This window comes from Chromobacterium alkanivorans (assembly GCF_016937655.1).
Taxonomy (GTDB): domain Bacteria; phylum Pseudomonadota; class Gammaproteobacteria; order Burkholderiales; family Chromobacteriaceae; genus Chromobacterium; species Chromobacterium alkanivorans.
The window spans coordinates 115,343-155,986 of the sequence record NZ_JAFHKL010000011.1 but is presented as its reverse complement, the minus strand read 5'-3'; the positions used below and the strand labels follow the sequence as shown (position 1 = coordinate 155,986).

46 protein-coding genes (1 of these 46 running past the window's edge) are annotated in these 40,644 nt (G+C 65.4%); 19 read left to right on the top strand and 27 right to left on the bottom strand.

All coding sequences use genetic code 11. The features are described 5' to 3' along the window. Positions 1–218: 218 nt before the first annotated feature. The gene (locus JW897_RS19125) at positions 219–1,079 is read right to left on the bottom strand and encodes a methionyl-tRNA formyltransferase (protein WP_205467294.1); all 861 of its coding nucleotides are present in this window, start codon (positions 1,077–1,079) and stop codon (positions 219–221) included. A gap of 312 nt (positions 1,080–1,391) precedes the next feature. Here JW897_RS19125 and JW897_RS19120 point away from each other — a divergent pair, with 312 nt between their 5' ends. The 5 genes from JW897_RS19120 to JW897_RS19100 all read left to right on the top strand — a co-directional run bounded on the left by JW897_RS19120 (position 1,392) and on the right by JW897_RS19100 (position 4,802). Then, entirely contained in the window at positions 1,392–2,042 is a 651-nt protein-coding gene (locus JW897_RS19120; RefSeq protein WP_205467293.1) for a hypothetical protein, read from the top strand. Between the two features lie 62 nt (positions 2,043–2,104). After that, entirely contained in the window at positions 2,105–2,536 is a 432-nt protein-coding gene (locus JW897_RS19115) for a hypothetical protein (protein ID WP_205467292.1), read from the top strand. Positions 2,537–2,681: 145 nt separating this feature from the next. Continuing rightward, positions 2,682–3,512 (top strand): diaminopimelate epimerase, encoded by an 831-nt coding sequence (dapF, locus tag JW897_RS19110; RefSeq protein ID WP_205467291.1) that lies wholly within the window; start codon positions 2,682–2,684, stop codon positions 3,510–3,512. A gap of 70 nt (positions 3,513–3,582) precedes the next feature. Further along, complete coding sequence (locus JW897_RS19105) at positions 3,583–4,236, top strand: DUF484 family protein (protein WP_205467290.1); 654 nt, start codon at positions 3,583–3,585, stop codon at positions 4,234–4,236. After that, on the top strand, positions 4,233–4,802 hold the full coding sequence (locus JW897_RS19100) for a hypothetical protein (RefSeq protein WP_205467289.1): 570 nt from the start codon (positions 4,233–4,235) through the stop codon (positions 4,800–4,802). The genes JW897_RS19105 and JW897_RS19100 overlap by 4 nt, the downstream gene beginning before the upstream one ends. A gap of 75 nt (positions 4,803–4,877) precedes the next feature. On the opposite strand, the gene JW897_RS19095 is transcribed toward JW897_RS19100, so the two are convergent. From JW897_RS19095 to JW897_RS19065, 7 genes are all read right to left on the bottom strand, one after another. Continuing rightward, positions 4,878–5,447, bottom strand: a complete 570-nt coding sequence (locus JW897_RS19095) for a YceI family protein (protein ID WP_048412213.1) — start codon at positions 5,445–5,447, stop codon at positions 4,878–4,880. Positions 5,448–5,491: 44 nt separating this feature from the next. Beyond that, positions 5,492–6,049 carry a YceI family protein gene (locus JW897_RS19090; protein WP_048412107.1) on the bottom strand — a complete coding sequence of 186 codons (558 nt, stop codon included), beginning with the start codon at positions 6,047–6,049 and terminating at the stop codon, positions 5,492–5,494. Beyond that, positions 6,046–6,609, bottom strand: coding sequence for a cytochrome b (locus tag JW897_RS19085; RefSeq protein WP_048412108.1), 564 nt, complete (start codon positions 6,607–6,609; stop codon positions 6,046–6,048). The genes JW897_RS19090 and JW897_RS19085 overlap by 4 nt, the downstream gene beginning before the upstream one ends. 260 nt (positions 6,610–6,869) lie before the next feature. After that, positions 6,870–7,835: an ABC transporter permease gene (locus JW897_RS19080; RefSeq protein ID WP_048412109.1), complete on the bottom strand. Its 966-nt coding sequence runs from the start codon at positions 7,833–7,835 to the stop codon at positions 6,870–6,872. Then, complete coding sequence (locus JW897_RS19075) at positions 7,835–8,941, bottom strand: ABC transporter permease (protein WP_039755570.1); 1,107 nt, start codon at positions 8,939–8,941, stop codon at positions 7,835–7,837. Before JW897_RS19075 ends, JW897_RS19080 begins: the two co-directional genes overlap by 1 nt. Continuing rightward, complete coding sequence (locus JW897_RS19070) at positions 8,938–10,467, bottom strand: ABC transporter ATP-binding protein (protein WP_205467288.1); 1,530 nt, start codon at positions 10,465–10,467, stop codon at positions 8,938–8,940. Before JW897_RS19070 ends, JW897_RS19075 begins: the two co-directional genes overlap by 4 nt. A gap of 118 nt (positions 10,468–10,585) precedes the next feature. Then, a complete protein-coding gene (locus tag JW897_RS19065) occupies positions 10,586–11,569 on the bottom strand; it encodes a BMP family lipoprotein (protein ID WP_162835137.1) in 984 nt (327 codons plus the stop codon). Positions 11,570–12,050: 481 nt separating this feature from the next. Between JW897_RS19065 and JW897_RS19060 the strand changes: the two genes are divergently transcribed. The 5 genes from JW897_RS19060 (at position 12,051) to JW897_RS19040 (ending at position 15,160) form a co-directional block, all read left to right on the top strand. Beyond that, positions 12,051–12,818, top strand: a complete 768-nt coding sequence (locus JW897_RS19060; RefSeq protein ID WP_205467287.1) for a tRNA pseudouridine(65) synthase TruC — start codon at positions 12,051–12,053, stop codon at positions 12,816–12,818. A gap of 21 nt (positions 12,819–12,839) precedes the next feature. Further along, positions 12,840–13,688 carry a 23S rRNA (adenine(2030)-N(6))-methyltransferase RlmJ gene (locus tag JW897_RS19055; RefSeq protein WP_205467286.1) on the top strand — a complete coding sequence of 283 codons (849 nt, stop codon included), beginning with the start codon at positions 12,840–12,842 and terminating at the stop codon, positions 13,686–13,688. Positions 13,689–13,717: 29 nt separating this feature from the next. Next, a complete protein-coding gene (locus JW897_RS19050) occupies positions 13,718–14,272 on the top strand; it encodes a thymidine kinase (protein WP_048412114.1) in 555 nt (184 codons plus the stop codon). A 136-nt stretch (positions 14,273–14,408) separates the two neighbouring features. Continuing rightward, positions 14,409–14,987 (top strand): LexA family protein, encoded by a 579-nt coding sequence (locus JW897_RS19045; protein WP_048412115.1) that lies wholly within the window; start codon positions 14,409–14,411, stop codon positions 14,985–14,987. 17 nt (positions 14,988–15,004) lie between these two features. After that, positions 15,005–15,160 carry a hypothetical protein gene (locus JW897_RS19040; RefSeq protein ID WP_167604380.1) on the top strand — a complete coding sequence of 52 codons (156 nt, stop codon included), beginning with the start codon at positions 15,005–15,007 and terminating at the stop codon, positions 15,158–15,160. Positions 15,161–15,238: 78 nt separating this feature from the next. On the opposite strand, the gene nagZ is transcribed toward JW897_RS19040, so the two are convergent. The 16 genes from nagZ to rpoE form a co-directional block, all read right to left on the bottom strand. Next, complete coding sequence (gene nagZ / locus JW897_RS19035) at positions 15,239–16,327, bottom strand: beta-N-acetylhexosaminidase (RefSeq protein ID WP_205467285.1); 1,089 nt, start codon at positions 16,325–16,327, stop codon at positions 15,239–15,241. Between the two features lie 15 nt (positions 16,328–16,342). After that, positions 16,343–16,732, bottom strand: coding sequence for a holo-ACP synthase (gene acpS, locus JW897_RS19030; RefSeq protein WP_205467284.1), 390 nt, complete (start codon positions 16,730–16,732; stop codon positions 16,343–16,345). Beyond that, positions 16,729–17,292: a metal-dependent hydrolase gene (locus JW897_RS19025; RefSeq protein WP_205467283.1), complete on the bottom strand. Its 564-nt coding sequence runs from the start codon at positions 17,290–17,292 to the stop codon at positions 16,729–16,731. The genes acpS and JW897_RS19025 overlap by 4 nt, the downstream gene beginning before the upstream one ends. Positions 17,293–17,297: 5 nt before the next feature. Beyond that, complete coding sequence (gene pdxJ, locus JW897_RS19020; RefSeq protein WP_197082922.1) at positions 17,298–18,020, bottom strand: pyridoxine 5'-phosphate synthase; 723 nt, start codon at positions 18,018–18,020, stop codon at positions 17,298–17,300. 25 nt (positions 18,021–18,045) lie between these two features. After that, positions 18,046–18,774: a DNA repair protein RecO gene (recO, locus tag JW897_RS19015; protein WP_048412119.1), complete on the bottom strand. Its 729-nt coding sequence runs from the start codon at positions 18,772–18,774 to the stop codon at positions 18,046–18,048. Continuing rightward, positions 18,771–19,094 carry an antibiotic biosynthesis monooxygenase family protein gene (locus tag JW897_RS19010; protein WP_048412120.1) on the bottom strand — a complete coding sequence of 108 codons (324 nt, stop codon included), beginning with the start codon at positions 19,092–19,094 and terminating at the stop codon, positions 18,771–18,773. The genes recO and JW897_RS19010 overlap by 4 nt, the downstream gene beginning before the upstream one ends. Positions 19,095–19,101: 7 nt before the next feature. Continuing rightward, a complete protein-coding gene (gene era / locus JW897_RS19005) occupies positions 19,102–19,992 on the bottom strand; it encodes a GTPase Era (RefSeq protein WP_205467282.1) in 891 nt (296 codons plus the stop codon). Further along, the gene (gene rnc, locus JW897_RS19000) at positions 19,989–20,699 is read right to left on the bottom strand and encodes a ribonuclease III (RefSeq protein ID WP_048412122.1); all 711 of its coding nucleotides are present in this window, start codon (positions 20,697–20,699) and stop codon (positions 19,989–19,991) included. The genes era and rnc overlap by 4 nt, the downstream gene beginning before the upstream one ends. A gap of 5 nt (positions 20,700–20,704) precedes the next feature. Continuing rightward, on the bottom strand, positions 20,705–21,067 hold the full coding sequence (locus JW897_RS18995; protein WP_048412123.1) for a DUF4845 domain-containing protein: 363 nt from the start codon (positions 21,065–21,067) through the stop codon (positions 20,705–20,707). Positions 21,068–21,098: 31 nt separating this feature from the next. Then, on the bottom strand, positions 21,099–22,067 hold the full coding sequence (gene lepB / locus JW897_RS18990) for a signal peptidase I (RefSeq protein ID WP_205467281.1): 969 nt from the start codon (positions 22,065–22,067) through the stop codon (positions 21,099–21,101). Next, entirely contained in the window at positions 22,068–23,861 is a 1,794-nt protein-coding gene (gene lepA, locus JW897_RS18985) for a translation elongation factor 4 (RefSeq protein WP_205467280.1), read from the bottom strand. It abuts the gene before it with no gap. Positions 23,862–24,034: 173 nt separating this feature from the next. Further along, positions 24,035–24,274 carry a glutaredoxin family protein gene (locus JW897_RS18980; protein ID WP_043641595.1) on the bottom strand — a complete coding sequence of 80 codons (240 nt, stop codon included), beginning with the start codon at positions 24,272–24,274 and terminating at the stop codon, positions 24,035–24,037. Next, on the bottom strand, positions 24,271–25,689 hold the full coding sequence (locus JW897_RS18975; RefSeq protein WP_048412125.1) for a DegQ family serine endoprotease: 1,419 nt from the start codon (positions 25,687–25,689) through the stop codon (positions 24,271–24,273). Before JW897_RS18975 ends, JW897_RS18980 begins: the two co-directional genes overlap by 4 nt. Positions 25,690–25,920: 231 nt before the next feature. Continuing rightward, positions 25,921–26,880, bottom strand: a complete 960-nt coding sequence (locus tag JW897_RS18970; protein ID WP_205467279.1) for a MucB/RseB C-terminal domain-containing protein — start codon at positions 26,878–26,880, stop codon at positions 25,921–25,923. Then, entirely contained in the window at positions 26,881–27,369 is a 489-nt protein-coding gene (locus tag JW897_RS18965; protein WP_048412127.1) for a sigma-E factor negative regulatory protein, read from the bottom strand. A 2-nt stretch (positions 27,370–27,371) separates the two neighbouring features. Further along, a complete protein-coding gene (gene rpoE / locus JW897_RS18960) occupies positions 27,372–27,971 on the bottom strand; it encodes an RNA polymerase sigma factor RpoE (RefSeq protein WP_043641588.1) in 600 nt (199 codons plus the stop codon). A gap of 324 nt (positions 27,972–28,295) precedes the next feature. Here rpoE and prpB point away from each other — a divergent pair, with 324 nt between their 5' ends. The 6 genes from prpB to prpF all read left to right on the top strand — a co-directional run bounded on the left by prpB (position 28,296) and on the right by prpF (position 35,090). Further along, the gene (prpB, locus tag JW897_RS18955; protein ID WP_205467278.1) at positions 28,296–29,183 is read left to right on the top strand and encodes a methylisocitrate lyase; all 888 of its coding nucleotides are present in this window, start codon (positions 28,296–28,298) and stop codon (positions 29,181–29,183) included. Continuing rightward, positions 29,173–29,499 (top strand): cupin domain-containing protein, encoded by a 327-nt coding sequence (locus tag JW897_RS18950; protein WP_205467277.1) that lies wholly within the window; start codon positions 29,173–29,175, stop codon positions 29,497–29,499. The genes prpB and JW897_RS18950 overlap by 11 nt, the downstream gene beginning before the upstream one ends. Before the next feature lie 32 nt (positions 29,500–29,531). Further along, positions 29,532–30,680: a bifunctional 2-methylcitrate synthase/citrate synthase gene (prpC, locus tag JW897_RS18945; protein WP_205467276.1), complete on the top strand. Its 1,149-nt coding sequence runs from the start codon at positions 29,532–29,534 to the stop codon at positions 30,678–30,680. Between the two features lie 56 nt (positions 30,681–30,736). After that, positions 30,737–33,343, top strand: a complete 2,607-nt coding sequence (gene acnD / locus JW897_RS18940) for a Fe/S-dependent 2-methylisocitrate dehydratase AcnD (protein WP_205467300.1) — start codon at positions 30,737–30,739, stop codon at positions 33,341–33,343. A gap of 187 nt (positions 33,344–33,530) precedes the next feature. Continuing rightward, positions 33,531–33,869, top strand: coding sequence for an endonuclease domain-containing protein (locus tag JW897_RS18935; protein ID WP_205467275.1), 339 nt, complete (start codon positions 33,531–33,533; stop codon positions 33,867–33,869). Between the two features lie 30 nt (positions 33,870–33,899). Then, complete coding sequence (gene prpF / locus JW897_RS18930) at positions 33,900–35,090, top strand: 2-methylaconitate cis-trans isomerase PrpF (RefSeq protein WP_205467274.1); 1,191 nt, start codon at positions 33,900–33,902, stop codon at positions 35,088–35,090. Positions 35,091–35,101: 11 nt separating this feature from the next. Here prpF and JW897_RS18925 read toward each other — a convergent pair whose 3' ends face one another. After that, positions 35,102–36,748: an acyl-CoA dehydrogenase family protein gene (locus JW897_RS18925; RefSeq protein WP_205467273.1), complete on the bottom strand. Its 1,647-nt coding sequence runs from the start codon at positions 36,746–36,748 to the stop codon at positions 35,102–35,104. Between the two features lie 56 nt (positions 36,749–36,804). Here JW897_RS18925 and JW897_RS18920 point away from each other — a divergent pair, with 56 nt between their 5' ends. After that, positions 36,805–37,449: a TetR/AcrR family transcriptional regulator gene (locus tag JW897_RS18920; RefSeq protein WP_205467272.1), complete on the top strand. Its 645-nt coding sequence runs from the start codon at positions 36,805–36,807 to the stop codon at positions 37,447–37,449. 66 nt (positions 37,450–37,515) lie between these two features. After that, complete coding sequence (dapA, locus tag JW897_RS18915) at positions 37,516–38,418, top strand: 4-hydroxy-tetrahydrodipicolinate synthase (protein ID WP_205467271.1); 903 nt, start codon at positions 37,516–37,518, stop codon at positions 38,416–38,418. Positions 38,419–38,485: 67 nt separating this feature from the next. Here the strand turns inward: dapA and JW897_RS18910 are convergent, their stop codons facing one another. Both JW897_RS18910 and JW897_RS18905 read right to left on the bottom strand, forming a co-directional pair. Further along, the gene (locus JW897_RS18910; RefSeq protein WP_019099884.1) at positions 38,486–38,986 is read right to left on the bottom strand and encodes a YajQ family cyclic di-GMP-binding protein; all 501 of its coding nucleotides are present in this window, start codon (positions 38,984–38,986) and stop codon (positions 38,486–38,488) included. 33 nt (positions 38,987–39,019) lie between these two features. Further along, positions 39,020–39,916: a MurR/RpiR family transcriptional regulator gene (locus JW897_RS18905; protein WP_205467270.1), complete on the bottom strand. Its 897-nt coding sequence runs from the start codon at positions 39,914–39,916 to the stop codon at positions 39,020–39,022. 331 nt (positions 39,917–40,247) lie between these two features. On the opposite strand from JW897_RS18905, the gene JW897_RS18900 reads away from it, so the two are divergent. Next, on the top strand, positions 40,248–40,644 hold the 5' end (the start) of the coding sequence (locus tag JW897_RS18900) for a glutamine synthetase family protein (RefSeq protein ID WP_231589176.1). It continues 941 nt past the right edge of the window; the window shows 397 of its 1,338 coding nt (coding positions 1–397); it begins with the start codon at positions 40,248–40,250; its stop codon lies beyond the right edge, outside the window.

The window sequence follows — 40,644 nt, the reverse complement described above, 5'->3', positions numbered from 1 at the left end:
ACCGAAGGCGGCCTCGCCCAATTGACCCTGCCCGCCCAACGCCGCCAGCGAACTGTTCTGCAGCCCCAAACCCACGCCCGACACCACTGCAACCATACCGACCTCTCGAAAATCAGATTATTCGAGAAGTCTTATCTAGAGAATCGGGGAAAAGTTTAGGGCCAAATGCTAAAAACTCACGTCAATCCGGCGGTACAATTCACACTATCCACCGCCCCTCATCCCCGCAGCCGGCCGCTGACGCCGCCGGGCGGGTTCAGACTCCATTCGCTGATCAGCACCATGCCGTCGGCGGCGGCCACCAACAGGCTCAGCGCATTGGACAGGATCAAGGAGCCCGGCGGATAGGCGTGGCTCTCGCGCCAGGCTTGCGCGCGGTGCACGTGCACGGTGACGCCGTTGACCGCGGCCAGGCATTCGAAATCGCCGAAGGCGCGCACTCGGCGCATGAGGTCCTCCACCGGCAGGCTGAAGTCCAGCATCCGCTCTTCATCCCGCCACAGCGGCCAATAGCTGCTGTTCTCGCCTTGCGGCTGGGCCTGATCCCACAAGGAGGCGAAGTCGCCGGCCACTCGCCCGGCCAGCCGGTACAGCGCCAGTTGCAGCTTCGCGTCCAGCGATTCATGGGTTTCGTCCGGGCGCAGCGCAAACTGCTCCTGCGCCAGCACATCGCCGGCGTCCATTTCCCGGCTCAGTTGATGACAGCTGCAGCCCCATTGCCGATGGCCGTCCAGGATCGCCCTCACCATGGGGTAAGGTCCGCGGCCGACGGGCAGCGGCGACGGATGGAAGTTGACCGCGTAATTCAGATAGGGCTCCCAGTCCGGCACCCGCCAGTTGTAGCTGGCCACCAGCAAGACTTCACAATCCTGCTCCGCCAGCTCCAGCAAATCGCGTTCGCGCATCCGCGACAGCTGCACCGGCACGCCCAAGCGCTCCGCCGCCGCCAGCGATTCCTTGTGGTGATGCATGCGGTGGTCCACCGGGGTGCAGAACAGCTTCACCGGCTGCCAGCCGGCGTGAAGGAACACGTCCAGCACCGGCTTGAAACGATCGGACAAGGTAATGGCAAAACGCATGAGAACATCCCGGCGATTCAGAGGGCTGACTTGTTTATAACAAGACCATCCGAACACGACAGGATGTCTCACGGAAATTAACAGAATCTCCCCGCCTTGCTGGCACGCCCTTTGCATCTAACAGCGGGTCAAGTCCTTGTTCTGACGCGAAAACAGGCCAAATTCGCCGCCAGACGGCAATTCCCTCCGCTGCGGCGGCATGGATTGCCGCCCGCGCCGGCAAAGCGCCGGAACCGGACCGACAATGGAAGTCGAGCTGCTCCGTGAGGCTCACGACCGACAACTCCATCATGACTTTGCGGGAGAACATCCATGTCAGTCAGCAATACCAGCAGCATCGACGCCGGCGGCAACGCCTGGCAACAACGGCGGGCGGTTCATCAACAACGCCGCCAGGATTTCCAGACCATGATCGACGACGTGCGGCAAGGCGATCTGGGCGGCGCGCAGCAGGCGCTCGCCAGCCTGCAGACCGCGGCGTCCGGCAACACGGCAAGCGATTCCAGCGCGTCCAACGGCGGCGGGCAGGATTTCGCCAGCCTGGTCAACGCCATGCGGACCGACGGCAGCGTAGGCGACAGCGGCGCCGCCTCTAGCCAGACCAGCGCCAGCGACAACTTGGCCGTGCTGTTCCAGCAGATGCTCAGTCAGTTGCAAGCCAGCAGTTTCGGCGGCTCCGGCGATAGCAGCGCGAGCGACGCCTTGAGCGCGCTGACCGGCGCCGCTTCGGCCTCCTCGCCCAACTCGCTGTTCAACACTCTGGGCCAGGATCTGAGCAGCGGCAATCTCAGCCAGGCGCAACAGGATTACCAGCAATTGCAGCAAAGCTTGCAGACGGCGGCGCAAAGCCAGCCACCCCACCATCGCCACCATCACCATGGCGGCGCGCAGGTTCAGGCGGCGCTGGCCGCTTACCAGGCCAATAACGGCGACGCAGGCCAGGCGCAAGCCTCCGCGGGCTGAACGCCCCTTCCCCGCCGGACCGCGGCTGACGCCGGGTCCGGCTCATTCTTTTTTAAGCCGAGATGAAAATCCATTCCACGCCGATAAACCCGCCCTCTTATTCCCCAGCGCCCCGCGCCGCGGACGCCGCCGCCTTCGACCCCGAGCTTGCGCCGGCCGCCCCGGAGCCGACGCCGGAACCCGCTCAAGCCAGCCGCCCGCGCCTGGATATGGCCGCGCTGGTGCGGCTGCTGCTGATGCAAATGCAGCTCAAGCTCAGCCAGCCCGGCGACGCCGCCGAGGACACGCTCAAGCTGGCCACCGGACAAGAGGCGCCGACGTCTTCGTCCGGCTCGCTGATCGACGATGTCGGCCAGTCCGCCGCCGCCGACGCGCAAGCCGCCTCCGTCCAGACCGGCGACGAGGCCATGCCGCAAACAGCCGCGTCCAGCGCGGCCCTGCAAGCCTACGCCGGCGCCGCGGCCGCGCCCGGCAAGCCGCTGGCCAGCGCCTGAGCGCGCGCCTGTACCTCTATCTACGCCACTGTGCTAACCTGCCTTATTGGCGGCGGGGCCCCGTCCGCGCTTCGGCGCGCGCAGCCCGCCGCCCGACCGCCGGCCCGGCTGCGGGCCGATTGTTTACGCAGGATCTGGCGCGCCAATGAAATTGCACTTCACCAAAATGCACGGCCTCGGCAACGACTTCATGGTTGTCGACGGCGTGAGTCAAACCATCCCCTTGAGCGCGGAGCGCATCCGTCAGCTGGGCGATCGCCATTTCGGCATCGGCTTCGATCAGTTGTTGCTGGTGGAGCCCCCGCATTCTCCGGACAACGATTTCCGCTACCGCATCTTCAATAACGACGGCGGCGAGGTGGAGCAATGCGGCAACGGCGCGCGCTGTTTCGCCAAATTCGTGTCCGACCGCGGCCTGACCGCCAAATCGCGGATCCGGGTGGAAACCGCCAAGGGCGTGATCGTGCCGGAATACCTGGGCGACGGCCAGGCGCGGGTGGACATGGGCCGGCCGCGCTTCGCCCCGGACGAGATTCCGTTCCAGGCCGAGCGCGAGGCGGTATGCCATGATTTGCAAGTCGAGGATGCGACCTTGTCGGTCAGCGTGGTGTCGATGGGGAACCCCCACGCGGTGCAGGTAGTCGCAGATGTAGCCCTGGCCCCGGTGACGCGCGTCGGCGCGGCCATCGAAAACCATCCGCGCTTTCCGGAACGCGTCAACGCCGGCTTCATGCAGATCCTGGCGCGCGATGAAATCCGCCTGCGCGTGTTCGAGCGCGGCGCCGGCGAAACGCTGGCCTGCGGCACCGGCGCCTGCGCGGCGGTGGTGGCCGGCATTCGCCGCGGCCTGCTGGACCGGCGCGTGCGGGTGCATACCCGCGGCGGCGAATTGACGGTGGAGTGGCCGGCCGACGACGCCGCGGTCACCATGACCGGCCCCGCCGTCACCGTGTTCCAGGGCGAAATCGAGATTTAACGGCCCGCCGTCGGCGCAAGACGGCAGCGGGCTCGCAACAACAACACAGCCGTATAGGGGGCTATAAATCATGCAGACAGATGATGTGCTGGCGTTTTTGGACCAACACCCGGACTTTCTCGCCCATCACGCCGAGCGCCTCGGCCTGAAGCCGGGCGGCGCGCCGCAGGACCGCGTGGTGGTCTCCTTGGCGGAACGCCAAATGCTGGACCTGAAGGACCGCAACCGCCAGCTGGAGTCGCGTTTGCAGCAGTTGATCCGCCACAGCGAAGCCAACGACCGCATCATCGCCAGCGCCCATCAACTGGCGCTGACGCTGCAGGCCTGCCTTGATCTGCAAGACGTGTTGACCGCGCTGCCGGCCTGCTTCGCCGAACATTTCAAACTGAAGCGCGTGGCGCTGCGGCTGTGGCACCCGGCGGCGGAGTCCGCCGGCCCGGCCTACGACGCCCGCAGCGAGGTGGCCGCGCTGGCGCGCAATCTGTCCGCCCCCTATTGCGGGCCCTACGTCAACGACGACGTGCTGGCCTGGTTCCCCGCCGCGCCGGTGCTGCAGTCCTTCGCCCAGCTGGCGCTGCGCGACGGCAAGGGCCAGGCCTTCGGCCTGCTGGCGCTGGCGTCGGACGATCCGCAACGCTTCACCTTCGACATGCACACCCATTACCTGGCCCAGATTGGCGAACAGGTGTCCGCCGTCCTGGTTCGCGTACTGGAGGCTCAATGACGGCGACGCCCACCGGTTGGTTCCTGCTCGCCTTGGTCGCGCTGTTCTACCTGCACATTCTGTGGCGGCTGATCGCCAGCCGCGACGGCATCGCCCAGCTATGCTTCGCGGCGTCGTTCTTCATCCTGGCGCTGATCTTCCGCGCTGACCCTTTCCTCACCGCGCTGTCGCCGGTGCTGCTGCCCTTCTGTTACGCCTACGCCTGGCTGGGCATTGCGGCCGTGCTGTGGTCCGCCAGCAGCTTGAAGGTCAGCCGGCTGGGCCTGGCCTTCCCCGAACGCCAGCCGCAGCTGGCGGCGCTGATGGCCAGCCAGCTCAGCCTGCACCTCGGCATCGTCGCCTTTTCGCGGCTGCTGGACTGGCGGCCGCTGCTGTCCTACCTGATGGCTCCGCCGCTGATCATGGTGGTCAGCTACGCCTGTTACCGCGCGCTGTGGTTCGTGATGCGCCGCCAGCCGGAGGCGCGCCTGCCCTGGACGGTGTTCGGCGGCATGACCGTGATCAGCCCCTTGCTGGTGATGTGGCTGTCCGACTGGCTGGCCCCCATCGTGCTGGGCCTGACCTGACAGGCTTCGCCGCCTGCGTCCATGAAAAACCCGAGTCCTTCGACTCGGGTTTTTTCATGCCGGGCAAGGATGCGCTTACTTCTTGCCGGCTTCGATGGTGATGTTCAGTTGCAGATCGTCGCCCACCGCCGGCGCGTAGGCGCCGACGCCGAATTCGCTGCGCTTGATGGTGGCGGTGGCGTCCGCGCCGCACCACGGCTTCTTGGCCATCGGGTGGGCATCCACGCACTTGAAGTTGGTCACGGTCAGCGTCACCGGCTTGGTCACGCCGTGCAGGCTCAGTTGGCCGTCCACCGCCGCCAGCTTGTCGCCGTTGAAAGTGAATTTGTCGGACTTGAACGTGATGGTCGGATATTTTTCAACGTCCAGGAAGTCCGGGCTGGCGATGTGCTTGTCGCGCGCCGCCCAGCCGCTGTCGTGGCTGGCGGTCTTGATCACGATGTCCACCGAGCCGGTTTTCTTGGCCTGGTCCAGCACCACGGTGCCCTTGGTGTCGTTGAAGCGGCCGCTCAGCGTGGAAAAGCCCAGGTGGCTCAAGGAATAGCCTGCATGGGTGTGCGAGCTGTCCACTTCGTAAGTGACCGGGGCGGCTTGCGCGCTGCCCAGCACGCCCAGCGTCATCACGGCGGCAAACAGAGTTTTCATTTTGGTCGTCACGTCGGTTTTCTCCAGGGTAAAGAAAGGCAAGGTCACTTGCCGGTCAGAACGAATTTGTATTTGACGGTCACCAGGTCGGCGATCGCCTCGGTGTCGTCCCAAGCGCCGTCGCCCACCTTGAACTGCAGACGCTGCAGCGGGAAGCTGCCTTGCAGCGTGGTTTCATTCCCCGCGCTGGCGGCGGTGAAGGTGGACACCACCTCGCGGCTGACGCCCTTCAGGCTCAGCGTGCCGCGGGTTTCGAACTTGCCGCCGCCCAATGCCTTCACCGATTTGGAGGTGAAGGTGGCCTTGGGCAGGCTGGCGATATTGAAGAAGGACGCGCCTCGCACCGTGGTGTTGCCGTCGGCGCTGCCCACGTCCACGCTGCCCAAGTCCACGGTGAACACCGCCTTGGCGGCTTCCGGCTTGGCCGCGTCGAAGCTGACGTTGGCGGCGAAGCTCTTGAAGCGGCCTTCGGTCGGCACGTTCATTTGCTTGAAGGTAAAGCCCAGCGTGCTCTTGGCCGCGTTCAGCGTTTGCGCGGCCTGAACCGGCGCCATTGCCAGCGCCGCGGCGGCGCTCAGGGCGAGGGAAGTCAGAAATTTCATGCTTGAGGATCTCCTTTGCGACAGGACGGCAGCATCCGCGCCAACGTGGCGTCGCGATCGATAAAGTGATGTTTCAGCGCCGCCAGCGCGTGCAGGCCGACGATGGCGACGATGGCGTAAGCCATCAGCGCGTGGGTCCAGCCCAACACATGGCCCAGCGCTTCGTTTTTCTCCACCAGGTCTGGCAGCTGCACCAGGTTGAACCACACCACCGGATAGCCTTTGGCGGAGCTCATCAGCCAGCCCACCAGCGGCATGGCCAGCATCAGCGCGTATAGCAGCAAGTGGATCAGGCCGGCGGCCTTGAGCTGCCAGGCCGGCTGCCCGGGCAGCGGCGCCGGCGCGCCGCGGCGCGCGCGCCAGATCAGGCGCAGCACGGCCAGCGCCAGCACGCTGATGCCCACCCATTTGTGCCAGGCGATCAAGGAGGCTTTCAGTTTGAAACTGGCCGGCGAGGTGATCTGCATGCTGTTGAAGTACCAGCCCATGATCAGGGCGGCAATGATCAACAGCGCGATCAGCCAATGCAGGGCAATCTGTGTCGGGCTGTAGCGTTGCATCGAATTCCTTATTACAAATGAGCGGCAAATTAAACCTTGTCATGCCCGTTAATCATAAAAGCGCGCCCATTGCCGTCATAGCGAAATTATTAGCGCAAAAGATTCAAATTTTCTGAACAACTGACGGAGTACGCAATTACAGTTGAGATTAGGAATCACTATGAATAACAAACGACGGCAAGGTTCCCGTATGCGATATAAAACAAAAAACCGCCAGGGGCAAAGCCCGCTGGCGGTTTCTGGCCTGGCTCAAAAGCCGGTTAACGGCTCTTGACGAAGGGAATGCCTATCGCCTTGGGCGCCACCGCGCGGCCGACGAAGCCCGCCAGCAGCAGCACGGTCAGCACATAGGGAATCACCGCGATGGCTTGCGACGGGATCTGGCCTATGCCCGGCAGCGCCACGCCTTCCAGGCGGATCTGGATCGCGTCGGCGAAAGCGAACACCAGGCAGCCCAGCACCGCCGGCAGCGGCTTCCACTTGCCGAAGATCAGCGCGGCCAGCGCCAGGAAGCCCTTGCCCGCGGTCATTTCCTTGATGAAGCTGCCGGTCTGGTACACCGACAGATAGGTGCCGGCGATGCCGCACAGCACGCCGCCCCAGAACAAGGCGGTGTAACGCACCTTGGCCACCGAGATGCCGGCGGTGTCCGCCGCGTGCGGGTTCTCGCCCACCGCGCGCAGACGCAGGCCGAAGCGGCTCTTGTACAGCACCCAGGCCACCAGCGGCACGATCAGGAACAAGGTCAGATACACCAGGATGCTGTGGCCGGACAGCAGCTTGCTGTACAGCTGGCCCAGCAGCGGCACGTCGCGCAGCTCGTTGGCGAACGGCAGCGCGATCTCGTGGAAGCGGCCCTCGTCCGGCAGCTGCGGGGTGTTGCCGCCCTGCTGGAACCAGGCCAGGCCCAGCACCGGGGTGATGCCGGAGGCGACGGTGTTGAGCGCCATGCCGGAAATCAGCTGGTTGCCGTTGTAGGTGACCGACACGAAGGCGTGGATCATCGCCATCGCCACCGAGGCGGCGATGCCGCAGGCCATGCCTATCCACGGGTTCTGGGTGGCGAAGGCCCCCGCGGCGGCGGCGAAGGCCGCCACCAGCATCTTGCCTTCCAGGCTGATGTCCACCACGCCGGAGCGCTCGGAGAACATGCCGGCCATCGCGGCCAGGATCAGCGGCGTGGCCACGCGCAGCGTGGAATCGAGCAGACTGAAGAAGATTTCCATTATTTGTCGTCCTTGCGCTTGAACAGGCCGGCGATGAACGGCTCGAACAGGTTTTCCAGCGCGCCGCAGAACAGGATGATCAGGCCCTGGATGAAGATGATCATCTCGCGGGTGATCATCGGCTTCTCGAAGGACAGATCGGAGCCGCCCTGGGTCAGCGCGCCAAACAGCAGCGCGGACAGGATGATGCCCACCGGGTGGTTGCGGCCCATCAGCGCCACGGCGATGCCGACGAAACCGACGCCGTTGGTGAACATCACGTTCATGCGGTGGGCGGAGCCCATCAGCTCGTTGACCGCGGCCAGGCCGGACAGCGCGCCGGACACGCACATGGCGATGATGATGACGCGGCTGACGCTCATGCCGGCGTAGCGCGCGGCCGGCTCGCTGGTGCCCACGGTGCGCAGCTCGAAGCCCCAGCGGCTATGCCACACCACCAGGTAGAACAGCGCGGCGGCCAGCAAGGACATCACGAAGGTCAGGTTCAGCGGCGAGGTGGGAATCTCCACGCCAAAGCGCGCCGCCAGTTCATGGATGGCGGGAATCCAGGCCGCCTGGCCGAATTCGCGCGTGGTCGGGTTCTGCGAGCCGGCTTCGATCAGGTGATGGCTGATCAGGTACAACATCAAGGAATAAGCGATGAAGTTGAACATGATGGTGGTCACCACGATGTGGCTGCCCCGCTTGGCCTGCAGCCAGCCCGGCACGAAGGCCCAGGCCGCGCCGAAGCCCATCGCCGCCAGGATGGCCAGCGGCACCAGCACCGCCGGCGGCAGGCTGTGGTCGAAGCCCAGCACCACCAGGGTGACGCCCAGGCCGGCCAGATAGGTCTGGCCTTCGCCGCCGATATTGAACAGACCGGCGTGGAAGGCGGTGGCCACCGCCAGGCCGGTGAAGATGAAGCCGGTGGTGTAGAACAGCGTGTAGCCTATGCCCTCGCCGTAGCCGAAGGCGCCGTTGATCAGCAGCTTCAGGCATTCCCAAGGGTCTTCGCCTATCAGCCAGGTGACCAGGCCGGTCACCAGCAAAGCCGCCAGCAGATTAAGCGCCGGCAGCACCGTCAGCTGCGCCCAGCGCGGCAAGGTGGAAGGTTGTCCGAATTTCAATGCTTGTGCCCCCCCATCAGCAGGCCCAGCGAAATGGTGTCGGCGTCCTTGGCCGCCACTTCGCCGGTGATCTGCCCGCCGGCCATGACCAGGATGCGGTCGGCCAGCGCCAGGATTTCTTCTAGTTCAACCGAGACCAGCAAAATGGCCTTGCCTTCGTCGCGCAATTCCACCAGCCGTTTGTGAATGAATTCGATCGCGCCGATGTCGACGCCGCGCGTCGGCTGGCCGATCAACAGCAGGTCCGGGTTGGCGTGGATTTCCCGCGCCAGCACCACTTTCTGCTGATTGCCGCCGGAGAGCAGGCCCACGCGCAGCAGCGGATTGCCCGGACGGATGTCGAATTGCTGGATGAAGTCGCGGGTGCGCGCCAGCAAGCGCTTGCGCGAATACCACGGGCCGCGGCCCAGACCGGTTTCGCCGTGATAGCCGAGGATGGCGTTTTCATAGCTGGAGAAGGCCTTGACCAGGCCCTCGCGCGAACGGTCCTCCGGCACGTGGGCGATGCCCAGCTTGCGGTAGAGCGCGGCGCGCGGCTGGGCACCGCAACGGCGGCGCAGCAGGTCCTCGCCCTTGTAGACCATCTCGCCGGCGCTGGGCTCCAGCATGCCGGCCAGCACTTCCAACAGCTCGGACTGGCCGTTGCCGGACACGCCGGCGATGCCGACGATCTCGCCGGCGCGCACTTCGAAGTTCAGCTGGTCCAGCAGCTTGACCGCGCGCGCGTCGGTCAGGCACAGATTCTTGACGCTGAGCACCGCCGCGCCCGGCTCGCGCTCGGCCTTGTCCACTTTCAGGCTGACCTTGCGGCCCACCATCAGGTCGGCCAGCTTTTCCTTGTCCACGTCGCAGGTGGCGACATTGGCCACCACGGTGCCGGCGCGCATCACGCTGACGCCGTCGGTGATGTCCATCACCTCGCGCAGCTTGTGGGTGATCAGGATCACCGTCTTGCCCTGCGCCTTCAGCGAACGCAGGATGTGGAACAGGTGGTCGGCTTCCTGCGGCGTCAGCACCGCGGTGGGCTCGTCCAGGATCAGCACGTCGGCGCCGCGGTACAGCGCCTTGAGGATTTCCACCCTTTGCTGCAGGCCCACGCCCAGATCGCCCACCAGCGCGTCCGGATCCACCTCCAGCGAGTAATTGCGGTTGAGCTCTTTCAGATGCTCGCGGGCCTCGTCCAGCCCTTTTTTCAGCACCAGGCCGCCTTCGGCGCCCAGCACGATGTTTTCCAGCACGGTAAAGGTGTCCACCAGCATGAAATGCTGATGCACCATGCCGATTCCCAGCTCGATGGCTTCCTGGCTGTTGCGGATCGGCGCTTCCTTGCCGTTCACCCGGATGGCGCCGCTGTCGGCCTGGTAATAGCCGTACAGAATGCTCATCAACGTGGATTTACCGGCCCCGTTTTCGCCGATGACGCCATGGACGGTGCCCTTGGCGATTTTCATCGAGACGTCGCGGTTGGCTTTGACGGCACCAAAACTCTTGTTGATGCCCGCCAGCTCAATGGCAAACTCGGTCATGCTTATTCATATTCCCTGGTTAGGGTCAATCTGATTCCGCTGCGGCATGAACAAACAGGCACGATGAAGCTCATCGTGCCTGCGTCCCCGAAACGGATCAGGGAAAACTCAGCTCAGCTTATTGCACCGGGCAGCTGTTGTTGGAGCGGTAATCCACCACCTTGATCTTGCCGCCGATGATGTCGGCCTTGGCGGCGTTGATCTTCTTCTCCATCGCCGGAGTGATCACTTTGCGGTTGTTGGCGTCCAGCGCCCAATCCACGCCGGCCTCTTTCAAGCCCAGAATCTTCACTTCCGGCTTCCAGGAACCGTTCTTGGCGTCCTTGAAGGTGTTGAACACCGCCACGTCCACGCGCTTGACCATGGAGGTCAGCACCGAGCCCGGGTACAGGTGGTTCTGGTTACTGTCCACGCCGATGGAGTACTTGCCGGCGGCCTTGGCGGCTTGCAGCACGCCCAGGCCGGTGCCGCCGGCGGCGGCGAACACCACGTCCACGCCGCGGTCGAACTGGCTCTTGGCCAGCTCAGTGCCGCGCGCCGGGTCGTTGAAGGCCTGCGGGGTGGTGCCGGTCATGTTCTGGATCACGCTGGCGTTCTTATTGGTGAACTTGACGCCCTGCACATAGCCACAGCCGAAGGCGCGGATCAGCGGCACGTCCATGCCGCCGACAAAGCCCACCTTGCCGCTCTTGGAAGCCATCGCCGCGGCCACGCCGGTCAGGAAGGCGCCTTCCTGTTCCTTGAACACGATGCTTTGAACGTTGGAACCTTTTGCCACCGCGTCGATCAGAGTGAACTTGACCTTGGGGAATTCCTTGGCCACGGTCTCCACAGCCTGGGTGAAGGAGAAGCCGATCGCCACCACGATGTCGGCGTCGCGACGCGCCATATTGCGCAGCAGCTGCTCTTTCTGGGCTTCGGACGCGATCTGACCGTCGCGGTAATTGATCTTGAATTCCTTCTTGAAACGCTCGGCGCCGTTGTACGCGGACTCGTTGAAGCTCTTGTCAAACTTGCCGGCCATGTCGTAGACCACGGCGGGCGAGAACTCTTTGGCGAAAGCGGAGGTGGACAGCACCGCGGCCGCTACGGCAAAGCTCATTCGTTTCAGCTGGATTTTCATCTCTATGACTCTATGGAGTTTGTTGGTCAACCCGCACGCCGATCACCCCCTGTGGTTCCCGTGCCGTGCAGCGAAGCAAAGCGCCCGCCAACCCTTCGTCATGTAGCGTCGCAACTACACGCCAGGTTGCGCGGAAGCGGTCCTGCCGCCATCCCATGGCAAACGGGATCGCAATCGGCACAGACGCCGCCCTGTCATTCTTGTTTGAGCGCGGCGAATTGTAATGACGCACCCATGGCCTGTAAACAACTTCCTCTCTACTTTGAAATATCATGTCGCAACGAAAGCCGGCAAAACCCGGGACCGCGCGCAAAAACGCCGATGGCATGTAAAACCAATGTTGTTTTCGCGTAATGGAAGCGTAAGACATAAAACTACAGCACAGCGGCATCGCCCGCCTTTCAAAGCCGGCCGGCAGCGCCTACAATGCCGGCCTTCCCCACCCGTTTCCACCCGTCCCATGCTGCCCATTCTCTACCGCGACGACCGGCTGATCGCCATCCACAAGCCCTCTGGCCTGCTGGTGCACCGCACCGCGCTGGACCGCAATGAAACCCACTTCGCCGTGCAGCTGCTGCGCGACCAGATCGGCCAGCGGGTCTACCCGGTGCACCGGCTGGACAAGGGCACCTCCGGCGCGCTGCTGTTCGCGCTGGACAAGGACATGTGCCGGGAAATGAGCTGGCAGTTCGAACGCCAACAGGTGGACAAGCGCTATGTCGCCGTGGTCCGCGGCCACACCGACGACGCCGGCCATATCGACTACCCGCTGAGCCGGCGCCCGGACGACCTGGAATGGATAGGCGAAACCGTGGACACCGCGCCGCAGGCCGCCGTCACCGATTACCGCACGCTGGCGCGCGTCGAGCTGCCTATCGAAGTCGAGCGCTACCCCAGCAGCCGCTACAGCCTGCTGGAGCTGACCCCGCACACCGGCCGCCGCCACCAGCTGCGTCGCCATTTGAAGCACATCGCCCACCCCATCATCGGCGACGCCACTCACGGCAAGGGCCGCCACAATCGCATGTTCGCCGAACACTTCGGCAGCCGGCGCCTGCTGCTGGCCTGCGTCGCGATGCGGCTGAGCCACCCGGACAGCGGCCTGCCGCTGCTGCTGCAAGCGCCGCCGGCGGACGACTTCATGCAACTGGTCGAACAGCTGGGCTGGCGCGCCGCGCTGGAGGACGCGCTGCGCGGCCACGCCGAATCCGGTACAATTCGCGGCTGACGAACGCCATACCCCGCAGCCATGCTCAGTTACCGCCACGCCTTCCACGCCGGCAACCACGCCGACGTGCTCAAGCACCTGATCCAGATCGAACTCCTGAACTACCTGGGCCAGAAAGCCAAGCCCTACTGGTATATCGACACCCACGCCGGCGCCGGCGCCTACTCGCTGGTGGAAGGCTACGCCACCAAGAACGCCGAGTTCGAGTCCGGCATCGCCCGGCTGTGGCGACGCGACGACCTGCCGGAAGCCGTCGCCAACTACGTCGAGGTGGTGCGCACGCTGAACGCCGACGGCGAACTCAAGCTCTACCCCGGCTCGCCGTGGTGCGCGGCGGAAGTGATGCCGGCCAGCGACAAGCTGCGCCTGTTCGAGCTGCACCCCACCGACCACCAACTGCTGGCCGACACCTTCGCCGACGCCGGCCGCCGCGTGCAGATCCAGCAGGCCAACGGCTTCGAGGCGATCAAGGCGATTCTGCCGCCGCCGCCGCGCCGCGCGCTGGTGCTGATCGACCCGCCCTACGAGGACAAGCGCGACTACCAGCACGTGATCACCGCGCTGAAGGAAAGCCTGAAGCGCTTCGCCACCGGCGTCTACGCCGTCTGGTATCCCTGCCTGCAGCGCGCGGAAATGAAGGAACTGCCCAAGGAAATGAAGAAGCTGGGCGCCAAGAACTGGTTGCGCGCCGAACTGCACGTGCAAAAGCCGTCCAGCGACGGCTTCGGCATGCACGGCAGCGGCATGTTCATTCTCAACGCGCCGTGGACCCTGCCGCAGACGCTGCGCGAAGTGCTGCCCTACCTCGCCCAGCACCTGGCTCAAAACGCCGGCGCCAGCTATGTGCTGGAAACCGGCGGCGATCTTTAACACGCCCCAAGCCCACCTAGGCCCCTTCGATGGCAAAACTCTTTTTCCGCTACGCCGCGATGAACAGCGGCAAGAGCACCCAGTTGCTGCAAATCGCCAACAACTACGAATCCATGGGCAAGACCGTGGCGCTGTTCACCAGCGCGATGGACGACCGCTACGGCTTCGGCAAGATCACCTCGCGGCTCAATCTGCAGCGCGAGGCCCGCACCTTCTCGCCGGAAATGAACTTCCTGGCCGAGGACTTCGGCCAGACCGCCTGCATCCTGATCGACGAAGCCCAGTTCATGACGCCGGAGCAAGTGCATCAGCTGCATGAGCTGGCCCACACCCGCAACATTCCGGTGATCTGCTTCGGCCTGCGCACCGACTTCCGCGGCGAGCCCTTCGTCGGCTCCGGCATGCTGCTGGCGCTGGCCGACGAAATCGAAGAGATCAAGACCATTTGCGAATGTGGCAAAAAAGCCACCATGCACATCCGCATCGACGCCGACGGCCGCCGCGTCAAGGAAGGCCCGCAGGTGGAAATCGGCGGCAACGCCCGCTACCGCGCGGTTTGCGCCCGCTGCTTCTACCAGCTCTGACGCTCCGCCCCGCCCGCCGAAGCCCGCCCGCGCCAGCGGGCTTTTTTGCGTCCGCCGCCGCCGCGCGCAAAAAAAACTTGCCCTGGAGTTTGATAATGTACACAATCAAATCTGCTTGCATTACATAGGATTAGCCATGAGCCACGGAGGCAAACGCAGCGGCGCCGGCCGCAAGTCCAGCTACGGCGGCGACAAGACCGTCGCCATCCGCGTGCCGGAACCTCTGAAGCCGGTGCTGGAAGACTGGCTGCACGATTACCGCAGCTGGCGCACCGCCCACAACGCCCAGGCCGACGACGTGCGCACGCTGGCGCGCCACCTCAGCGAACTGTCGCTGCCGCTGTTCGCCAACAGCGTGCCGGCCGGCTCGCCGGTGGCGGCGGACGATCTCAAGGAAGACGACGTGGACCTCAACGCCCGGCTGGCGCCGCGCCCGGGCAGCACCTTCCTGGTCACGGTCAAGGGCGAATCCATGCTGGGCGCCGGCATCCACGACGGCGACCTGCTGGTGGTGGACCGCGCGGCGGAAGCGCGCAACGGCAAGGTCGTCGTGGCCGCGCTCAATGGCGAGCTGACGGTGAAGCGGCTGGAGAAGACCGCCGGCGGCATCCGCCTGCTGCCGGAAAACCCGGAATTCCAGCCGATTCCGGTGCCGGAAGACGCCGCCTTCCATATCTGGGGCGTCGTCACCAACGTCATCCACAAAGTGGACTGAACCTTCGGGAGAACACCATGGAACACACTCAAGCGCAATACGACAGCATCAAGATGAAGTTCATGGACTGGCGCCGGCTGCCGCGCGCCTTCCGCGCGGTGATCCAGGGCCAGCCGCAAGTACTGGTCAGCCGCCCTGGGCGCGACTTCTACGTGCCGGTGCAGTTTGTTTAAGCAAACGCTTCCCTAAACGACAACGGCCCGGGCGTCCATGCGCTCGGGCCGTGTTTCCGCCAATGATGGCCAGCGGCGCTAATTAGCCTCGCCCACATCCGGCCCGCGCATCGCGTCCGCCGGCATGTTCAGACGCTCCACCTGGGCGCGCGCCGAGGCGAAGGCCGGGCCGGCCAGTTCCGCCGCCCAATCCGCCGCCCTGCCGGCCATGCGCTCCAGCCGCCGCGCCAGATCCGGCTGCGCCGGCGGCCGCAGATTGGCCAGGATCAGATCAGTCTGCCGCGGATCGTTGCAGACCAGCACCATATCGCAACCGGCGGCCAAGGCCGCATCGGCGCGCTGCACGAAGCTGCCGGCGCCGGCCGCGCCCTCCATGTCCAGCGCGTCGGAGAAAATCACCCCGTCAAAACCCAGCCGGCCGCGCAACACCTGCTGCAGCCAGACCCGCGAGAAGCCGGCCGGCTGCGCGTCCACCGCCGGGTACAGCACATGCGCCGGCATCACCGAGCCCATGCCCGCCGCCGCCAGACGGCCGAAGGGGATTAAATCGTCCGCCTCCAGCTCGGCCAAGCTGCGGCCGTCCTCAGGCATCAGATGATGGCTGTCGCCCTCGACAAAGCCATGACCCGGGAAATGCTTGCCGCAGGTGGACATGCCGCCGCGCGCCAGGCCGCGCTGCAGCGCTTCGGCCAGATCGGCCACGATGGCCGGATCGCGGTGGAAGCTGCGGTTGCCGATCACCGCGCAACGCCCCCAGTCCAGGTCCAGCACCGGGGTGAAGGACAGGTCGACGCCGCAGGCGGACAGCTCGGCCGCCAGCACATAGCCTACGTTCTCCGCCTGCTCCAGCGCCGCCGCGCGGTCTTGCTCCCACATCTTGCCCAAGACCTGCATCGGCGGCAGACGGGTGAAGCCGTCGAGGAAACGCTGCACCCGGCCGCCCTCGTGGTCCACCGCGATCAGCAGATGCGGGCTGCGCAGCGCGCGGATTTCCGCGCTCAGCGCCTTCAGCTGCTCGATGTCCTGGAAATTGCGGCGGAACAGGATCACCCCGCCCACCAGCGGATGCGACAAGCGCCGCTTCTCTTCGTCCGTCAGCCGCAGGCCGGCCACGCCCGCCATCACCGGCCCGCGCGGCAAGGCCGCGCTCTGTTGAGTCTGCTGCATCGGTCTACTTTCTCTCTAGCCGGGCGCGGAGCGCTCCAGCACCACAAAAGCCAGCGCGTAACCGCGCTCGTCGCTGATGGACAGATGACGCGCGCCCACGCCGCGCTGGCTTAAAAATTGTTCCAATTCGGGGCTTAGCGCCAACAAGGGCTTGCCCCATTCGTCATGCTCGACCCAGATCGCCGTCAACAACACCGGCTCGCGCACGCCGGTGCCCAGCGCCTTGGCCAGCGCTTCCTTGACCGCGAAGCGCTTGGCCAGGAAGCGCGCCGGATCGGCGCTGTCGACGAAGGCCTGCCGCTCGGCCGGCGCCAGCATGCGCCGGCCCAGCTTGAAACCCCAGCGCTGGAACATCGCGCGCATGCGTTCGATTTCCACCAGATCGGTACCTATGCCGTAAATCATCGCCCACCCTCCCCGCGTCCGCGCAGCCACGCCGCGCGGGTCAGCCACAGCAGCAGGCAGGGCAGCCAGACGTAAAGCAGCTCCGAACTCACTACCCGGCCCCCCTTGGCCCCCAGCCAGCGGCCAGGCGTCAGCGGCGAGCCCTCTATCGGCCGCCAGTCGAACAAGAAACGCCCTGGGTGCCAGGGCATCGCCAGCGCCGGGCCATGGGTGGCGTCGGTCCACATGTCCAGCAGCGCGTGGGACGCCACCGCCAGGCTGAGCACCGCGAAGGCGCGCATGGGCCCCAGGCCCAGCCGCCGCCACCAGCGCCGCCCGAACACGGCCAGCAGGCCGCCGGCGACCAAGGCCAGCGTCAGCGAATGGGAAATGCCGCGATGCCCCCAGGGGCTGGCGTAGGGAATGCCCAGTTTGAAGGTGATCACGTCCAGGTCCGGCAACATCGCCGCCGCGCCGCACAGCAGCAGCCAGCCGGCCATGCCGGGCACGCTCAGCGGCCGCGGCGCGCACAGGCCGGCCAGCGTCGCGCCGGCCAGGGCGTGGGTGACGACGGTGGGCACCGCGTTTAGCCGCGCGCGGCCACCATCAGCGCCTTCATCTCCCTCACCGCCTCGGCGAAGCCGACGAACAGCGCCTGGGCGACGATGGCGTGGCCGATGTTCAGTTCGGCGATCTGCGGAATCGCGGCGATCGGCTGCACATTGTGGTAATTCAGGCCGTGGCCGGCGTTGACCACCATGCCCAGCTCGGCGGCGAAGGCGGCTGCGTCGCGGATGCGCGCCAGCTCGGCGTCGCGCGCCGCGGCGTCATGGGCGTCGGCGTAAGCGCCGGTGTGCAACTCCACCACGCGCGCGCCGGCGTCCCAGGCGCGCTGAATCTGCTCGCGGTCCGGGTCGATGAAGATGGAAACGCGGATGCCTGCGTCCCGCAAGCTGCAGGTGTAGCGGCTGACGTCGGCGAAGTGGCCGATGGCGTCCAGGCCGCCCTCGGTGGTGACTTCCTCGCGCTTTTCCGGCACCAGGCACACGTCTTCCGGCTTCACCGCCAGCGCATTGGCCAGCATTTCATCGGTCATCGCCATTTCCAGATTGACCCGGGTCTTGACCACCTGGCGCATCGCCACCACGTCGGCGTCCTGGATGTGGCGGCGATCCTCGCGCAGATGCAGAGTGATCAGGTCGGCGCCGGCGGTTTCCGCCACCAACGCGGCCTCCACCGGGCTGGGATAACGGGTGCCGCGCGCCTGACGCAAGGTGGCGACGTGATCGATGTTTACGCCCAACAGAATCATATTCACTCCCGATAGCTTGGCCTCAATCCGACAGGGAATTGACGGCCTGTAACAGTTCGCGCGAAGCCAGCGGCTCCTCGCCCAATAAAGCGGTCAACCATACTCGCATCAGCGCCCGCGCTTCAAGCCGGGTGGCCGCCGTCGCGTAGTCGTCGGCCTCTATCGCCAACAGGCTGGCGCCGCTGAGGCGCAGCCCGCGCTCCAGGCTCTGGCCGGCGTCGCGCTCCGGCGCGGCGTTGCCCTGGCACCAATAATCGGCGCCGGCGTCCACTTCCGCGCCGTCGCCGTCGCGCAGCAGACTGGGCGCGTAGCCCAGCACCTGGATCAGCCGCAGCTCGTAGCGGCGCAGCACCGCCGCCAGGCCGCCCTGGCGAGCCAGGCCGCGCACCGCGGCGTCGTAAACGGCGAAGGCGCGCGGCTCGGGGTCGTCGCGCGCGGTCAGCTTCATCATCAGCTCGTTCAGATAGAAGCCGCAGATCAGCGGCAGGCCGGACAACTGCGGCACGCCGCCGTCCCAGTCCGCGCTGTGCAGGGTGCGCAGCTCGCCCTTGCCGAACCAGGACAGGGTCAGCGGCTGGAAAGGCAGCAGCAGGCCGCGCAGATCGGCGCGCGGCCGGCGCGCGCCGCGCGCCACCACCGAGAAACGGCCGTGATCGCGGCTGAGCACCTCCACCAGCAAGCTGGTTTCCCGGTAGGGCTGCGCGTGCAGCACATAGGCCGGCTGGCGGTCCACCCTGCCCGGCTGACTCATCCGGCGCCCCCGGCCGCCGGCCGCGGGCAGACGGCTGCGGCGCTGACGTTGAAGGCGAACACCCGATACCAGGCTTCCGGCCCGTAGCGTTGGGCGATCAGGCGCTCGGCGCACTGACGCCAGGCGGCGATGGCCTCGACGCTGTCCCAGTAGGACACGGTCTCCCGCCCCGGCTCGCCGCGCTCCAGGCCGAGGAAGCCGGCCTGGCAGGCCGCCAGCCTGGCGATGCGCTCCAGCAGCTCGCGGCTGCCGGGCATCTCCTGCCCTTGCTGCAGAGAAAAAATCACCGTCCAACAGGACGGCGCCAAATGATAGTGCATGGGGGCTTCAGTCCAGGCCGAATTCCCGCAGGAAGCGGACGTCGTCGGCCCAGCCGGATTTGACCTTGACCCAGACCTGCAGGAAAACCTTGCCGTCGAACAGCTTTTCCATGTCCATCCGCGCCTCGGTGGAGATCTTCTTCAGTTTCTCGCCGCCGCGGCCGATGACGATGGGCTTCTGGTTTTCCTTGTCCACCAGCACGCCGATATGGATGCGGCGCAGCTCGCCGTCCATCTCGAACATTTCCACTTCCACGTTCATTTCATAGGGCAGCTCTTCGCCCAGGTAGCGGAACAGCTTCTCGCGCACGATCTCGGCGGCCAGGAAGCGTTCGCTCTTGTCGGTGACCATGTCTTCCGGATACAGCGGCATGGATTCCGGCAGATGCGGGCGCACCTGCTCCAGCAGCTCGCTCAGACGCTGGCCGTGCTTGGCGCTGACCACTTCGACGCCGGCGAAGGCGAATTCCGCCTGCACCTCGGCGATGAAGGCCTGCAGCGCGTCGCGGTCCTTGGCCTTGTCCAGCTTGTTCACCACCAGGATCACCGGGGTGCGCTTGGGCAGCAGCACCATCACTTCGCGGTCGGCGCCGGTGAAGCGCATCGCCTCCAGCACGAACAGCACGCAATCGACGTTGCCCAGCGAGTCCTTGACGCTCTTGTTCAGGGTTTCGTTGAGCGCGCCCTTGTGAAAGGTCTGGAAACCCGGGGTGTCGACGAAGACGAACTGGGCGTTGTTCTCGGTATGGATGCCGGTGACGCGGTGGCGCGTGGTCTGCGCCTTCTTCGAGGTGATGCTGATCTTCTGGCCGATCAGATGGTTCATCAACGTGGATTTGCCCACGTTGGGACGGCCGACGATGGCGACGAAGCCGCAGTGGTATTGGATGTCAGTCATATACGTTTCTTGCTCGCAGCGAGTTTTTGTTCCAGCAGGTCCAGCGCCGCTTCGGCGGCCTGCTGTTCGGCGGCGCGGCGGCTGCCGCCTTCGCCGGTGGAGCCTATCGCCAGCTCGCCCAGGTCGCACTCCACGCGGAACCATTGCTCATGGGCTTCGCCGCTTTGCGACAGTATCCGGTATTTGGGCAAGGCCAGCTTGCGCGCCTGCAGCGCTTCCTGCAAGCGGGTCTTGGCGTCCTTGGCCTGGCGGGAGGTGTCGATGGACGACACACGCTCGGCGTAAAGCCGGCGCACCACCTGCTCGGCGCGCAGAAAATCGGAGTCGAAGCTGACCGCGGCGAAAGTGGCTTCCAGCGCGTCGGCCAGAATCGACGGACGGTTGAAGCCGCCGCTTTTCAGCTCGCCCTCGCCCAGGTAGAGGTAATCGCCCAGCTTCAACTCATGGGCGATCTCGGCCAGGGTGTTCTGGTTGACCAGATTGGCGCGCAGCCGCGACAGCTCGCCCTCGGTCAGCTTGGGGAATTGATCGAACAACATGCGGGCGACGGTGTAATTGAGGATGCTGTCGCCGACGAATTCGAAACGCTCGTTGTTGCCGGCGCCGTAGCTGCGGTGCGTCAAGGCTTGACGCAGCAGTTCCGGCTTCTGAAATGCGTAATCCAGCGCCTGACTCAGGCGCCGGAATCTATTGTCGGTTGGTGTCACTTGGCTTATTGCGGGGGCTTGCCCGCTTGGGTATCGAATTTGAACAGCAGGCTGATATTGGAAAACAAGGGCACCTCGCGCTGGTAGGCGGCGCGGATGTACACGAAGTTGCCGCCGGCCACCACCACCAGGTTTTCGCCCTTGATCGAGGCGATGCCGGCCACGCCGGCCCGCTGGTCGAAATCCCGGCGAACGGAAGACTCGCCGACATTGCTCTGGACGGACAAGGCGGTGATCGCCTGGCGCACCTCGGCGTACTCCGAGTACACCGGCATCACCTTCATGCCCAGCACCAGGACCGCGCCCAGCACGATCATCACCAACAACACGGAAAACAGCGACAGACCCTTCTGACGGCTGAAATGCATAATGCGCTCCGAGCTTGCGATCTTGCGTTTATCAGTGAATGGTTTTGCCGATGCGCGACAGGTCGCCAAAGTTCATCCAGATCATGAAGGCCTTGCCCACCACCAGCTTGTCGTCGACGAAGCCCCAGTAGCGGCCGTCCAAGCTGTTGTCGCGGTTGTCGCCCAACATGAAGTAATGGCCGGCCGGCACCTTGCAGACGAAACCATTGTCATCATAGCGGCAGTTGTCGCGGAACGGGAAGTCCTGCACCTGGCTCAAGGTCACCGTAGCCGAACCTTCGTTGTTCAGCACCGAGTAAGTGCGCTGACCCATGGTTTCCTTGTAGCGCTTGGCGTTGACCATCATCAAGCCCTGCTCCAGGTATTCGTAGCTGCCGTCGTCGGCGTCCGGCAGCGGCTTGCCGTTGACGGTCAGGCGCTTGTCGCGGTACTCGACCACGTCGCCCGGCAGGCCGATGGCGCGCTTGATGTAGTTGACCTTGGGGTTGGGCGGGAAGTTGAACACCACCACGTCGCCGCGCTCCACCTTGTCCACCGGCGCGAACACGGTGTTCAGCACCGGCACGCGCAGGCCGTAGGTGAATTTGTTCACCAGGATGAAGTCGCCGACCACCAGGCCCGGACGCATCGAGCTGCTGGGGATCTGGAACGGCTCGGCGATGAAGGAGCGCAGCAGGAACACCACCAGGATCACCGGGAAGAAGCCGCGGGAATAATCGACGAAATGGCCGGCCTGGGTCTCGGCGACGCGGCGCTTGGCCAGCACCAGCTTGTCCGCCAGCCATACCGCGCCGGTGATCAGCACGAAGACCAGCATCACCGCGGTGAAGCTCATATAGTTGGACAGCAGGCCGAAGCCGCCGATCAGCACCGCCAGGTAGCCCCACTGCACCGCCTGCGGCCAATCCTTGGCGCCCTCCTGCTTCTTGCCGCCAAAAGCGATCAGCATGCCGCCGATCGCCACCGCCACGACAAACACCCAGAACAGATTTCCGCCCACTTATTTGTCCCCTACTTGAAGAATTGCCAGGAATGCTTCCTGCGGAATTTCCACATTGCCCACCTGCTTCATGCGCTTCTTGCCCGCCTTCTGCTTCTCCAGCAGCTTTTTCTTGCGGGTGATGTCGCCGCCGTAGCACTTGGCCAACACGTTCTTGCGCAAAGCCTTGACCGTCTCGCGCGCGATGATGTGGCCGCCGATGGCCGCCTGCACCGCGATGTCGAACATCTGACGCGGAATCAGCTCGCGCATCTTGGACACCAGTTCGCGGCCGCGGTAGATGCTGGAGGCGCGGTGCACGATCAGCGACAGCGCGTCGACCTTCTCGCCGTTGACCAGCACATCCAGCTTGACCAGATCTGCGCTCTGGAATTCCTTGAACTCGTAATCCAGCGAGGCGTAGCCGCGGCTGGTGGACTTCAGCTTGTCGAAGAAGTCCATCACCACTTCGTTCATCGGCAGATCGTAGGTCAGCATCACCTGACGGCCCATGTACTGCATATTGCGCTGCACGCCGCGCTTCTGATTGCACAGCGTCATCACCGCGCCGACATAGTCTTGCGGCACCAGGATGGTGGAGGTGATGATGGGTTCGCGCAACTCGTCGTACTTGCCGGCTTCCGGCATCCGCGACGGGTTGGACACCACTTCCACCGTGCCGTCCTTCATCACCACCTCGTAGTTCACCGTGGGCGCGGTGGTGATCAGGTCCATGTCGAACTCGCGCTCCAGGCGCTCCTGCACGATCTCCAGATGCAAGAGGCCGAGGAAGCCGCAGCGGAAGCCGAAGCCCAGCGCCTGGGACACTTCCGGCTCGTACTTCAGCGAAGCGTCGTTCAGCTGCAGTTTTTCCAGCGCGTCACGCAGCGACTCGTAATCATGGCTTTCCACCGGGTACAGGCCGGCGAATACCTGGGACTGCACATCCTTGAAGCCCGGCAGCGCCTCGGTGGCGGGCTTGGACACCAGGGTGATGGTGTCGCCAACCTTGGCCGATTTCAATTCCTTGATGCCGGCGATGACGAAGCCCACCTCGCCCGCGTTCAGACTCGGACGCTGGACGGATTTGGGCGTGAACACGCCCACCTGCTCGCACAGATGCTCGGCGCCGGTGGCCATGAACTTGATCTTGTCCTTGGGTTTCAGCGAACCGTCGATCACGCGCACCAGCATCACCACGCCGACGTAGTTGTCGAACCAGGAGTCTACGATCAAAGCCTTCAGAGGGCCGTCCGCATCGCCCTTCGGCGGCGGAATCTTGTTGACCACTTCTTCCAGGATGTCTTCGATGCCGATGCCGGACTTGGCCGAAGCGCGCACCGCCTCAACGGCCTCGATGCCGATGATGTCTTCGATTTCCTGGCTGACGCGTTCCGGCTCGGCGGCCGGCAGGTCGATCTTGTTCAGCACCGGCACCACTTCCACGCCCAGCTCGATGGCGGTGTAGCAGTTGGCCACGGTCTGCGCTTCCACGCCTTGCGAGGCGTCCACCACCAGCAGCGCGCCTTCGCAGGCGGACAGCGAGCGCGACACTTCATAGGAGAAGTCCACGTGCCCCGGGGTATCGATCAGGTTCAGGTGATAGATCTGGCCGTCGCGCGCCTTGTAGCTCAGGGCCGCGGTCTGCGCCTTGATGGTGATGCCGCGCTCTTTCTCGATGTCCATCGAGTCCAGCACCTGGGCGCTCATTTCGCGCATTTCCAGGCCGCCACAGAATTGGATGAAGCGGTCGGCCAGGGTCGATTTGCCATGGTCGATATGGGCAATGATCGAGAAATTTCGAATGTTTTTCATGATATCCAGCAAAAGATAAGGGCACGCTAGCGTGCCCGGAACTGCTGACGGAAGCCGCGGGCCTGATGAAAGCGGCTCATCATCAGGATTGCGACCTCTCAGGCTGTTGACAGCCCATCCAGCAAGCGGGGGCACCCAGGCGCCCCCGACATAAACTCACACTGGCGCGGATTTTAGCCGATTTCGCCCAAATGTGCAGCCAATGCGGCTTGATCCAGACGCCAATGGCAGATTTCGGTCTCATCCTCCATCAGAACCGGCACCAGCTCGTTGAAGCGGCGCTCCAGCTCCGGGTCGGCGTCGACGTCGACGACGTCCAACTCGAAGCCGTAGCGCTCGCGCCAGGGCTGCAGCTCGGCCAGCATCTGATGGCACAGGCTGCAGTACTCGCGGAAATACAGCGTCAGCTTCACTTGCCGTCGCCCACCGGCAGCGGGATGAACTGGGTGATCCCCTGGCGCAGCACTTGCAGCGCGATCGACGAGCCCTTCTTGGCCGCGGACAAGGCGGACTTCAGCTGCTCGACATTGGCCAGCGGCTCGCTGCCGATGCCGACGATCACGTCGCCCGGCTGAATGCCGGCGCGCATCGCCACATTATTGGCGCCGCGCACCAGCAGGCCGTACTTGATGCCGGCGCGCTGCAACTGGGCCGGGTTCAATACCTGCAGCCGCAGGCCGATCTGCGAAAAGCTCTGCTCGGACGGCCGCTCCTGCTGCGAGCCGCGGTATTCGCGCTGCGCCAAGCGCGGGTCCTGATCCTGCTGCTCCACCGGCACCACCTTGACCGAGATGGCCGCGCGGCCGCGCCACAGGCCCAAGGTCACCGGCTTGCCGGGCGGAATGCTGCCGATCAGCCGCTGCAGATCGGAGCCGGATTCCACCGGCTTGCCGTCCACCTGCTGGATGATGTCGCCGGGCTTGACGCCGGCCTTGGCCGCCGGACCGTTCGGCTCCACCGCGTTGATCAGCGCGCCGGCCGGCTTGGCCAGGCCGAAGGAGGCGGCCAGATCCTGGCTCAACTCCTGGATCACCACGCCGATCTTGCCGCGGCTGACATGGCCCTTGGCCTTCAGCTGAGCCACCACGTCCATCGCCACGTCGATGGGAATGGCGAAGGAAATGCCCATGAAACCGCCGGAACGGCTGAAGATCTGGGAATTGACGCCCACCACTTCGCCCCGGGCGTTGAACAGCGGTCCGCCGGAGTTGCCGGGATTGATCGCGGCGTCGGTCTGAATGAAGGGCACGAAGGTTTCATCCGGCAGCATGCGGTTCTTGCCGGAGACGATGCCGGACGTGGCGGTGTTCTCGAAGCCGAACGGCGAGCCGATGGCCAACACCCCTTCGCCCACTTTCAAGGCATTGGCGTCGCCGCGGCGCACCACCGGCAGCTTGTCGGCTTCGATCTTCAACAGCGCCACGTCCGTGCGGGCGTCGGAGCCTATCACCTTGGCCTTGTACTCGCGCTTGTCCGTCAGCTTGACGGTGATCTCGTCGGCGCGGGCCACCACGTGGGCGTTGGTCAATATATAGCCGTCGGCGGAAATAATGAAGCCGGAACCCAGCGACGATTCCTGCCGCTCCTGGGCGCGCGGCGGCGCGAAACGGCGGAAGAATTCAAAGAAGGGGTCGCCGCTCATGCCCTCGGGCAGATCATTGCTGACCTCGCGCACCGTGGACTTGGTGCTGATGTTGACGACGGCCTTGCCCTCGTTAGAGACGATCTGGCTGAAGTCCGGCAGTTCCGCGGCCATTGCAGCGGGCGCCGAGCCCGCCATAATAGAGGCCGCCAGCATGGCGGAAACAATCAGTTTTTTAACCGGCATGAGCGCTCCATCTTGATATGTTGTGGTTGAGACGCGCCGGCGGGAGCCGGCTGAGGGATTGCGGCGGCGAAGCGGCCGCGCGCCAGGCGCCCAGCCGCTTCGCCGCCAGGAAAAACGGACGAGCCGGCGACAAGGCGCCGGCTCGAACCCCGCCCGGCCCGCTTCGCGCAAGCTCGCCGCCGGAGGCCAAACCTCCGGATGGGCTTGCAGAAACGTCGGCGGGAATGGCCATCATGGCTTAAGGCTGACTTTCAACCCTTTCAACAGCCCCATCATCGCCGGCTCGGGCATGTCGCCCACCGCGGTCAGCTGGTAGCTGCCCTGCGGACCGGTGGCCATATTGATGGCGCCGTGCAGATTGCTGCTGCGCTCCAGACGCGCGCCTTCCGGCTGCGTCTCGACGAACAGCGACAGCATCACCAGGCCGTCCGAATACACCATGTGGCGCACCGACTTGCCCGCCTGGCCCGGCAGGCTGCGCTGCACCGAGCGCAGCAGATGGAAGCCGTTGGGCAGACCGGACACGTCGTTGTCCACCTGCGCGCCGGCCGGCGGCATCGTCGCGCCGCCCGAGCGCAGCAGGAATTTCTGCGCGAACTTGGGCCGATAGGCGCGCTTATCCTTGGGGCCGGTCAGGTCGATGTCGGTGAAGGTGAACTGCTCCACCGCCTCGCCCTTGGGCGACAGGGTCACCATTTTCAAAGGCAGCGAGGTCAGCGGCTCCACGCACATGCGCAGGCTGTAGCGCTGCCGGTCCTTGGGCCGCAGCTCCAGCAGATTGCAATCGCGCTGCGCCACCCGGTCGCTGCCGACGTGCTTGAGCGAATACGACTGATTGATCTCGCTCATGTCTTCCGGCAACAAGGCAGGAAACAGACGCATCGCGCTGATCTTGGCCGCGTTCAAGGCTTTTTTGTCCGGCGCGAAACAGGCTAGCTCATTGCCTTTGCGGACAATTTCGCGGGAAGGCCCGTCCAGGGACGTCCGCTTCTCCCGCATGGCGTCGCCTTGGCCTTCCCTGACGATGTGGAAGGTTTCCAGCGTGCCGTTCATCTGGTGCAGATAGGTGCCGTTCAGCGCCTGCTGGCGTCCGGCAGCCGCCACGTTTCGCAGCAGCTGCCAGTCATCCTCTGCATGGGCGGCAGGCGCCGCCGCCACAACCATCAAGCTGATCAGAGGAATTACACGCATTTAACGGCGAGCTCCGTTTCCGTAGGATACTTTCATATTGCCTTGTTCGGAGGTCACTTCCTGATGGGCCAGCAGATAGGGGTCGTCGCGCTCGGGCTGGCTGGCTTGCGCCGGCTGAGCCACCTGCACTGGCACGCCCTTGTCCGCCACCAGCGAGGCCGGCTCGCCGCGATGCGCAAGCTGTTGCCAGCCCACCACCGCCGCGAAGCTGACGCTGGCGGCCAGCGCCACCGCGCCGGCGGTGCGGGCGCGAGCCGGACGCAGCCAGCGCCGCGGCGCAAGCACCGTGGGCTCGTCCGCCAGCCGGCTGGCGACCTGCTCTCGCACATTGAGCGCAACCATGCGGTTGGCGCGCATCGCGTCGCCAATCAAGTGATACTCGCCCCAGGCGGCATCCAGTTGCTTGTCAGATGAAATGGAAGCGATGGCTCTGGCTATGTCAGAGTCGTCCAGTTCGCCATCCATCATCGCGGATATCGTTTCTTTCATACCTACCACCTTCTGTTCTTGGCCGTATCCAGCAAAGGCCTGAGCTCGGCAGCAATCGCCTCGCGCGCCCGGAAAATCCTTGAGCGCACGGTGCCTATCGGGCAATCCATCACCTTGGCGATTTCATCGTAGGATAGACCGTCCATTTCCCTGAGCGAAATTGCGGTTCTTAGTTCCTCCGGCAAAGCCTCCACGGCGGCATTGACCGTTGCCAGAATCTCCTTGTTCATCAGCTCGGTTTCGGGCGTGTTCAGGTCGGGAAGCTGCGACGCCATGTCGAAGCTCTCGCCGTCCTCGTCCTCTATCTCGCTGTTGACCACCGGACGACGTCCGGAGGCGCTAAGGAAATTCTTGGCAGTATTGATGCCGATTCTGTACAGCCATGTGTAAAACGCACTCTCGCCACGAAACGACGGCAAGGCACGATACGCTTTGACAAACGCCTCTTGCGTCACATCCTCGATGTCAGCGCCGTCGCGGATGAACCGCGACAACAACCTGGCGAGACGTCGCTGATACTTGGCAACAAGCAGATCGAAAGCTCTTTTTTCACCTCGCTGGGCACGCTCCACCAACTGTTGATCGAGATCCCGATCACTCATGTCGTTGTTATGCTCCCTGATTTGCCCACTGGTCGTGTTTGTGGTCGTTTATTGTGGACTGTGACTAGACCACCGCGCTTGCGATGAGTTCCCCCACGCGATTCAGCAGCGAAACATAACAGACCTCGAACAAAACTTGAACATTTGTTTTAACCGTATTGCCAGCGCGCAAACCAGCCCTTACACTCCTACCAAGCACTTGCTTGAATGACATAGAGATAACAGTCAAAGCCGAATAGTTCCCGGAACCGCTTGCGCGATTCCGGCGGCCGCCCTCCCCGGCCATGGCTTTGCCGCGTCTCAGCAATAAAGGAATCCAACGCGATGAGCACTCCCGGCCAACGCTTCCGCCAAGCGGTTGCAAACGAACATCCCCTGCAAGTGGTGGGCGCGGTCAACGCCTACGCCGCCCGGCTGGCCGAGCACTCCGGCTTCAAGGCGCTGTATTTGTCCGGCGGCGGCGTGGCCGCCTGCTCCTGTGGCATTCCGGACCTGGGCATCACCACGCTGGAAGACGTGTTGATCGACGTGCGCCGCATCACCGACGTCACCGAGCTGCCGCTCTTGGTGGACATCGACACCGGCTGGGGCGGCGCCTTCAACATCGCCCGCGCGGTGCGCAGCCTGGAAAAGGCTGGTGCCGCCGCGGTCCACATCGAAGACCAGGTGCAGCAGAAGCGCTGCGGCCACCGCCCCAACAAGGCCATCGTCAGCCAGGAGGAGATGGTGGACCGCGTCAAGGCGGCGGTGGACGCGCGCCGCGACGACGGCTTCGTGATCATGGCGCGCACCGACGCGCTGGCGGTCGAGGGGCTGGACGCCGCCATCGAGCGCGCCGTCGCCTGCGTAGAAGCCGGCGCCGACATGATCTTTCCGGAAGCGATGACGGAGCTGGCGATGTACCGCCGCTTCGCCGAGGCGGTGAAGGTGCCGGTGCTGGCCAATATCACCGAATTCGGCGCCACGCCGCTGTTCAACACCCGCGAGCTGGGCGAACACGGCGTCGGCCTGGTGCTCTATCCCTTGTCCGCCTTCCGCGCGATGAGCCAGGCCGCTCTCGGCGTCTACGGCGCGATCCGCCGCGACGGCGGCCAGCAGGCGGTGCTGGACGCCATGCAGACGCGCGCCGAACTGTACGAGCATCTGGACTACCACGCCTACGAACAAAAACTGGACGCCTTGTTCCGCCAGGAGGGCGGCGGTGCCGAATAATCTGTTCGGCGACATCCCGGCGCAGCTGCCGGAAGAGTTGCTGCAGACCTTGTTCAGCGGCGAGAAAGGCTTCCGCGTCGAACGCATCGTGTCGCGCGGCCATTCTTCGCCGGACGGCTTCTGGTATGAACAGGATGAAGAAGAATGGGTGCTGCTGCTGTCCGGCGCGGCCGAACTGGAATGCCAGGACCCGCCGCAGCGCCTCAGGCTGAATCCGGGCGATTGCGTAGCCATCGCCGCGCACCGCCGCCACCGGGTGGCCTGGACCGCGCCGGAGCGGGACAGCGTCTGGCTGGCCGTTTTCTACGAAAAATAATCATTCCGCAGGTCTGCGATCAGGAGAAAACCATGAGCGAAACCGTTGTTGGCATCAAACCCAAGAAGTCCGTAGCCCTGTCCGGCGTCGCCGCCGGCAACACCGCGCTGTGCACCGTAGGCCGCAGCGGCAACGACCTGCACTACCGCGGCTACGACATCCTCGACCTCGCCGGCCGCTGCGAGTTCGAAGAAGTGGCCTATCTGCTGGTGCACGGCAAGCTGCCGAACAAGGCCGAGCTGGTCGGCTACAAGAAAAAGCTCAAGTCGCTGCGTGGCCTGCCGGCGGCGGTGAAGGCGGTGCTGGAGGCGCTGCCGGCCAGCGCCCACCCTATGGACGTTATGCGCAGCGGCGTGTCCGCGCTGGGCTGCGCCTTGCCGGAGAAGGACGACCACAATCAGGCCGGCGCGCGCGACATCGCCGACCGGCTGATGGCCAGCCTGGGTTCGATGCTGCTGTACTGGCACCATTTCAGCCACAACGGCAAGCGCATCGAGGTGGAAACCGACGACGACAGCATAGGCGGCCACTTCCTGCACCTGCTGCACGGCGAGAAGCCGTCGCAGGAATGGGTGCGCGCGATGCACACCTCGCTCAATCTGTACGCCGAGCATGAGTTCAACGCCTCCACCTTCACCGCCCGCGTCATCGCCGGCACCGGCTCGGACATGCACAGCGCCATCGCCGGCGCCATCGGCGCGCTGCGCGGCCCCAAGCACGGCGGCGCCAACGAAGTGGCCTTCGACATCCAGCAACGCTACGCAAGCCCGGCCGAAGCCGAAGCCGACATCCGCGAGCGCGTGGAACGCAAGGAAGTGGTGATCGGCTTCGGCCACCCGGTCTACACCATTTCCGACCCGCGCAACAAGGTGATCAAGGACGTGGCGCGCGAACTGTCCAAGTCCGCCGGCAACGGCAAAATGTTCGACATCGCCGAGCGGCTGGAAACCGTGATGTGGGACATCAAGAAGATGTTCCCCAATCTGGACTGGTTTTCCGCGGTCAGCTACCACATGATGGGCGTGCCCACCGCCATGTTCACCCCGCTGTTCGTGATCGCCCGCACCAGCGGCTGGAGCGCTCACGTGATAGAACAACGCCAGGACGGCAAGATCATCCGCCCCAGCGCCAACTACATCGGCCCGGAAGACCAGGTCTTCGTGCCGCTGGAACAGCGCTGACCGGACCGGGGGCCGCCGCGGCCCCCGCCCCTGATTTTCAAATTGGCCATGACATGATGAATTCCGCTTACCGCATTCCCCTGCCCGGCACCGGGCTCGACTACTTCGACGCCCGCGCCGCCATCGACGCCATCCGCCCCGGCGCCTGGGAGCAACTGCCCTACACCGGCCGCGTCCACGCCGAAAACCTGGTGCGCCGCTGCGAGCCGGCGCTGCTGGGCGAATGCCTGGAGCAGATCGCCCATCGCAAGCGCGAGCGCGACTTCCCCTGGTTCCCGGCGCGCGTGGTCTGCCACGACATCCTGGGCCAGACCGCGCTGGTGGACCTGGCCGGCCTGCGCGACGCCATCGCCGACCAGGGCGGCGACCCAGCCCAAGTCAACCCGGTGGTGCCGGTGCAGCTGATCGTCGACCACTCGCTGGCGGTGGAGTGCGGCGGCTTTGACCCGCAGGCTTTCGAAAAGAACCGCGCGATCGAGGACCGGCGCAACGAGGACCGCTTCCATTTCATCGAATGGACCAAACGCGCCTTCGACAACGTCGACGTGATCCCGGCCGGCAACGGCATCATGCATCAGATCAATCTGGAAAAGATGTCGCCGGTGATCCACGCCGAGCACGGCGTCGCCTACCCGGACACCTGCGTCGGCACCGACAGCCACACCCCGCATGTGGACGCGCTGGGCGTGATCGCCGTCGGCGTCGGCGGCCTGGAGGCGGAAAACGTGATGCTGGGCCGCGCATCGTGGATGCGGCTGCCGGACATCGTCGGCGTGGAGCTGTCCGGCCAGCCCGGCCCCGGCATCACCGCCACCGACGTGGTGCTGGCGCTGACCGAATTCCTGCGCCAGCAGAAGGTGGTCGGCGCGTATCTGGAATTCTACGGCGCGGGCGCGGCGGCGCTGACCCTGGGCGACCGCGCCACCATCTCCAATATGGCGCCGGAGTATGGCGCCACCGCGGCGCTGTTCTTCATCGACGAACAGACCATCGCCTACCTGAAGCTGACCGGCCGCAGCGACGAGCAGGTCCGGCTGGTGGAGACCTACGCCAAGACCGCCGGCCTGTGGGCCGACACGCTGCAAAACGCCGTCTACGAGCGGGTGCTGCGTTTCGACCTGTCCAGCGTGTGCCGCAACCTGGCCGGCCCGTCCAATCCGCACAAGCGGCTGCCGGTGTCGGCGCTGGCCGAACGCGGCATCGCCGTGAACCTGGCGCAGGCGCGCGCAGAGGAGGCCCAGGGCCTGATGCCGGACGGCGCGGTGATCATCGCCGCCATCACCAGCTGCACCAACACCTCCAACCCGCGCAATGTGATAGCCGCCGGCCTGCTGGCGCGCAACGCCAACCGGCTGGGTCTGGTTCGCAAGCCGTGGGTGAAGTCCTCGCTGGCGCCGGGCTCCAAGGCGGTCGAGCTTTATCTGAAGGAAGCCGGCCTGCTGTCCGAGCTGGAGCAACTGGGCTTCGGCATCGTCGCCTTCGCCTGCACCACCTGCAACGGCATGTCCGGCGCGCTGGAACCCAAGATCCAGCAGGAGATCGTGGAGCGCGACCTGTACGCGACGGCGGTGCTGTCCGGCAACCGCAACTTCGACGGCCGCATCCACCCCTACGCCAAGCAGGCCTTCCTGGCCTCGCCGCCGCTGGTGATCGCCTACGCCATCGCCGGCACCATGCGCTTCGACATCGAAAAAGACGTGCTCGGCGTCGCCGACGGCAAGGAGATCCGGCTCAAGGACATCTGGCCGGACGACGCGGAGATCGACGCGGTGCTGCGCCGGGCGGTCAAGCCCGAACACTTCCGCCAGGTCTACGAGCCGATGTTCGCCGTCCGGCAAGACGCCGCCGCCAAGGCCAGCCCGCTGTACGCCTGGCGGCCGCAATCCACCTATATCCGCCGCCCGCCGTATTGGGAAGGCGCGCTGGCCGGCGAGCGCACCCTGCGCGGCATGCGCCCGCTGGCCCTGCTGCCGGACAACATCACCACCGACCACTTGTCGCCGTCCAACGCCATCCTGCTGGACTCGGCGGCCGGCGAATACCTGGCGAAGATGGGCCTGCCGGAAGAAGACTTCAACTCCTACGCCACCCACCGCGGCGACCACCTGACCGCGCAGCGCGCCACCTTCGCCAATCCCAAGCTGTTCAATGAAATGGTGTTGAACGCGGACGGCTCGGTGCGCCAGGGCTCGCTGGCGCGCGTGGAGCCGGAAGGCAAGACGATGCGGATGTGGGAGGCGATCGAAACCTATATGCAGCGCAAGCAGCCGCTGATCATCGTCGCCGGCGCCGACTACGGCCAGGGCAGTTCGCGCGACTGGGCGGCCAAGGGCGTGCGCCTGGCCGGCGTCGAGGCCATCGTCGCCGAAGGCTTCGAGCGCATCCACCGCACCAATCTGATCGGCATGGGGGTGCTGCCGCTGGAGTTCCAGCCCGGCGTCAACCGCAAAACGCTGGCGCTGGACGGCAGCGAGACCTACGACGTGACAGGCCTGCGCCAGCCGCGCGCCGAGCTGACGCTGCTGATCCACCGCAAGAACGGCGACACCGCGCAAGTGCCGGTGACCTGTAGGCTGGACACCGCGGAAGAAGTGTCGATCTACGAGGCCGGCGGCGTGTTGCAGCGCTTCGCGCAGGACTTTTTGGAGGGGGCGAGAGGCTGACCCCTCTCCCCCGGCCCCTCTCCCGCAAGGGGAGAGGGGTGACTATTAAATTTTGTTTTATTCCTGACATTGGCTGGCAATCTCATTACTTGAGTTTGCCAATAAGGAAACTCAAGGTAGGCAGGCCAAGCGTCAACGACTCAGCAAGCCCCTCTCCCCCCGCGGGAGAGGGGTTGGGGAGAGGGGGATGCGCCAGCTCGATTTCGCCAAATCCTTGCGCCGCAATATGACCGATGCCGAACAGCTGCTCTGGAAGCAACTCCGCGCCCACCGGCTGAACGGCGAGAAATTCCGCCGCCAACAAATAATCGGCCCCTACATCGTCGATTTCGTCCACTTCGGCGCGCGGCTGATCATAGAGGCGGACGGCGGCCAACATCATGAAAGCCGCAGCGACGCCGCGCGCGACGCTTGGCTGCAAGCGCAGGGTTTCAGAATCATGCACTTCTGGAACCACGATATTCTGCGAAATCGAGACACCGTTCTTGAAACGATATGGCAAGCCCTGAACGCCCGGGCTAAATGAACACAGCGGCAAACACAGGAAAACAAGCATATGAACCACCCAGCCCAGATCCGCATCCCCGCCACCTATATGCGCGGCGGCACCAGCAAAGGCGTGTTCTTCCGGCTGCAGGACCTGCCGGAGGCCGCGCGCCGGCCGGGCGCGGCGCGCGACGCGCTGCTGCTGCGCGTGATCGGCAGCCCTGACCCCTACGGCAAACAGATAGACGGCATGGGCGGCGCCACCTCCAGCACCAGCAAGACCGTAATCGTGTCCAAGTCCGAGCGGCCGGGTCACGACGTCGATTATCTGTTCGGCCAGGTGGCGATAGATCAGGCCTTCGTCGACTGGAGCGGCAATTGCGGCAATCTGTCCGCGGCGGTGGGGCCCTTCGCCATCGCCGGCGGCCTGATCGATCCGGCGCGCCTACCCGCCGACGGCGTCTGCAGCGTGCGCATCTGGCAGGCCAATATCGGCAAGACCATCGTCGCCCACGTGCCCATCGTCAACGGTCAGGTGCAGGAGACCGGCGATTTCGAACTGGACGGCGTCACCTTCCCCGCCGCCGAAGTGCCGCTGGAATTCCTGGACCCGGCCGACGAAGGCGACGGCGACGGCGGCGCGATGTTCCCCACCGGCCAACTGGTGGACACGCTGGACGTGCCCGGCGTCGGCATGCTCCCGGCCACCTTGATCAACGCCGGCATTCCCACCATCTTCGTCAACGCCGCCGACATCGGCTATAGCGGCGCCGAGCTGCAGGACACGATCAACTCAGACCCGGCGGCGCTGGCGCGCTTCGAAGCCATCCGCGCGCACGGCGCGCTGAAAATGGGCCTGATCAAGACGCTGGGCGACATCGCCAGCCGCCAGCACACGCCCAAGATCGCCTTCGTCGCGCCGCCGGCCGACTACGCCGCCTCCAGCGGCAAGACGGTGCGCGCCGCCGACATCGATCTGCTGGCGCGAGCGATGTCCATGGGCAAGCTGCACCACGCGATGATGGGCACCGCGGCGGTGGCCATCGGCACCGCCGCGGCCATTCCCGGCACCCTGGTCAACCTGGCCGCCGGCGGCGGCAAGCGCCGGGTGGTGCGTTTCGGCCACCCGTCCGGCACCTTGCGCGTCGGCGCCGAGGCGCGCCAGCAAGACGGCGCCTGGACCGTGACCAAGGCGGTGATGAGCCGCAGCGCGCGGGTGCTGATGGAAGGCTGGGTGCGGGTGCCGGGCGACGCGTTCTGACGCCTCCCGGCTCAGACGGGCAAGGCGCGCAGCAGAATGGCCTCAACATCCAGCCGCCGCGCGTCCAGCGCGCCGGCCACGCGCCCCCATTGCCCATCGTCCAGCCGTGTGTCGACGAAACCCCGGGCCAGCGCCGCCGGCGCGTGGCGCAGCAATAGGCAGGCCTGCGCCGTCAAAACCAGCAATTGCGCGAACCGGCGCCCCTGCCACTCCAAGGGTTCCGGCTCGGCGGCCAACGCCCGCAACTGAGCCAACGCGCGCCGCGTCGCCGCCTCGTCGCCGGCCCAGTCCTCCAGCTCGGCCAGCAAGGCCTCCCAGGCGGCGGGCTCGCGCTGCAGCGCGCGCAGCACGTCCAGACACATCACATTGCCGGCGCCCTCCCAGATAGAATTCAGCGGCGCTTCGCGATACAGACGCGCCATCGGCCCGTCGACGTAGCCGTTGCCGCCGAACACCTCCATCGCCTCGCCGCTCAGCGCCACCGCGCGCTTGCACACCCAGAACTTGGCGGCCGGCGTGACGATGCGCTTCCAGCCGCGCAGCGCCGGCGCGTCGTCGCGCTCGAAGGCTTCGGACAGCCTCGCCGCCAACTGCAACGCCGCCTCGCTCTCCAGCGCCAGGTCCGCCAGCACCGCGCGCATGATGGGCTGCTCGGCCAGCCGCTTGCCGAAAGCCGTGCGCCGCCGCGCGTAGGCCAAGGCTTGCACCGTGCCCTGGCGCAGCAGCGCGGCGCTGCCGATCACGCAGTTGAGCCGGGTGTAGCCGGCCATTTCGATGATGGTGGGAATGCCGCGTCCCTCCTCGCCGATCAGCACGCCCCAGGCGTCCTGGAACTCCACCTCGCAGCCGGCGTTGCTGCGGTTGCCCACCTTGTCCTTCAGGCGCTGGATCCGCACCGCGTTGCGCTCGCCGTCCGGCCGCCAGCGCGGCACGTAGAAGCAGCAAGACGCGCCGTCGGCGGTTTTGGCCAGCACCAGGTGGGCGTCGCACATCGGCGCTGACCAGAACCATTTGTGGCCGCGCAGCAGATATTCGCCGCCGCGGCCGCCGGCGCCCAAGGGCGTCGCCCGCGTGGTGTTGGCGCGCAGGTCGGAGCCGCCCTGCTTCTCGGTCATGCCCATGCCTATCCAGGCCGACGCCTTGCGCTCCAGCGGCAGGTCGCGGCTGTCGTGAACGCAGCTGAACAACTTGTCGCCCAGCTGCGCCCACAGCGCCGGCTCGCGCCGCAGCAAGGGGATGGCGGCCTGGGTCATCGTCGCCGGGCACAGGCTGCCGGCTTCCACCTGGCCATGCAGATAGAGGCCGGCCATCGTCGCGCTCCAGCGCCCCGTCCGTTCGCTGTCGAAGGGCATGCTCACCAGGCCTTGCTCGCGGTACAGCGCCAACAGCTGGTGCCAGCTCGGGTGGGAGTCCACCTGATCGATACGGCGGCCGCGACGGTCAAAGGCCCTCAGCTCCGGCGCGTGGCGGTTGGCTTGCTCGGCCAGTTCGAAACTGTCCGTCCGCCCCAGGCGCTCGCCGTAGGCGCGCAACCCGGCCTCGGCCCAGCCGGCGTCGGCGCGCAGCAGGACTTCGTTCAAGGCCGGATCGCTGTCGTACAGCGAGTAATCCGCCAGTTCTTCGTACTGGTTGCTCACTTCATGGGTTTGCCAGATCATCGTTCCGTCTCCTCGCGCCGCGCAGCGGCCATGACGAAAGTATAAGGAAAGCGGCGATGCGACATGTTCGGGTTTCCCCCACCGCGGCGCAACAAGCGGAACAGGCCGCGCCGGCCACGCGCCGGCGTCCGCGCCAGTCGCGCTCGCGCGCCAGCCTGACCGCGCTGCAACAGGCCTTTGTTCAGGTTTTGCTGGAACGCGGCTACGCCAAGACCACGGTGCGCGAAGTGTCCGCCGTCGCCGGCGTGGCGGTCGGCACCTTCTACCAATACGTGTGCAATATGGACGGCCTGGCCGCGCTGTGCATCCATCAGCACGTTCACACGCTGGCCGACGCGTTGCGTCGCGAAGCCGCCGCCCGCCGCGGCGCGGACCGCCGCGAGATCGCCGCCGCGCTGCTGACGCTGCAGCTGGACGCGGTGCAGCGCCAGCCGGCGGCCTGGAGCGCCTTGTTCCAGCTGGAGCGCCGGGTGTCCCCGCTGGACGCCTACCGCCGCCACTACCGGCAATACGTGGACATCTGGCGCGCGGCGCTGGCCGCCGCCGCCGAGCCGCCGCCGCGGCTGGACGGCGCCGCGAGCATGGCCCACTGTCTGTGCTACGGCGCAATCTCCCAAGCCTTGCTGAGCCAGGGGCCCGCCGCGGACTTCACCGCCCTGCGCCCGGAGCTGGAAGCGGCGCTCAGCGCCTGCCTGGGCTGAAACCGGGGGAAGGAGTAGAATCCGCTTAGCCGCAGACAGGCGGCCAAGAAGAACAAAGGAAGCAAAATGACAGAACATTGGGGCAAGGTGCTGACCGCCATGGTCACGCCCTTCGACGAGGCCGGCCGGCTGAATCTGGACGCGGCGCAGCAACTGGCCAAACATCTGGCCGCCAACGGCAGCGACGGTCTGGTAGTGGCGGCCACCACCGGCGAAGCGCCGACGCTGAGCGACGAGGAACGGCGCGATCTGGTGCGCGCGGTCAGCGAGGCGGTGACCATTCCGGTGCTGGCCGGCACCGGCAGCAGCCACACCGAACACGCGATCGCGCTGACGCGTGAGGCCGCAGGCCTGGGCGCCGCCGGCGTCTTTGTGGTCAGCCCCTATTACAATCGCCCGCCGCAAGCCGGCATCGAAGCCCATTTCCGCGCGGTGGCCGCGGCTACCCGCCTGCCGCTGATGGTCTACGACGTGCCGGGCCGCACCGGCCGCCGCATCGCCGCCGAGGTGCTGCTGCGGCTGTTCCGCGAGGTGGACAATATCGTCGCCTTCAAAGACGCCACCGGCGATCCGGCCGCCGCCGCCGCGCTGGTGGCCGCCGCCGGCGAACATTTCTCGCTCTATTCCGGCGATGACGCGCTGACCCTGCCCTTGCTGGCGGTGGGCGCGGTGGGCGTGGTCGGCACTTCCACCCACTGGACCGGGCCGGAGTTCGCGCGCATGATCGCCGCCTTCGAACAGGGCGACACGGCGCAGGCGCGGCGCGTCAACGCCGGCCTGCAGGAATCGTTCGCCTTCTCCAACACCGACGCCTCGGTGTTCTCCATGTCGGTGAAAGCCATGCTGCGGGCGCAGGGTCTGCCGGTGGGCCAATGCCGGCTGCCGCTGCCGCCCACCGGCGCCGCCGAGGAGGAACAGGCGCGGCGGGTATGGGAAGGGCTGCAACTGCGCCGCGCCGCCTCCTGTTGAGAGGGAGAAGCGGCCGGCAATGAAAAAAGGAGCCTGTCGGCTCCTTTTTCACGTCGCGCGGCTGCGCTCAGTCGCGGAAGTTGTTGAACTGCAGCGGGAAGCCGTTTTCCTTGTCGTCGGCGATTTCCTTGCGCATCAGCGCGATGCATTCCTGCAGCACGTCGCGCTTGGCGCCGGACACGCGCACCGCCTCGCCCTGGATGCTGGCCTGCACCTTGAGCTTGGCGTCCTTGATCAGCTTGACGATTTTCTTGGCCAGGTCGGACTCCAGCCCTTCCTTCACCGTCAGCACTTTCTTCACCTTGTTGCCGCTGACTTTTTCCAGCTTGCCATATTCCATGCAGCGCACGTCCACGCCGCGCTTGGACAGCTTGTTCACCAGGATGTCGTTGACCTGGTCCAGTTGGAACTCGGCGTCGGCGTACAAGGTCAGCTCCTTGTCGCCGGTTTCGATGCGGGCGTCGCTGCCCTTGAAGTCGTAACGGGTGGACACCTCTTTATTGGCCTGCTCCACGGCGTTGCGCACTTCCACCTTGTTCACTTCGGACACGATATCGAAAGACGGCATGAAATATTCCTAATAATGCTTGATGCCGCCATTTTAGAGGCTGGCTCCGCCCTTGTCACTCGGCCCCCCTTCGTCCCCGCCTTCGCCCAAGCGCGCCCGCATCGCCTCCACTTCCTTGAGCCGGCCGCTGATGCGGTCCCAGTGCCGCGCGTTCAAGGCGGCGATCACCGCGTCCACCAGCATCATCAGCGGCGTGTTGCTGTCCCAGCCGGCCGGGCCGGCGGTGTGCGCCGCCAGCGTGTAGCGCGCCACCCGCGCCACCGGCGACAGCCATTGATCGGTGAACAGCAGCACGCTGGCCTTGCGCTGCGCCGCCATTTCCGCGATGCGCAGCGCGTCGTCCCAATAACGGCGAATGTCGAAGATCACCAAGACATCGTGCCTCCCCATGTCCACCAGAGAATCCGCCCAGCTCGCCGGCACGCCGCGCAGATGGACCACGTCCGGCCGCACCACCTTCAAATGGTGTCCGAGATAGACGGCCAGCGGGTCGGTCAGCCGTCCGCCCAGCAGCCAGATCCGGCTTTTGCGCTCGCCCAGCAACTCCACCACGCCGTCGAACTCGGCGCGCGGCACCTGGGCCACGGTTTGGCGCATCAGTTCGGCGATGCGCTCAGCGTGGCTGACCAGGAAATCGTGATCGCCCTGCAGCTGCCCCGGGTCGTGGCGCATCAGCGGCGATTGCAGCCTCAGCTCCAGTTCGGCGCGCAGGGCGCCCTGGAAGGCGGCGTAGCTGTCGAAGCCCAGCTTGCCGATCAGGCGCAGCACCGTCGGGCCGCTGACGTCGGCGCGCTGCGCCCATTGCGCGACGGTTTCCAGCCCGGCCACCGGGTAGTTGGCCAGCAGCGCCCGCCCCACCTTGCGTTCGGTGGGGGTCAAGGCTTCGAACAGCTCGCGGACTTGCTCCGCGATCGAGCGGCTTTGGCTCATTCTGATGTCCCTTTGGCGATTGCCGGCGCTTGCCGTGCCGCGCAGCATAACAGCGCCGGTGTAAAAACGGCATTGTGTCATTGCGTCCACACTGCCGGCCTCATTCTAATATTTATTACAAATTTGGCTTGATTCATTTTTTTTTAACGAATAATACTACCCAAACAACATGGCGGCGACAAAAAGCAGCCCATAAGGCAGCAACAAACCACCGCCAAAACAGACAGTTGCAAGCCAGACGATGAACGCTCGGCCGGTATCGGGGAAGTCAGACCGCGGCAATCAGGGAGAGACAGCGATGGAAGCACGCGACGTAAAGACAATCGCGGATTTGAAGGTTTTGATCGAAGAACGCCGCCTGAGTCAGATCAAGGTGGGCTTGGTGGACATGGACGGGGTGATGTGCGGCAAATACATGTCGCGCGACAAATTCCTGTGCGCGCTGGAAGGCGGCTTCGGCTTCTGCGACGTGGTGTTCGGCTGGGACGTGGGCGACAAGCTGTACGACAACACCCTGCTCACCGGCTGGGGCCGCGGCTACGGCGACGCCGAGGTGCGCTTGATTCCCGAGTCCTGCCGCGATCTGCCGCTGGAGGGCGATATGATCTTCGTCCAGGGCGAGGTGGTGGGCCGGCTGGAGAGCCTCTGTCCGCGCGGCCTGCTGCGGCGGGTGCTGGAGCGCGCGCGCGCCATGGGCTTCGACGTGCTGGCCGGCTTCGAATACGAAT

Coding starts and splice junctions, on each gene's coding strand:
- JW897_RS19125 (WP_205467294.1), bottom strand. CDS start 1,079: ATGCGTTTTGCCATTACCTTGTCCGATCGTTTCAAGCCGGTGCTGGAC.
- JW897_RS19120 (WP_205467293.1), top strand. CDS start 1,392: ATGTCAGTCAGCAATACCAGCAGCATCGACGCCGGCGGCAACGCCTGG.
- JW897_RS19115 (WP_205467292.1), top strand. CDS start 2,105: ATGAAAATCCATTCCACGCCGATAAACCCGCCCTCTTATTCCCCAGCG.
- dapF (WP_205467291.1), top strand. CDS start 2,682: ATGAAATTGCACTTCACCAAAATGCACGGCCTCGGCAACGACTTCATG.
- JW897_RS19105 (WP_205467290.1), top strand. CDS start 3,583: ATGCAGACAGATGATGTGCTGGCGTTTTTGGACCAACACCCGGACTTT.
- JW897_RS19100 (WP_205467289.1), top strand. CDS start 4,233: ATGACGGCGACGCCCACCGGTTGGTTCCTGCTCGCCTTGGTCGCGCTG.
- JW897_RS19095 (WP_048412213.1), bottom strand. CDS start 5,447: ATGAAAACTCTGTTTGCCGCCGTGATGACGCTGGGCGTGCTGGGCAGC.
- JW897_RS19090 (WP_048412107.1), bottom strand. CDS start 6,049: ATGAAATTTCTGACTTCCCTCGCCCTGAGCGCCGCCGCGGCGCTGGCA.
- JW897_RS19085 (WP_048412108.1), bottom strand. CDS start 6,609: ATGCAACGCTACAGCCCGACACAGATTGCCCTGCATTGGCTGATCGCG.
- JW897_RS19080 (WP_048412109.1), bottom strand. CDS start 7,835: ATGGAAATCTTCTTCAGTCTGCTCGATTCCACGCTGCGCGTGGCCACG.
- JW897_RS19070 (WP_205467288.1), bottom strand. CDS start 10,467: ATGACCGAGTTTGCCATTGAGCTGGCGGGCATCAACAAGAGTTTTGGT.
- JW897_RS19065 (WP_162835137.1), bottom strand. CDS start 11,569: ATGAGCTTTGCCGTAGCGGCCGCGGTGCTGTCCACCTCCGCTTTCGCC.
- JW897_RS19060 (WP_205467287.1), top strand. CDS start 12,051: ATGCTGCCCATTCTCTACCGCGACGACCGGCTGATCGCCATCCACAAG.
- JW897_RS19055 (WP_205467286.1), top strand. CDS start 12,840: ATGCTCAGTTACCGCCACGCCTTCCACGCCGGCAACCACGCCGACGTG.
- JW897_RS19050 (WP_048412114.1), top strand. CDS start 13,718: ATGGCAAAACTCTTTTTCCGCTACGCCGCGATGAACAGCGGCAAGAGC.
- JW897_RS19045 (WP_048412115.1), top strand. CDS start 14,409: ATGAGCCACGGAGGCAAACGCAGCGGCGCCGGCCGCAAGTCCAGCTAC.
- JW897_RS19040 (WP_167604380.1), top strand. CDS start 15,005: ATGGAACACACTCAAGCGCAATACGACAGCATCAAGATGAAGTTCATG.
- nagZ (WP_205467285.1), bottom strand. CDS start 16,327: ATGCAGCAGACTCAACAGAGCGCGGCCTTGCCGCGCGGGCCGGTGATG.
- acpS (WP_205467284.1), bottom strand. CDS start 16,732: ATGATTTACGGCATAGGTACCGATCTGGTGGAAATCGAACGCATGCGC.
- recO (WP_048412119.1), bottom strand. CDS start 18,774: ATGAGTCAGCCGGGCAGGGTGGACCGCCAGCCGGCCTATGTGCTGCAC.
- JW897_RS19010 (WP_048412120.1), bottom strand. CDS start 19,094: ATGCACTATCATTTGGCGCCGTCCTGTTGGACGGTGATTTTTTCTCTG.
- era (WP_205467282.1), bottom strand. CDS start 19,992: ATGACTGACATCCAATACCACTGCGGCTTCGTCGCCATCGTCGGCCGT.
- JW897_RS18995 (WP_048412123.1), bottom strand. CDS start 21,067: ATGCATTTCAGCCGTCAGAAGGGTCTGTCGCTGTTTTCCGTGTTGTTG.
- lepA (WP_205467280.1), bottom strand. CDS start 23,861: ATGAAAAACATTCGAAATTTCTCGATCATTGCCCATATCGACCATGGC.
- JW897_RS18975 (WP_048412125.1), bottom strand. CDS start 25,689: ATGCCGGTTAAAAAACTGATTGTTTCCGCCATGCTGGCGGCCTCTATT.
- JW897_RS18970 (WP_205467279.1), bottom strand. CDS start 26,880: ATGCGTGTAATTCCTCTGATCAGCTTGATGGTTGTGGCGGCGGCGCCT.
- JW897_RS18965 (WP_048412127.1), bottom strand. CDS start 27,369: ATGAAAGAAACGATATCCGCGATGATGGATGGCGAACTGGACGACTCT.
- rpoE (WP_043641588.1), bottom strand. CDS start 27,971: ATGAGTGATCGGGATCTCGATCAACAGTTGGTGGAGCGTGCCCAGCGA.
- prpB (WP_205467278.1), top strand. CDS start 28,296: ATGAGCACTCCCGGCCAACGCTTCCGCCAAGCGGTTGCAAACGAACAT.
- prpC (WP_205467276.1), top strand. CDS start 29,532: ATGAGCGAAACCGTTGTTGGCATCAAACCCAAGAAGTCCGTAGCCCTG.
- acnD (WP_205467300.1), top strand. CDS start 30,737: ATGAATTCCGCTTACCGCATTCCCCTGCCCGGCACCGGGCTCGACTAC.
- JW897_RS18935 (WP_205467275.1), top strand. CDS start 33,531: ATGCGCCAGCTCGATTTCGCCAAATCCTTGCGCCGCAATATGACCGAT.
- prpF (WP_205467274.1), top strand. CDS start 33,900: ATGAACCACCCAGCCCAGATCCGCATCCCCGCCACCTATATGCGCGGC.
- JW897_RS18925 (WP_205467273.1), bottom strand. CDS start 36,748: ATGATCTGGCAAACCCATGAAGTGAGCAACCAGTACGAAGAACTGGCG.
- JW897_RS18920 (WP_205467272.1), top strand. CDS start 36,805: ATGCGACATGTTCGGGTTTCCCCCACCGCGGCGCAACAAGCGGAACAG.
- dapA (WP_205467271.1), top strand. CDS start 37,516: ATGACAGAACATTGGGGCAAGGTGCTGACCGCCATGGTCACGCCCTTC.
- JW897_RS18910 (WP_019099884.1), bottom strand. CDS start 38,986: ATGCCGTCTTTCGATATCGTGTCCGAAGTGAACAAGGTGGAAGTGCGC.
- JW897_RS18905 (WP_205467270.1), bottom strand. CDS start 39,916: ATGAGCCAAAGCCGCTCGATCGCGGAGCAAGTCCGCGAGCTGTTCGAA.